Origin of the sequence: Sinorhizobium sp. NFACC03, assembly GCF_900103435.1 — a bacterium.
Taxonomy (GTDB): Bacteria; Pseudomonadota; Alphaproteobacteria; order Rhizobiales; family Rhizobiaceae; genus Ensifer.
The window spans coordinates 1-52,035 of record NZ_FMXF01000002.1; the positions used below are offsets into that span (position 1 = coordinate 1).

The following is a 52,035-nucleotide window of genomic DNA, read 5'->3' on the forward strand; positions in this document are numbered from 1 at the left end:
GTTCCGATCGCGATGGAAGAAAAGCTGCGCTTCGCGATCCGCGAAGGTGGCCGTACCGTCGGCGCAGGCATCGTTGCCTCGATCGTCGAGTAATCGACGAGACTGAGGGCGGAGAAATTCGAGGCGCATGTGCTATGCGCCTCGAACATACCCGCCCCGAAAGAATTAGTTGGTCGCACGGCTTGCCGAAGACGACGAAATAGTGCAAATGGCGCCCACGCGTGATTTGCACGGTGCTTCGACGTTGTGCGCTCACAAAAAGACAGGCCGGCCACGGCCGCTCAAATAGGAAGGGGCAGGGGAAACCCTGTCCCTCCGATCTTTGAAAATTAGCGGACTGGCCGAACATTAAACGAAGTTCAATGCGTGTTTTTCCACGGAAACCGCAGACAACATGAACAAGGATAAGTCGTATGAACGGCCAGAACATCCGCATCCGCCTCAAGGCGTTTGATCACCGGATCCTCGACGCCTCGACGCGCGAAATCGTGTCGACGGCAAAGCGTACCGGTGCAAGCGTGCGCGGTCCCGTACCGCTGCCGACGCGCATTGAAAAGTTTACGGTCAACCGCTCGCCGCACGTCGACAAGAAGAGCCGTGAACAGTTCGAAATGCGCACCCATAAGCGCCTTCTCGATATCGTAGACCCGACCCCGCAGACCGTTGACGCGCTGATGAAGCTCGACCTGGCTGCCGGCGTCGACGTGGAAATCAAGCTTTAATAACAAGGAAGGTACGTGGACCCCGGTCCAACGGCTTCCGAAAACGGGCGACCTCAAGATCGGATGATCTCAAGGAACCCTTAAACCAGAGATGTGAGGGGGCTCGCCCCATCACTAACTCTCAAGAGGAATGAACCGATGCGTTCAGGTGTGATTGCACAGAAAGTGGGAATGACCCGCGTCTATAACGACGCCGGTGAGCATATCCCGGTTACAGTATTGAAGCTGGAGAACTGCCAGGTGGTAGCCCAGCGTACGGAAGAGAAGAACGGCTACGTGGCTGTCCAGCTGGGCGCCGGCCGTTCGAAGGTCAAGAACACGCCGAAGGCGATGCGCGGCCATTTTGCTGCTGCCAACGTCGAGCCGAAGGCGAAGCTCGTCGAGTTCCGCGTTTCCGCGGACAACCTGATCGACATCGGTGCAGAACTGACGGCCAACCATTTCGTTGCCGGCCAGCTCGTTGACGTCACCGGTACCACGATCGGCAAGGGCTTTGCTGGTGCGATCAAGCGCCACAACTTCGGTGGTCTGCGTGCAACGCACGGCGTTTCCGTATCGCACCGTTCGCATGGTTCTACCGGTTCCAACCAGGATCCGGGCCGCGTTTGGAAGGGCAAGCGCATGGCTGGTCACATGGGTCAGACCCGCGTCACCACCCAGAACCTCGAAGTCGTATCGACCGATGAAGACCGCGGTCTGATCCTGGTCAAGGGCGCAGTCCCCGGCTCCAAGGGTGCCTGGATCGTCGTTCGTGACGCCATCAAGTCGGGCACCCCGGAAGGCGCTCCGCGCCCGGCCGCTGTGCGCGCCGAAGCATCGAAGTAAGGGAGCCGAGTAATGGATCTCAACGTCAAAACCCTCGAGGGCAAGGACGCGGGAAAGGTTTCCCTTTCTGACGCCATTTTCGGCCTCGAACCCCGTGAAGACATCATTGCCCGCGTCGTTCGCTGGCAGCTCGCCAAGAAGCAGCAGGGCACGCACAAGGCCAAGGGCCGCGCAGAAGTTTCGCGCACCGGCGCCAAGATGTACAAGCAGAAGGGTACGGGCCGCGCCCGCCACCACTCCGCTCGCGCTCCGCAGTTCCGCGGCGGTGGCAAGGCCCATGGCCCGGTCGTCCGCAGCCACGAGCATGATCTGCCGAAGAAGGTTCGCGCCCTCGGCCTGCGTCATGCACTGTCGGCCAAGCTGAAGGCTGCAGAGATCATCGTCATCGACGATCTCGTTGCCAAGGAAGCCAAGACCAAGGCTCTCGCCGGCGTATTCGCATCGCTCGGCCTCACCAACGCTCTCATCATCGGCGGCGCCGAGATCGAGAACAATTTCAAGCTCGCAGCCCAGAACATCCCGAACGTGGACGTTCTGCCGGTTCAGGGCATCAACGTTTACGACATTCTGCGCCGTGGCAAGCTCGTGCTTTCCAAGGCTGCCGTGGAAGCTCTGGAGGAGCGGTTCAAATGACGGATCTTCGCCACTACGACGTGATCGTGTCTCCCTCGATCACTGAAAAGTCGACGCTGGTTTCCGAACAGAACCAGGTCGTCTTCAACGTCGCCAAGGATGCTTCGAAGCCTGAAATCAAGGCTGCTGTCGAAGCTCTGTTCGGCGTCAAGGTTACGGCCGTGAACACGCTCGTCCGCAAAGGCAAGACGAAGCGTTTCCGCGGCTTTGCCGGAAAGCAGAAGGACGTGAAGAAGGCGATCATTACACTCGCCGACGGTCAGTCCATCGACGTCTCCACCGGTCTCTAACGGATAGGCCCATTAGGGTAAAAACCCAAAAGGGAACAAGAAAATGGCATTGAAAAGTTTCAATCCGACGACCCCGAGCCAGCGCCAGCTGGTCATCGTTGACCGGGCTGGCCTCTACAAGGGCAAGCCGGTCAAGGCGCTGACCGAGGGCCTGTCCTCCAAGGGCGGTCGCAACAACCTCGGTCGCATCACCGTTCGCTTCCAGGGCGGCGGTCACAAGCGTACCTACCGCCTGGTCGACTTCAAGCGTCGCAAGTTCGACGTTGAAGGCACGGTCGAGCGTCTGGAATACGACCCGAACCGCACCGCCTTCATCGCGCTCGTCAACTATGCCGACGGCGAAAAGGCCTACATCCTCGCTCCGCAGCGTCTCGCTGCCGGCGACAAGGTCATCGCTTCGGAGAAGGCCGTTGACGTCAAGCCCGGCAACACGATGCCGCTGCAGTACATCCCGGTCGGCTCCATCATCCACAACGTGGAAATGAAGCCGGGCAAGGGCGGCCAGATGGCCCGCTCGGCCGGTACCTACGCGCAGCTCGTCGGTCGTGACCAGGGCATGGCGATCCTTCGTCTGAACTCGGGCGAACAGCGTCTCGTGCACGGTTCCTGCCTCGCATCGATCGGCGCCGTATCGAACCCCGATCACGGCAACATCAATGACGGTAAGGCTGGTCGTTCGCGTTGGCGCGGCAAGCGTCCGCACGTTCGCGGCGTCGTCATGAACCCGGTTGACCACCCGCACGGCGGTGGTGAAGGCCGTACCTCGGGTGGTCGTCACCCGGTTACCCCGTGGGGCAAGCCCACGAAGGGCAAGCGTACGCGCTCGAACAAGTCGACCGACAAGTTCATCATGCGCTCGCGGCACCAGAAGAAGAAGTAAGAGAGGAAGTCTCGAATGACTCGTTCAGTATGGAAAGGTCCGTTCGTTGACGGTTATCTTCTCAAGAAGGCTGAGAAGGTCCGCGAAGGCGGTCGTAACGAAGTGATCAAGATTTGGAGCCGCCGCTCCACGATCCTTCCGCAGTTTGTCGGCCTCACCTTCGGCGTCTACAACGGCAGCAAGCACGTTCCGGTCAGCGTCAATGAAGACATGGTCGGTCACAAGTTTGGCGAATTCTCTCCGACCCGGACCTACTACGGTCATGGCGCGGACAAGAAGGCAAAGAGGAAGTAACAATGGGCAAGGCAAAAGCCGAACGCCGGCTGAAGGATAATGAGGCGCAGGCAATTGCGCGCACGATCCGCGTCAGCCCCCAGAAGCTCAACCTGGTTGCCGCGATGATCCGCGGCAAGAAGGTCGACCGCGCTCTGGCCGAACTGGAGTTCTCCCGCAAGCGCATTGCAGAAACGGTCAAGAAGACCCTTGAATCTGCCATCGCAAACGCAGAGAACAACCACGATCTCGACGTCGATTCGCTCGTCGTTGCAGAAGCTTACGTTGGCAAGTCGATCGTCATGAAGCGCTTCCACGCCCGTGGTCGCGGCCGTGCATCGCGCGTCGAAAAGCCGTTCTCGCACTTGACGATCGTCGTTCGCGAAGTGGAAGCCAAAGGGGAGGCCGCATAATGGGTCAGAAGATTAATCCGATCGGTTTCCGTCTCGGTATCAACCGGACCTGGGATAGCCGTTGGTTTGCAGACAACGCCGAATACGGCCAGCTGCTTCATGAAGACCTGAAGATCCGCGCTTACCTGATGGAAGAGCTGAAGGCTGCCGGCATCGCCAAGGTGGTCATCGAGCGTCCGCACAAGAAGTGCCGCGTCACGATCCACTCGGCTCGCCCGGGTCTCATCATCGGCAAGAAGGGCGCCGACATCGAAAAGCTCCGCAAGAAGCTTTCCGAGATGACCAACTCCGAAACGCACCTCAACATCGTTGAAGTGCGCAAGCCGGAAGTTGACGCAACGCTCGTTGCCCAGTCGATCGCCCAGCAACTCGAGCGCCGCGTGGCTTTCCGCCGTGCGATGAAGCGCGCTGTTCAGTCGGCCATGCGTCTTGGCGCCGAAGGCATCAAGATCACCTGCGCCGGTCGTCTCGGTGGCGCCGAAATCGCTCGTACCGAATGGTACCGCGAAGGTCGCGTTCCGCTGCACACCCTGCGTGCGGACATCGACTACGGCACGGCCGAAGCGGAAACCGCTTTCGGTATCTGCGGCATCAAGGTCTGGATCTTCAAGGGCGAAATCCTTGAGCACGATCCGATGGCTTCCGAGCGCCGTGCGATCGAAAGTGACAACCAGGGCCCTGGCAGCCGTGATCGCGACCGTGGCGATCGTGACCGCCGTCGTGAAAACGCGTAACATTCGCGTTTGGCAGCCAATATCGGAGAAGTAAAAAAATGTTGCAGCCAAAGCGTACGAAGTATCGCAAGCAGTTCAAGGGCCGCATCAAGGGCGTAGCCAAGGGCGGTTCTGATCTTGCCTTCGGCGAATTCGGCCTGAAGGCTCAAGAGCCGAACCGCGTCAATGCGCGCGAGATCGAAGCGGCCCGCCGCGCGATCACGCGTCACATGAAGCGCGCCGGCCGCGTGTGGATCCGTGTGTTCCCCGACGTTCCCGTAACCGCCAAGCCGACGGAAGTCCGCATGGGTAAGGGTAAGGGTTCGGTCGAATACTGGGCATGCAAGGTCAAGCCCGGCCGTATGATGTTTGAGATCGATGGTGTCAGCGAAGAACTTGCCCGTGAGGCACTTCGTCTTGGCGCTGCCAAGCTCTCTGTCAAGACGCGCTTCGTGCAGCGTATCGCAGAGTAAGGAGTGAACTCATGAAAGCCGTAGAAGTTCGCGCTCTGAGCGCCGATCAACTCAACGAAGAGCTTGCCAAGCTGAAGAAGGAGCAGTTCAACCTGCGCTTCCAGAAGGCAACCGGCCAGCTCGAGAAGTCTTCGCGTATCAACGAAGTCCGCAAGGACATCGCACGCGTCAAAACCATTGCCCGCCAGAAGGCGGCAGAAGCCAAGGCCTAAGGACCAGAAAATATGCCGAAACGCATTCTGCAGGGCACTGTTGTCAGCGACAAGAACGACAAGACCGTCGTCGTCCGGGTCGAGCGCCGTTTTGCGCACCCGATCCTCCAGAAGACTGTCCGTCGCTCGAAGAAGTACAAGGCGCACGACGAAAACAACCAGTTCAAGGTTGGTGACGTCGTTTCCATTGAGGAATGTGCGCCGATCTCGAAGGATAAGCGCTGGACGGTTGTAGCCGTCCACGCTTGATTTCTGCAGGTTTTGACCTGAAGACCCTTGCGTCTTGGGCAAATACCTGTATGAAGCACGCAATTGAAGCAGGGGAACGCTCGAGTCCGGGCGTTCTTTTGCTTTGAGATGAGCACTATAAGCCAGGCGAGGGGGTTTCGACCCAACCGGCCGGGTAACAACAAGAAGGCGACCTGACATGATTCAGATGCAAACAAACCTCGACGTGGCGGATAATTCCGGCGCACGTCGTGTCATGTGCATCAAGGTGCTGGGCGGCTCCAAGCGCAAGTATGCGTCGGTCGGCGACATCATTGTCGTTTCGATCAAGGAAGCCATTCCGCGCGGCCGCGTAAAGAAGGGTGATGTCATGAAGGCTGTTGTCGTTCGCACTGCGAAGGACATCCGCCGTCCGGATGGCTCTGTCATCCGCTTTGACACCAACGCAGCCGTTCTTATCGATAACAAGAAAGAGCCGATCGGCACCCGTATCTTCGGACCGGTTCCGCGCGAACTTCGCGCCAAGAACCACATGAAGATCATCTCGCTGGCTCCAGAAGTACTCTAAAGGAGCGTAGAGAGATGCAAAAGATTCGCAAAGGCGACAAGGTTGTCGTTCTCACCGGTAAGGACAAGGGCCGTACCGGCGAAGTCGTCCAGGTTATGCCGAAGGAAGACCGGGCTGTTGTGCGTGGCGTCAACATGGTGAAGCGTCACCAGCGCCAGACCCAGAGCCAGGAAGCCGGCATCATCAACAAGGAAGCCTCGATCCATCTTTCGAACATCGCGATTGCCGATCCGAAGGACGGCAAGCCGACTCGCGTCGGTTTCAAGATCGACGGTGACAAGAAGGTCCGCGTGGCCAAGCGTTCGGGAGTAGTGATCGATGGCTAAGTCCGCTTACGAGCCGCGGCTCAAGAAGGAATACGTAGAGCGCATCCGCAAGGCGATGCAGGAGAAGTTCTCCTACGCCAACGAAATGCAGATCCCGCGCCTCGACAAGATCGTCATCAACATGGGTGTTGGCGAATCGACGGGCGACTCAAAGAAGCCGACCGTTGCTGCTGCCGACCTCGCTGCGATTGCTGGTCAGAAGCCGGTAATCACCCGCGCTCGCAACTCCATCGCAGGCTTCAAGCTTCGCGAAGGCATGCCGATTGGTGCCAAGGTTACCCTGCGCGGCGTTCGGATGTATGAGTTCCTGGATCGTCTCGTGAACATCGCTCTTCCGCGCGTTCGCGACTTCCGTGGCCTCAATCCGAAGTCCTTCGATGGCCGTGGCAACTTCGCCATGGGCGTCAAGGAGCACATTGTGTTCCCTGAGATCAACTACGACAAGGTTGATCAGATGTGGGGCATGGACATCATCGTTTGCACGACGGCTACTAACGACGACGAAGCACGCGCTCTGCTCACAGAGTTCAACTTCCCGTTCCGTCAGTAATCCGTAACGACAAGCGTAAAGAAGGATAACTGTTATGGCGAAAACGAGCGCAGTTGAAAAGAACAAGCGCCGCCGCAAACTGGTTGCCGGGCAAGCTTCAAAGCGTGCCGCGCTGAAGGCAATCATCATGAACCAGTCTCTGCCGATCGAAGAGCGGTTCAAGGCAACCATCAAGCTGGCAGGTCTGCCGCGCGATGGATCCAAGACCCGCATTCGCAACCGCTGCGAAGTCACCGGCCGTCCGCGCGCCTACTATCGTAAACTTCGTATGTCGCGTATTGCGCTTCGCGAACTGGGCAATCTCGGCAAGGTGCCGGGCATCGTCAAGTCGAGCTGGTAAGGAGACGGGCACATGGCAATGACTGATCCGCTGGGCGATATGCTCACCCGTATCCGTAACGGCGCGGCTCGCCGCAAGTCGAGCGTTTCCACGCCGGCTTCGAAGCTCCGCGCACGCGTTCTGGATGTCCTTCAGGCTGAAGGCTACATCCGTGGATACTCTGAAGTCGTGTTTGGCAACGGCAAGGCCGAGCTGAACATCGAACTGAAGTACTACGAAGGCGCTTCCGTAATCCGTGAGATCGGACGCGTTTCCAAGCCGGGCCGCCGAGTTTATGTCTCGGTTAAGTCCATTCCGCAGGTCGCGAACGGCCTCGGCATCACCATCCTTTCGACCCCGAAGGGTGTGATGGCCGATCACCAGGCACGCGAACAGAATGTTGGTGGCGAGATTCTTTGCTCCGTCTTCTAAGGCGTAGCAAGTTCTCCATAGCGAACAGACAGGTATAAAAATGTCTCGTATCGGTAAGAAGCCCGTTCAGGTTCCGGCAGGCGTCACGGCAAGCGTTGATGGCCAGAAGGTAACGGCGAAGGGCCCGAAGGGCGAACTGTTCTTTGTTGCAAACGACGAAGTTTCGGTAAAGCTCGAAGATAATGCGGTTGTCGTACAGCCGCTCAGCCAGAGCAAGGATGCTCGTTCGAAGTGGGGCATGTCCCGCACGATGATCGAGAACATCTTGAAGGGCGTCAAGGACGGTTACGAGCGCAAGCTCGAAATCAACGGCGTTGGTTATCGTGCGTCGCTGCAGGGCAAGAACCTGCAACTGGCGCTCGGTTTCAGCCACGACGTCGTCTACCAGACGCCGGAAGGCATCACGATTGCTGTTCCGAAGCCGACCGAAATCATCGTGTCCGGCATCAACAAGCAGCAGGTCGGCCAGGTTGCCGCGGAAATCCGCGAATACCGTGGCCCCGAGCCCTACAAGGGCAAGGGCGTCAAGTATGCCGAAGAGCGGATTGTCCGCAAAGAAGGCAAGAAGAAGTAAGGATCACGCGAAATGGCTAGCAGGAAAGATACTCTTGTGCGTCGCGCCAACCGCGTGCGCCGTCAAATCAAGGCGGTCGCCAATGGCCGTCCGCGCCTGTCGGTTCATCGCTCGTCGAAGAACATCTACGTACAGGTTATCGATGACGTTGCCGGCAAGACGCTTGCGTCTGCCTCCACGCTCGATACCGATCTGCGTTCGTCTTTGAAGACGGGCGCTGACGCGGCAGCTGCTGCTGCCGTCGGCAAGCTCATCGCTGAGCGCGCCGTAAAGGCTGGCGTCAAGGACGTTGTCTTTGATCGTGGCGCCTTCATCTATCACGGCCGCATCAAGGCTTTGGCCGAAGCTGCACGTGAAGGTGGTCTGAACTTCTGATCGATCACAGGGCGGGCCTCGAGTCCGCCCTGGACGATCAGTGGTTTCCGGTCGCTTCCAGTCGGAAAGACGGAGGCGACTTTTGTCAATCTGCCGATTGCACCCGGAAAAGAAAAAGGAAAAGGACAATGGCACAAGAAAGAAAGGGTTCTCGCGAAGATCGCCAGAACCGCGAAGAGCGCGACAGCGAATTTGTCGACAAGCTCGTAGCAATCAACCGCGTCGCCAAGGTGGTGAAGGGCGGTCGTCGTTTCGGTTTCGCCGCTCTCGTCGTCGTTGGCGACCAGAAGGGCCGCGTCGGCTTCGGCCATGGCAAGGCACGCGAAGTGCCGGAAGCCATCCGCAAGGCGACGGAAGCTGCCAAGCGCGACCTGATTTTCGTCCCGCTGCGTGGTGGTCGTACCCTGCATCACGACGTTCATGGCCGTCACGGCGCCGGCAAGGTGCTGCTGCGTTCGGCCAAGGCCGGTACCGGTATCATCGCCGGTGGCCCGATGCGCGCCGTCTTCGAAACGCTCGGCGTTCATGACGTCGTCGCCAAGTCGACCGGTTCGTCGAACCCCTACAACATGGTTCGCGCAACCTTCGACGCCCTCAAGAACCAGATGCACCCGAAGGACATCGCAGCTCAGCGCGGCATCAAGTACGCCACGCTCCAGGCTCGTCGTGTTTCCTCCGGCGCTGCTTCCGAAGAATAAGGGAGCTGACAGATGGCTAAGAAAGAAGTTGCCAAGAAGACGGTTACCGTCGAGCAGATTGGTAGCCCCATTCGCCGTCCGGCCGTGCAGCGTCAGACGCTCATCGGCCTGGGCCTCAACAAGATGCACCGGGTTCGCACGCTCGAAGACACTCCGTCTGTTCGCGGCATGATCCGGACCGTCCAGCACCTCGTTCGCGTCGTCGACGAGAAGTGAGGGGATAAGCTCATGAAACTGAATGAAATCAAGGACAACGAAGGCTCTACCCACAGCCGTAAGCGTCTCGGCCGTGGTATCGGTTCGGGCTCCGGCAAGACGGCCGGCCGCGGTGTCAAGGGTCAGAAGGCTCGTTCGGGCGTTGCCATCAACGGCTTCGAAGGCGGCCAGATGCCGATCTACCGTCGTCTGCCGAAGCGCGGCTTCAACAACATCTTCGCTTCGGAGTTTGTTGTCGTGTCGCTCGGCCGTATCCAGACGGCAATCGACGCCAAGAAGCTCGACGCTTCGAAGACCGTCGATGCGGCTGCCCTCAAGGCTGCCGGCGTCATCCGTCGCGAAAAGGACGGCGTCCGCGTTCTCGCTGACGGTGAACTGAAGGCGAAGGTTTCGATCGAAGTCGCTGGCGCTTCCAAGTCGGCGATCGAAAAGATCGAAAAGGCCGGCGGTTCGGTCAAGCTGCTCGCAGCCGCTGCTGAATAATATTATTGATGAACCGCCCGGGGTGCTTCACTCCGGGCGGTTTTGCTCCCATATGTGAGCCTCACGTCCGCAGCCGGCGAATCGCTTGCCGCAAGCGGACATAGCGGAAACCACGGTGAGGCATCCGATTGCAGACACAATCGCCTCGCGTCCGGTTTTCAATACGAAAAGTTACTCCTTCCGGAACGGACCGGGTGTTCCCGCTGATTCCGAGATTTGGTACGCGGAGAATTGCATGGCTTCTGCAGCGGAACAGCTCGCCTCGAACCTGAATTTCTCGACTTTCGCCAAGGCGGAAGATCTGAAGAAACGGCTTTGGTTCACGCTTGGTGCGCTTCTGGTTTACCGTCTTGGCACCTATATTCCGCTGCCCGGTCTTAACCCGGAAGCGTTTGCCCAGGCATTCCGCGGCCAGAGCGGCGGCATTCTCGGCCTCTTCAACATGTTTTCGGGCGGTGCAGTTGAGCGCATGGCGATCTTCGCGCTCGGCATCATGCCCTATATCTCTGCCTCGATCATTGTTCAGCTGATGACCTCGGTCGTTCCGGCTCTGGAACAGCTGAAGAAGGAAGGTGAGCAGGGACGCAAGATCATCAACCAGTACACCCGCTACGGCACGGTGCTTCTCGGCACGGCGCAGGCTTACGCCATCGCCGTCGGCCTCGAGAGCGGCAATGGCCTTGTGAACGATCCGGGCTGGTTCTTCCGCATTTCGACTGTCATTTCCCTGCTCGGCGGCACCATGTTCCTGATGTGGCTCGGTGAGCAGATCACCTCGCGCGGTATCGGCAACGGTATTTCGCTGATCATCTTCGCTGGTATTGTCGCGCACCTGCCGACGGCTCTCGCCGGTACGCTCGAACTCGGCCGCACCGGCGCGCTTTCGACGCCGCTGATCCTTGCGATCATCATCATGGTCGTTGCCGTCATCGCCCTTATCGTCTTTGTCGAACGGGCGCAGCGCCGACTTCTGATCCAGTATCCGAAGCGCCAGGTCGGCAACCGCATGTTCCAGGGCGACACCTCGCACCTACCGTTGAAGCTCAACACGTCGGGCGTCATCCCGGCAATCTTCGCATCCTCACTGCTGCTCTTGCCGGCAACGCTCGCGGGCTTTGCCAACACGGCGGCGCTGCCGGGTTGGGCCACCACCATCGTTGGCGCACTTGCTCACGGTAAGCCGCTCTACATGGTCCTCTACGGTGCGATGATTGCCTTCTTCGCCTTCTTCTACACGGCAATCGTCTTCAATCCGAAGGACACGGCCGACAATCTCAAGAAGCACGGCGGCTTCATTCCGGGCATTCGTCCGGGTGAGCGCACCGCGGAATACATCGATTACGTCCTGACGCGCATCACCGTCATCGGTGCGGTCTACCTGATCTTCGTCTGCATTCTGCCGGAAGTTCTGATTTCGCAGACCGGCGTGCCGTTCTACCTTGGTGGTACGTCGCTTTTGATTGTTGTCAGCGTGACCCTTGATACGGTAGCACAGATCCAGGGCCACCTCATCGCACAGCAATATGAGGGGCTGATCAAGAAGTCGAAGCTGCGCGGAGGAAAGAGGGGACGATGAGACTGATTTTTTTGGGACCGCCGGGCGCTGGCAAGGGGACGCAAGCCAAGCTTCTGACGGAGAGATACGGCATTCCGCAGCTTTCCACAGGCGATATGCTGCGGGCGGCCGTTGCCCAGGCGACTGAGGTCGGCAAGCGTGCCAAGGCCGTCATGGATGCCGGTCAGCTGGTATCCGATGAGATCGTCAACGAAATCGTGTCGGATCGCATCGACCAGCCGGATTGTGCAAAGGGTTTCATCCTTGATGGTTACCCGCGTACCGTTCCGCAGGCGATTGCGCTCGGCAAGATGCTCGAGGGCAAAGGTCTGAAGCTCGACGCAGTCATCGAGCTGAAGGTCGACGAGGCAGCCCTTGTAAAGCGGATGGAGAATCGCGTAGCGGAAACCATCGCTGCGGGAGGCACGGTCCGTTCGGACGACAATCCGGAGGCGTTCAAGCGCCGGCTGACCGAGTATCGTGAAAAGACCGCACCGTTGTCGGAGCATTATGCCGGTACGGGGCAGCTGAGAACGGTGGATGGCATGGCGGATGTGAACACCGTTACTGCCGAGATCGAGAAGATTCTGGCTTAGACACTGGTCTTTGCCGAAAAGGAACCGCCGGGGAGTTGACTTTTCCGGCCGATTCCGCCAAAGACAGCGCCAACTCGCGACATGAGAGCGATCGGCGCGGTCTTCAAAGAAAATGAAGTCCGAGTACGGTCGTTTTTGACGTGTCTCGAACCTCAATCAACGTGCGGCTCTTCGAGGTCGCGTAACGAAGCACCTATTGCCGGATGGCAACTGGAACGCAAGGAGAATAGACGTGGCACGTATCGCTGGCGTCAACATCCCGACGGCAAAGCGCGTAGTTATCGCGCTGACCTACATTCACGGGATCGGCCCGAAATTCGCACAGGAAATCATCGAGAAGGTCGGTATCCCGGCTGATCGTCGCGTGCATCAGCTGACGGACGCTGAAGTCCTGCAGATCCGCGAAGCGATCGACCGTGACTACCAGGTCGAAGGTGACCTGCGTCGCGAGACCTCGATGAACATCAAGCGCCTGATGGACCTCGGCTGCTACCGCGGCCTGCGTCACCGTCGTGGCCTGCCGGTTCGCGGTCAGCGCACCCACACCAACGCTCGCACCCGCAAGGGTCCGGCGAAGGCGATTGCCGGTAAGAAGAAGTAATTTCCCGAAAAGGGAGATTGGGAGGCTGGTGTCAAGCGCCGGCCTCCTTTTGCAGTTTGGAAAGGCGCTTGCCTGACCGCCGTCCGGTCCAATGACCGGGTGTGAAGTCCGCGGAGTGGATATCCCCTCGGCGGGAGAATGAAGATGCAGGGCAGGGGACGACAAATCCTTTTCCCGGTGGAGCCGCTGGAATTACGGCGGTGCAGAGATCTAAGAAAGGGATCCTATGGCCAAGGAAGCCACCCGCGTTCGCCGTCGCGAACGCAAGAACATCACGTCTGGCGTCGCGCACGTCAATTCGTCGTTCAACAACACCATGATCACCATCACCGACGCACAGGGCAACGCGATTGCCTGGTCGTCTGCCGGTGCCAAGGGTTTCAAGGGTTCGCGTAAGTCGACCCCGTTTGCCGCTCAGATCGCCGCTGAAGACTGCGCCAAGAAGGCTCAGGAACACGGCATGAAGTCGCTGGAAGTCGAAGTTTGCGGTCCGGGTTCCGGCCGTGAATCCGCTCTTCGCGCGCTGCAGGCTGCGGGCTTCATGATCACCTCGATCCGCGATGTGACCCCGATCCCGCACAACGGTTGCCGTCCGCGCAAGAAGCGCCGCGTCTGATCATTTGCGTTCAACATGCCGGTGAGGGGGTATCCGCTCTCTCCCGGTCTTCGGGGCTCGGTTGTCACGATTGGATGGTGGCAACGAACGGAAGGCAGAAAACATGATCCAGAAGAATTGGCAGGAACTGATCAAGCCGAACAAGGTGGAGTTCGTCTCCTCCGGCCGCACCAAGGCAACGCTGGTTGCGGAACCGCTTGAGCGCGGCTTCGGTCTGACCCTCGGCAACGCGCTTCGCCGCGTTCTCTTGTCGTCGCTGCGCGGTGCTGCTGTCACCGCAGTGCAGATCGACGGCGTCCTGCACGAGTTCTCCTCTATCCCGGGCGTCCGGGAAGATGTGACGGACATTGTGCTCAACATCAAGGAAATCGCCATCAAGATGGATGGCGACGACGCAAAGCGCATGGTTGTGCGCAAGCAGGGTCCGGGCGTTGTAACCGCCGGTGACATCCAGACGGTTGGCGATATCGAAATCCTCAACCCGAACCATGTGATCTGCACCCTCGACGAGGGCGCCGAGATCCGCATGGAGTTCACCGTCAACAACGGCAAGGGCTACGTGCCGGCTGATCGCAACCGTTCGGAAGATGCTCCGATCGGCCTGATCCCGGTCGACAGCCTGTACTCGCCGGTCAAGAAGGTGTCCTACAAGGTGGAAAACACCCGTGAAGGCCAGGTTCTTGACTACGACAAGCTGACGATGTCCATCGAGACGGACGGTTCCGTCACCGGTGAAGATGCGATCGCTTTTGCGGCCCGCATCCTTCAGGACCAGCTGTCGGTCTTCGTCAACTTCGACGAGCCGCAGAAGGAAGCAGAGGAAGAGGCAGTCACCGAACTCGCCTTCAACCCGGCGCTTCTCAAGAAGGTCGACGAACTGGAACTTTCGGTCCGTTCGGCCAACTGCCTGAAGAACGACAACATCGTCTACATCGGCGACCTCATTCAGAAGACCGAAGCAGAAATGCTCCGCACGCCGAATTTTGGTCGCAAGTCGCTGAACGAAATCAAGGAAGTTCTCGCTTCCATGGGTCTGCACCTCGGCATGGAAGTGCCGTCCTGGCCGCCTGAGAACATCGAAGATCTCGCCAAGCGTTACGAAGACCAATACTAACCATTAGACTGCGGGCGGATGCCTGCAAGTGAAGGAGAATAGCCATGCGCCACGGTAAAGCCGGCCGCAAGCTGAATAGAACCGCCAGCCACCGCAAGGCGATGTTTGCCAACATGGCAGCTTCGCTGATCGAACACGAGCAGATCGTTACGACCCTGCCGAAGGCCAAGGAAATCCGCCCGATCGTCGAGAAGCTCGTCACGCTCGGCAAGCGCGGTGACCTGCACGCTCGCCGCCAGGCGATCTCGCAGATCCGCGACGCCGCTGTCGTTTCGAAGCTGTTCGACACGATCGCATCGCGCTACGCCACCCGCAACGGCGGCTACCTGCGCATCATGAAGGCCGGCTTCCGTCACGGCGACAACGCCGCGCTCGCCGTCATCGAATTCGTTGACCGCGACGTCTCGGCAAAGGGTGCGAAGGATCTCGCCCGCGTTGCCGCTGAAGCTGAAGCTGCTGAAGCAGCGTAAGCCGATCGAAGGCAGTGAAATCGAAATGGCCGGGTGTTCATCACCCGGCCATTTTTCTATGGGCGGTGGTTTGCGCCATTTCAATGCTTGGTCGAGCGCTTGAGCGACCGAGTATCCGGCTGCTCCGAGCGAATGGGCAAATTACACCTTTCCTGGGATTGCCCTGGCCGGCGCGCTCGCCGTCTGACGTTTGCGACGGAGATAGGGTTTGCGCGCCAACCGCCAGAGAAGCAACGCGGCGACCAAGCCTAGATAGAGCATCTGCTCGGGGCCAACGACCTTCACCGACATGGCAAAATGCAGGGCGCCGGCGGCAGCAATCACGTAGGCGAGCCTGTGTAACGTGTTCCAGCGGGTGCCGAGCCTGCGGATCGACCAGGTGTTGGATGTCAGCGCCAGCGGGATCAGCATGACCAGAGCGGCCATGCCGATGGTGATGAACGGACGGCGCGCGATGTCGGCGAGGATCGCCGGGACGTTCAGCACCTGATCGAGCAGCATGTAGGCCAGGAAGTGCATCAGCACGTAGTAGAATGCCAGCAGCCCGAGCGCCCGGCGGTAGCGTAGCCAGTTGATGCCGAAGAGATCGCGGACCGGGGTGATTGCCAACGTGGCCACGAGAAAGCGCAGCGCCCAGATCCCGAGCAGATGCTCGAATTCCTTGACCGGATTGCCGGGCAGTTGCCCGGTAGCGCCGAGATAGAAGGCAAACGCCGCCGGCATCAGGCCAAAGCCATAGAGCGCCCAGACCGAGGCCGAATGAAAGCGTTTCGGGAGTGTGGGCAGGCCGGCCATCGTCAGTAGTTCGCTCTCAGATCCATGCTGGCATAGAGGCTGGCAACCTCGTCGGCATAGCCGTTGAAGGGCAGAGTGTCGCGACGGTTGGAGCCGAAGAAGCCTCCGCCCCCGATGCGGTTCTCCGTCGCCTGGCTCCAGCGCGGGTGATCGACGGCCGGGTTGACGTTGGCATAGAAGCCGTACTCGTTGGGGGCCGAGAGGTTCCAGGTGGAGGGCGGCTGCGCCTCGGTGAGCGAGATCCGCACGATCGACTTGATCCCCTTGAAGCCGTACTTCCAGGGGGTGACGAGCCGAATCGGTGCGCCATTCTGGTTGGGAAGCGTTTTGCCGTAGACGCCGACGGACAGCAGAGTGAGCGGGTGACGGGCTTCATCGAGCCTCAGTCCTTCGCGATAGGGCCAGGGCAACGGCTGAAAGAAGCCGGATTGGCCCGACATCTCCGCCGGGCGAACGACCGTTTCGAACGAGACATATTTGGCGCTGCCAAGCGGCTCCACCTTGTCGAGCAGGGTCGAAAGCTGGAAGCCGGTCCAGGGGATCACCATCGACCACGCCTCGACGCAGCGCATGCGATAGACGCGTTCCTCGATGGGGAACTTCAGCAGTTCCTCCAGCCCAAACTCCTTCGGCTTGCCGACGAGGCCATCGACCTTCACCGTCCAGGGGGTCGGCTTGAAGCTGTTCGAATTGGCGGCCGGATCGCCCTTGCCGGTCCCGAATTCATAGAAGTTGTTGTAGCCCGTGACGTCAGCTTCGGGGGTCAGGTCCTCGTCGACGACGTATTTGCCTTTTGGTGCGCTAAGCGCTGCCGCCATACCTGTGCCGCTTCCGGCAAGAAGGACGCCGCCGACCGCGGCGCCCAGGAATGCGCGGCGATTGATGAAGATGTTCTCCGGCGTGATTTCGGAGGAAACGATTCGTGGTGGACGGTAGGATGGCATGGTCTTATCCGAGAGTGGTTTATGAGCCTTGTCTTGTACGAACTCAGCAGACTTTCGATCACCGTGAAAGGGGTGCGGAACCACGTTTTCGTGCGTAGCGCGTGAAGCCGGCAACTTTGCGTATCCTGCGCCAACATTTGCCTTTTTTCGCGCGAAATCCTATCTGAACGTAGCCGTGACGAATAGGAGAATGCTTCACATGATCGTTGGTCAAAGAGCGCTTGTTGCGCTCGTCATTGCTGTGTCTCTTGCCTGTCCGGCATGGGCTGAGGAGGCCAAGACGGTTCCGCAGTCGCGCACCGAAATGCAGCTTTCCTTCGCGCCGCTCGTCAAGCAGACGGCAAATGCGGTCGTCAACGTCTACGCCGAACGCGTGGTCGAGCGCCGCTCGATCTTTTCCGGCGATCCCTTCTTTGAGGAGTTCTTTGGCCAACGCATGCCGAACCGCTCGGAAAAGCAATCGTCGCTCGGCTCCGGCGTGATCGTCGGCAAGAACGGCATCGTCGTGACCAACAATCACGTCATCGAGGGCGCCGACGACATCAAGGTGGCGCTGGCGGACGGGCGCGAGTTTCCCTGCAAGATCGTGCTCAAGGATGACCGACTCGACCTGGCGGTGCTGAAGATCCAGTCGGAAGGCCCGTTCGAGATCGTCCCGCTCGGCGACTCGGATGCGGTCGAAGTCGGCGATCTCGTGCTGGCGATCGGCAACCCGTTCGGCGTCGGCCAGACGGTCACGAGCGGCATCGTCTCGGCTCTCGCGCGCAACCAGGTTTCTTCAGGGGATTTCGGCTTCTTTATCCAGACGGATGCGGCGATCAATCCGGGCAATTCCGGCGGCGGCCTCATCGACATGAACGGTCAATTGATCGGCATCAACACCGCGATCTTCTCCAAGGGTGGCGGCTCGAACGGCGTCGGCTTTGCTATCCCCGCCAATCTGGTAAAGGTCTTCGTCGCGTCCGCTGACGGCGGCAATGGCGCCTTCGTCCGTCCCTTCATCGGCGCAAGCTTCGAACCGGTGACCTCGGAAGTGGCCGAAGCCCTTGGCCTCAACCGCGCCCGCGGTGCGCTGGTGACGGCTGTCGTGGCGGGTGGCCCGGCCGAACTGGCAGGCATCAAGCCGGGGCAAGTGATCACCGCCGTCAACGGCATTGAAGTCGAACATCCTGATGCGCTCGGCTACCGCTTGACGACGGTCGGCATCGGCCACGAGGCGCGCGTTACCGTGTCGGAAAACGGTAAGCCGCGTGAGGTGATGCTCAAGCTCGATCGGGCGCCGGAGACCTCGCCGCGTGACGAACGGCTGATCGAAGGTCGCAATCCCTTCGCCGGCGCGGTCGTCGCCAATCTGTCGCCACGTCTAGCCGAGGAACTGCGCGTGTCGACTTCGCTCCAGGGCGTCGTCGTCATGCAGGTCAACCGCGGTTCGCCGGCAGCACGCATCGGCCTTGAGCCGAAGGACATCGTGCGCTCTGTCAACGGCACGGCGATCGACACGTCCAAGACGCTGGAGCATGTGATGGGCGACGACGCCTCCTTCTGGCGCGTCGAAATCGAGCGGGACGGCCAACTTATCCGTCAGTTCTTCCGATGAGCGATCTGTTTACAGCACACGAGCCTCCTGAGATGGCGTCCGCAAGACCGCTTGCCGACCGGCTTCGCCCGCGTACGCTCGCCGAAGTCACGGGCCAGGAGCACCTGACCGGGGATGATGGGGTGCTGTCGCGTATGATCGCGTCGGGTTCTCTCGGATCGATGATCTTCTGGGGACCGCCAGGCACCGGCAAGACGACCGTCGCGCGTCTGCTTTCGGGGGAGGCGGGACTCGCCTTCGAGCAGATCTCCGCCATCTTCTCCGGTGTTGCCGATCTCAAGAAGGTGTTCGAATCGGCCCGTGCGCGGCGCATGTCCGGCCGGCAGACCCTGCTGTTCGTCGACGAGATCCACCGTTTCAATCGTGCCCAGCAGGATAGTTTCCTGCCCGTGATGGAGGATGGCACCGTCATCCTCGTCGGCGCCACGACCGAAAATCCGTCCTTCGAGCTCAACGCCGCTCTGTTGTCCCGCGCTCGCGTGCTGACGTTCAAGCCACACGGTGAGGACAGCATCCAGGAGCTTCTGTCCCGTGCCGAGCAGGCAGAAGGCAAGGCGTTGCCGCTTGATGCGGATGCACGCGCGAGCCTGATCCGCATGGCCGATGGCGATGGCCGTGCGGCGCTGACGCTGGCGGAAGAAGTCTGGCGCGCCGCGCGGCGCGACGAGATCTTCGATGCTGCAGCGCTTCAGAACATCGTCCAGCGCCGGGCGCCGGTCTACGACAAGGGCCAGGACGGCCACTACAATCTGATCTCGGCGCTGCACAAGTCGGTACGCGGTTCCGATCCGGATGCCGCGCTCTATTATCTCTGCCGCATGTTCGATGCGGGCGAGGATCCTCTTTATCTCGGGCGACGGCTTGTACGCATGGCGGTTGAAGATATCGGCCTTGCCGACCCTCAGGCCCTGGTGATCTGCAATGCCGCCAAGGACGCCTATGATTATCTGGGCTCGCCGGAGGGGGAACTGGCGCTTGCCGAAGCCTGTGTCTATCTGGCGACCGCGCCGAAGTCGAACGGGGTCTACACCGCCTACAAGGCGGCGATGCGCGCTGCCAAGGAGAACGGCTCGCTGCTGCCGCCGAAGCACATTCTCAACGCCCCGACCAAGCTGATGAAGGGCGAAGGCTACGGCGACGGTTATCGCTACGATCACGACGAGCCGGATGCCTTTTCCGGCCAGGACTATTTTCCGGAAAAGATGGGGCGCCAGACTTACTATGATCCGCCGGAGCGTGGTTTCGAGCGAGAAATCCGCAAGCGGCTGGAATGGTGGGCGAAACTCCGCCGGGAGCGCAATGCTCCCTAGAATGCCCAGAAAACTGTAAGACGGCCTTTCCTTGTGCTTGGCCCGGCGAAAACCCCGTCGTTTTCAAGGCTTCAAGGAATGCGGCACGTGGCTTAGCCTTGCCACCGGTGCAAGGCTGATCTGCCCGTGGCTGCCTTGCCGTCGGAACCGGAGTGTGAGATAGAACCGGCATTGCAGACGGCTGCACGGTTCGCGAATTCGAAACCGAACATCCGCGGGGACGGCCTCGCTCCAGTATTAGGAGTTTGACATGGCCTGGTTCCTTCTTTTGGTTGCCGGTATCCTCGAAATCGGCTGGGCAATCGGTCTCAAATACACGGATGGCTTCACGCGCGTTACGCCGACGATCCTGACCGTCGGGTCGATGATCCTCAGCATCGCGCTGCTCGGCCTTGCCGTGCGCACCCTGCCGCTCGGCACGGCCTATGCGGTCTGGACGGGTATCGGTACGGTCGGTACCGTCATCCTCGGCATCTTCCTGTTTGCAGAGCCGGCGACCTTCGTCCGCCTCGGCTGCATCGCGCTCATCGTCAGCGGCATTGCCGGGCTGAAACTCGCCGCCTAACGCAGCGTAATACACTAACGTGGCGTTAGGTAAGCAGGGCGATCTTGCTCTGAAGCCGTAACCATAATTGCAAACGAAGCGGGCTGCTCGTCATGAAGGACACGCAGCCCGCAATCGTATTCAGAGATGTTTCGCTGTCTCCGTTTACCGCAAGGCGTCCAGAACCGCAGCAGTCGCCAGCATTTCCTGCCAGCGGTTTTCGCGGCGGCGGAAGGCTTCCTCGTCGGTTCCCCAATGCTCGATCTGCCAGTCTTCGTCGACATGCGCGGCCGTCCAGGCCTCTTCGGCCGTGAACCTGCCGGAGGCGAAGGCAAGCGCCAGCAGGGCCGAACCCGTCAGGCTGGTCACCGTATGAACGCAGGTGAGCCCGAGCGGAGTGGCGAAAGCGCGCAGGCCCTCGGCATAGGCCGAAAGGGCTTCCTCCGGCTGCTCCTGATGGATCACGCCTTCGGCGAGGATGAAGCGGGCGCCGAGCGTTTGCCGCGCCCAGTCGAGCACCGGGTTCCAGATCTCGTTCTGGCGTGCGACCAGGCCTTCCGGGCTGTCGGCGCGATAGCAGATCATGTCGGTTCCGGCGAAGCGCAGGATGTCGTCGAACACCGAGCGCTGGTCTTTCGCAACACCATCGAGCGCCGTGTTGACGATGCGGGTGACCGGCATTCGGGCGGGATCGATGACCTCGGCCTGTGCCTCCCATTCGGCGGCCAGCATATCGGCAAGCTTGCGTGTCGGCACGGCAAGCGGTTGCTTTGCTGGCGTGCGCACCGTGCGGCCGTCGAGCAGCACGGCGTGGGTGTCGCCTTCCGCCGCAGCGACGCTGACCGCCTTGTAGAAGCGCTTCGGCAGCGGCTTCAGCATCTGAATCTGTGCGCGGCGGACCGGATCCTCGTGGCTCATCGCACCGCTGAGCTCGTCGCGAATATCAGGCATGATTGTGTTCCATCCATTCAATGATGTCTGCCGGCGTCTGCGCAACGAAATCGGCACCCGCCTCGATGAGATCGGGAACGGACGCATAGCCCCAGGCTACGCCGATGGCGGCGGCTCCCGCGGCCTTGGCCATTTGCATGTCGTAGATCGCGTCGCCGATGACGACCGTATCCTTCGCATCGATGCCCGCTTCCGAACAGCACTCCGTCACCATCGCCGGGTGCGGCTTGGAAGGGCAGTCGTCGGCGGTGCGCGAAACGAAGAAGATATTGTCGAAACCGTGGGTTTCGGAGATGTGAGTGAGGCCGCGCCGAGACTTGCCGGTGACGGCGCCGATCAGCAGCGCGTCCCGCGACGAGAGCGTCTGCATCATGTCGGCGATGCCCGGAAACAAAAGCTCCTGGAAGCCGGCTTCGCTGCGCACGCCTGCGAAGATCGACTTGTAGTGCGCAGTCATCGCCAGTGCCAGGTCGTCGACGTGCTCGCGGCCAAGCAGGCGGGCAATGGCGATGTCGAGTGTCAGGCCGATGATGCCCTTGGTTGCTGAAAGCGGCGGGCGCTCGCGATCGAATGCCTCGAAGGTGCGCGCCATCACCTCATGGATCAGCCCGCCGCTATCGACCAGCGTCCCGTCGCAATCGAAAAGCGCCAGTTTCATCAGTCGTCCTCGCCCGGCTCGTTCTCTTCAAAGCCCAGTAGGTTCCAGCTTTGGACCATGTGCGGCGGCAGCGGCGCGGTCACGCGCAGGCGACCGCCGTCCGGATGCGGGATATCGATATGGCGCGCGTGCAGATGCAGACGGTTCTGCATGCCGCCGGGCAGGCTCCAGTTGATATCGGCGTCGAAATACTTCGGGTCGCCGAGGATCGGGTGACCGATATGCAAGGCATGCACGCGCAACTGATGGGTACGGCCGGTATAGGGCTCCATCTCGAGCCAGGCGAGGTTCTGTGCCGCTTGCTCACGAATTCGGTAGTAGGAAATCGCGTGGTCGGCACCGTCCTCGCCATGCTTGGCGATGCGCATGCGGTCGCCGTCCGGCGTCTGTTCTTTGACCAGCCAGGTCGAGATCCGGTCTTCGCGCTTGCGCGGCACGCCTTTCACCAGCGCCCAATAGGTCTTCTTGGTGTCGCGCTCTCGGAAGGCGGCCGTCAGCTTCTGGGCGGCGCCACGCGTACGGGCAATGACCAGAACACCTGAGGTGTCACGGTCGAGGCGGTGCACCAGACGGGGCTTTTCGCCACGCTGATTGGTCCAGGCCTCGAGCATCTTGTCGATGTGACGGTTGACGCCGGAGCCGCCTTGCACGGCAAGCCCGGCCGGCTTGTTCAGCACGATCACCTTCGCGTCCTCATGCAGCACCATCCGCGACAGCAATTCTCCGTCGGGCGAGTGGCGAAGGTCGCGGCCGGCGATCGGGCCTGTCTTCGTCTCCTTCGCATCGACGCCAAGGGGAGGGATGCGCACCGTCTGGCCCGGCTGTAGGCGCGTGTCGGACTTGACGCGGCCGCCGTCGACACGGATCTGGCCCGAACGCAAAAGCTTCTGCAGCGGACCGAAACCCAGCCCCGGAAAATGCACTTTGAACCAGCGGTCAAGGCGCATGCCTGCCTCGTCACCGTCCACTTGCCTGTGTTCTATGCCTGCCATTTGAGCGAACCTGCTTTCTGTTCCTGCAGCGTCGCGCGTCAATCTGAAGCTCTTACGTTGGGATGGACGCAAGAAAACGCTTCAGGTGCGCAAGGGCTGCCGCAATCCTTTAACGGCTGCATGACAATGCCCCTGAAGCGATGACGGTTGAAGAGCAATGCAGCAACGCACCGCGTTTCCCTCAGGCTACGCAGCGCTTGTAGAAGCAGCCTTTAGACTATTGCGCGCATCAGAGCCAGCCCGCTGAAGACCGCAAGGAGCGAAAGCGCGACGCTGGCAACGACATAGATGACGGAAAGCATGACATCACCACGCTCGAAGAGCGTGATCGCATCCAGCGAAAAGGCGGAAAAGGTGGTGTAGCCGCCGAGAACCCCGGTGATGAGGAACACGCGCATTTCCGGCGACGCGCCAAACTTGCGCATGATCGCCTCTGCCAGCACGCCGATCAGGAACGAGCCGGTGATATTGACGCCGAGTGTGCCCCACGGGAAGCCCGCCCCGAGGCGATGGACGGTCCAGAGGCCGACAAGGTAGCGCAAGATCGAGCCGATCGCGCCGCCGGCTCCAACGAGAAGGAGGTGGGTCATCAGTCGCTCCGGGACAAAATCGGCCTAGGCCAGCCGTTCGGCATGCCACTTCAGGTGATCGTCCATGAAGGTGGAGATGAAGTAGTAGGAGTGGTCGTAGCGCTCATGCATGCGCAGCGTCAGATCGATGCCGGTTCCCTTGACCGCATCCTCGAACAGCCACGGGCGCAGGCCGTTTTCGAGAAAGCTGTCCGCCTTGCCCTGGTCGATCAGAAATTCCGGGAAGCGCGCACCGTCCTTGACGAGGGCGCAGGCATCATATTGGCGCCAGGCGGCGCGGTCTGTGCCGAGATACTTTTCGAAGGCGCCGACCGACCAGTCGGCGGTCGAGGGCTCGACGATCGGCGCGAAAGCCGAGCAGCTCTTGAAGCGATCCGGGTGTTTGAGCGCAATGGTCATGGCGCCGTGGCCGCCCATGGAATGGCCGAAAATGCCCTGGCGGCTCATGTCCATGCGGAAGTGCTGGCTGACGAAAGCGGGCAGTTCTTCGGTGATGTAGCTGTACATCTGGTAGTGCTCGGCCCAGGGCTTCTCGGTGGCGTCGACATAGAAACCCGCGCCCTTGCCCATCTGCCAGTTCGTCAGTTCGTCTGGCACGTCGGCGCCGCGCGGGCTGGTGTCGGGGCAAACGATGATAAGCCCGAGTTCGGCGGCCATGCGCCGGTATTCGCCTTTCTCCATGACGTTCGCGTGCGTGCAGGTGAGGCCGGACAAGTACCAGAGCACTGGTCTCGGTTCCTTGATCGCCTGCGGCGGCACGAAGACGGCAAAGGTCATCTCGCCCTTGCAAGCCTCGGAATCGTGCGAAAAGACGCCCTGCATGCCGCCGAAAGCGGTGTTTTGCGAGAGGACCTTCATGAAATGCTCCTTGGGTAATGATGCTCAGCCGGCAAGCTGCACGGCCGCGTTGACGGCGGCGGCGACGAGCACGGTGTTGAAGAAGAAAGAAACGACGGCATGCATCAGATTGATGCGCCGCATGGCTGTTGTGGTGATGGCGACGTCTGAGGTCTGCGCGGTCATACCGATGACGAAGGAAAAATAGAGGAAATCAAAACCGCCGGGCTCGGGTGTCTCGGGAAAGTCGAGGCCACGTGCAGGCTCCGGCGTCTTCGCATCCGCGGAAGGCACGCAGTATATGTGCGCATAATGCATCGCGGCCATCATATGGATCGTCGCCCAGCCGAGCACGACCGAGGCAAAGGCGAGGCCGAGCGCGAGTGCGGATCCTGTTTGCTGGGCGTTGAGCGCAAAGAACAGCGAGATGAGCGAGCTCGCAGCCGCACCGAATGTCACGAGGAGGATAACGAACTCGGGCTCGTCGGTGTTTCTGGCATGGGTCTTCAGGTGCCGCCCGGTCATCATCCGCAATCGCCGCCAGCACATGACGAGATAGACGCAGAAGAAGGTGATCGCAGCGCCTTCAAGTGCGAAGCGTCGCGCAACGAACCAGAGGACGGGCACGCTTGCGAGCGCGCATAGAATGGCGGTGTAGAAGGGCCAGTGCCTGAGCTTCGTCGTCGTCGCTGTCATCCAGATACCCCTGCGATCTGCAGCGGAAGCGGCTGCCGCACCGTCACTTTTTCGCCTGCCGTGCGAGTCGGTCAAGCGTTTCGAGGAAGGCGGATCGATCGCGCGGCGTGAAGGCGGCGTTGTAGCCCTTGCTCTCGCCGGTTTCACGCAAATGCTGCCCAAGATCGCGCATCGCCGAAGCCATGCCGATATTGCCCTTGTCGAAGATGCGTCCGGAAGGGCCGGTAACCAACGCGCCGGCGGCAACGCAACGCACGGCCAGCGGTACATCGGCGGTGACGACAACATCGCCCTCCTGCGCCCGTTCCGCGATCCAGTTGTCGGCCGCATCGAAACCCGCCGAGACGATGACGTTGTGTACCATCGGGTCGCGCGAGGGGCGCAGGCCGGAATTGGCGACGAAAGTCACCTCTATTCTATGGCGTTCGGCCACCTTCAGGATTTCCGACTTCACCGGGCAGGCATCGGCATCGACATAGATCATCTTGTATCAGTTTCTCAACGGGACTGAAAAGGCGCCGGAAATCAATCGACTCCGACGCCGTTCTGAATCGGATTGTGAAGCAATTCCAGGAAAAGTGCGAAGCGGTTTTCCGTCCGGAATTGCGTCGTTCAGGTTGTGAAGCAATTCCAGGAAAAGTGCGAAGCGATTTTCCCGGAATTGCGCCATTTGCACCTTAGTAAAGAACGACCGAACGGATGCTTTCGCCGGAATGCATCAGCTCGAAGCCCTTGTTGATGTCTTCGAGTGCCATGGTGTGGGTGATCATCGGATCGATCTCGATCTTGCCCTCCATGTACCAGTCGACAATCTTCGGCACGTCGGTGCGGCCGCGCGCGCCGCCGAAGGCGGTACCCATCCAGCTGCGGCCGGTGACGAGCTGGAACGGCCGGGTGGAGATCTCCTGGCCGGCGCCAGCAACGCCGATGACGACCGACTTGCCCCAGCCGCGATGCGAGGCCTCGAGCGCCTGGCGCATCACCTTGGTGTTGCCGGTGCAATCGAAGGTGTAGTCGGCGCCGCCGATCTGGTCGGCCCCACGTTTCGTCATGTTGACCAGGTAGGGCACGATGTCGTCGCCGACGTCCTTCGGGTTGACGAAGTGGGTCATGCCGAAGCGCTCGCCCCAGCCCTTCTTGTCGTTGTTGAGGTCGACGCCGATGATCATGTCGGCACCGGCGAGGCGCAGGCCCTGGATGACGTTGAGGCCGATGCCGCCGAGACCGAAGACGATCGCGGTCGCGCCCATCTCGACCTTGGCCGTGTTGATGACCGCACCAATGCCGGTGGTGACGCCGCAGCCGATGTAGCAGATCTTGTCGAACGGCGCGTCCGGGTTGACCTTGGCAACGGCGATCTCCGGCAGCACCGTGTAGTTGGCAAACGTCGAGCAACCCATGTAGTGATGGATCTTGTCCTTGCCGATCGAGAAGCGCGATGTGCCGTCTGGCATCAGGCCCTGGCCCTGGGTCGAGCGGATCGCGGTGCAGAGATTGGTCTTGCGCGACAGGCACGACGGGCAGGAGCGGCACTCGGGCGTATAGAGCGGAATGACGTGATCGCCCTTCTTCACCGAGGTGACGCCTGGGCCGACGTCGACGACGATGCCGGCACCTTCATGACCGAGGATGGCCGGGAACAGGCCTTCCGGATCGGCACCCGACAGCGTGAAGTCGTCCGTGTGGCAGATGCCGGTGGCCTTGACCTCGATCAGCACTTCGCCGGCCTTTGGGCCTTCGAGCTGAACCGTCATGACCTCCAGCGGCTTGCCTGCCTGAACGGCAACGGCGGCGCGTACATCCATCTATTTTCTCCCTAGGACAAAAATGGTTTCAGGCCGCCAGGGCGGCGGCCCGTTGGAATCGACAATAAGCTAACGAATGTTCTGTTGAACGCGATTGAGTTCCATCTCAAGTGCGGCGATGGCCTTGCCGGTCTGTTCGTGCAGCTTCTTGACCAGGGCAAGCTGCTCGCGAAGGCCGTCGCGCTCGTCATCGACCGCGTCCGAATCCGGCGCCTTGCCGAGGCCGGCGATCAGCCAGGCCGGGGTAACGCCCAGCACGCCGGCAAGCATGAAGAGCCGGTTCGTCCGGGGTTCGGCGCGGTCGCGCTCCCAGGCGGCGACCGTTTCAGCGCGGACTCCGAGTTGGTCTGCCAGGTCCTTGGTGCTGATGTTGGCGGCGTCGCGCGCCCTCCAGATGCGTCCTCCCAGCGTATCACCGTCGCTGGTGTCGCGCAGGCGGGCAATCATCGTTTCGGTGGACAAGCGCATGGATATCTCCTTTGCCACGGTTACGTTCAAAGGTCCCGGAGAGACGGCAGGAAGCCGCTTTTGACTTCCGGGGCGGAAGATGGTCCTGAGCTTATAGGCATTCGGCCAGCGAGGGACCACCCCGAAGCGCCAAAAACACCGTCAATTGCGGCTAAGGCGCGGATAGTTCGGCCTCCGGAGTATCCTCGGCCGTTGAAAACCGTAGCCTAGGCTCTAATGTGCGGCGGCCAACCGGAGCTTGCCCCATGACCGACGCCCGAACTGCGGCTGCCGAGCCTGCCGATACCGTGATGCAAGGTGTCGCCATCATGCTCTTTGCGATGGTCATCCTGCCCGGCATGGACGTGATCGCGAAGTATATGGCTGTTTACGAAGGCATGTCGCCCGGCCAGGTGACCTTCTACCGGTTCTTCTTCCAGCTGGTGGCGACGCTGCCGATGCTGCTTGGCGCCGGCGGCCTGCGGGCGCTGAAGCCGAAGCGTCCCTGGGCCAATCTGCTGCGCGGCGTGCTGCTGGCGACCGCGGCCTTGTTCTTCTTCATTTCCGTGAAGTACATGCCGCTGGCAGATACCTTTGCCATCTATTTCGTCGAACCCTTCATCCTGACCTGCCTTTCGGCGGTGTTCCTGAAGGAGAAGGTCGGCTGGCGACGCTGGCTTGCCATCGTCGTCGGTTTCGGTGGGGCGATGATCGTCATCCAGCCGAGTTTCGCGGCTTTCGGCGTGACGGCTTTGCTGCCGGTGGCCTGCGCCTTCGTGTTTGCCTGCTACCTGCTTCTCAATCGCGCGGTCGGTACCGGAGACTCGCCGCTGACGATGCAGACCATCGCTGGCATCGGCGGCACATTGATGATGGCGCTGGTGATCCTGGTCGGCAACGGCATGGGCAGCCCCGATTTCGTGCCGTCCTTGCCCAAATCGGCGCTTGGCTGGACGCTGGTGGTTATCCTCGGGGCGCTCTCCGGCTACGGCCATCTGCTGGTCGTCAAAGCCTTCAGAGCGGCACCTGTCTCCTTGTTGGCGCCATTCCACTATTTCGAGATCGTCACGGCGACGGCGCTCGGCTATCTCATCTTCGGAGACTTCCCGTCGCTCTCCAAATGGCTTGGCATCGCCATCATCGTCGGCTCGGGCCTCTTTATTATCTGGCGCGAGCGGCAGGCGGGACGTCGAACGGCAAGCTGAATGGGTTCAGGCGCCGTCGGTCTTTGTCGGGCCGAACACCGTCTCGAAGGCCTCGCGCAGCCGGATATCGACATCCGGCATCATCACCGGCAGGCCGAGGTCGACGAGGCTTGTTACGCCGTAGCCGCGAATACCGCAGGGCACGATGCCGCCGAAATGGTCGAGATCCGGATCGACGTTCAGTGCGAAGCCGTGGAAGCTTACCCATTTGCGCAGGCGAATGCCGATCGCGGCAATCTTGTCTTCCGCCACCGAACCATCGGGCAGGGCGGGCTTTTCCGGGCGGCGAACCCAGACGCCGACCCGATCTTCGCGGCGCTCACCTCTCACATTCATCGAATCGAGCGTGGAGATCACGACGCTTTCCAGCGCAGCGACGAAGGCGCGCACGTCCTGCTTTCGGCGCTTGAGGTCGAGCATAACGTAAACGACGCGCTGGCCCGGCCCGTGATAGGTGTATTCACCGCCGCGACCCGTCGAGAACACCGGAAAGCGATCCGGCATCACCAGATCAGCAACATCGGCGCTGGTACCGGCTGTGTATAGCGGCGGATGTTCGACCAGCCAGACGAGTTCGTCCGCGGTGCCGGCGGCGATCGCGGCAGCTTCCTGTTCCATCAGTTCGACTGCCTGTGGATAATCCACCAGATCAGAGGCAACCCGCCAGCGAACCGGGGGTGATTCCGGGGGGGCGAACATGGTCTGGCTCAGATTCTCACGCTGCATTCGGTCTGCATTCCTGTTTTCAGAGCTTGTAAATGGGATGGCGCGTGACAAGAGTCCAGCGTTTCCAACGCTTCCCCAGCGGGCTGTTGAAATAGTTTCATTTCCCGTCAAATTTCTGTCGTCATCCCCTTGTGCCCCCCAGGGGCTTTTGCTACATGCAGCCCCGTCGACGCAGGTCGACACCTACCACGATGCGGTCGTGGCGGAATTGGTAGACGCGCAGCGTTGAGGTCGCTGTGGGGCAACCCGTGGAAGTTCGAGTCTTCTCGACCGCACCAAAAAAACCCGGCTCTGGCCGGGTTTTTTGTTTTTATCCTGCCTAGCGAACACGGCGAGCTGCGCGGAATCGCGTCGCTGACACATCCCTTTTCTGGACGTTTCCAATCAAGCGTAGGCGTTTGGCACGGTGGGAAGGAGCGCGCTCTCTTTGCTGGCGAATGGCCGAAGACGAACGGGATCCCGCGCCCAACAATCGGTCTCGGCGCGGTGGCCGACAAGGTGCGCGCGCTTGATGCGCGGAAAGGCGACCTGGCCGTTTCGCTCGCAATGCGACGGGCCGCTGAGTTCTGTCATGATCGCCCGAATTGTGCACAGCCATCTCTTGTGCACTGCGGGGGCTTTTGCTACATGCACCCCCGCCGGCGCAGGTCGGCATCTACCACGATGCGGTCGTGGCGGAATTGGTAGACGCGCAGCGTTGAGGTCGCTGTGGGGCAACCCGTGGAAGTTCGAGTCTTCTCGACCGCACCAAAACCGGCTTCGGCCGGTTTTTTCGTTTTTATCTCCAACGCTTAGGTCTTGAGCCGACCGCGCGGCTCAGCCTCGGGCCGAAGCTGCAAGCCCGCAAACCTCAATACATCTTCCGACCGCACTTCGGCGTGCATAGCGCTTGCCGCCGCGGAAAAAGAGTGAACGAGCACCGCCACGTTGCAGGCGAAATGGCTTGGAATGTTATTTGGTGCTAACCTTGGCGCGGTATTCCAGAACGAGGGCCGGGCTGGAGCAGTTTTCTGGGCGCGGCGGTGGCTGGGCGACCTGCACCAATGACGAAGGCTGTTTGCTTGGGAGGTTCCTTTGGGCGGCGATCTCAGGGCTGTTGCCGATGCAATCCTCAATACCGTCGTCAGCGCCGCGGATGGCGTGCCCGGCGTCGTCGCGATTGCCACAGATAGACGGGGCGATATCTACACCGGTGCAGCCGGAAAGCGAGCATTGGGTGGCGATGCGGACATGACCGCCGACAGCGTCTTCGGGCTCTTCTCGATGACGAAAGCGATCACCGGCACTGCCTGCCTGCAACTGGTCGAAGAGGGCAGGCTCGATCTCGATGCTCCAGCCAGGCGATACGCTCCCGAGATCGGCAAGCTGCAGGTGATCGATGGCTTTGATTCCTCCGGGAACCCGAAGCTCCGCCCGCCCAAGCGGGATATCACGACGCGCATGCTGCTTTTGCATACGGCTGGCTTTGGATACGACTTCTTCAATGAGACCTACGCCAGGTTGGCCCGCCAACATGGGCAGCCCAGCGTGATCACGAGCTCCTATGCGTCCATCCGCACCCCATTGCTGTTCGATCCAGGCGACGACTGGGAATATGGAAGCAACCTGGACTGGGCCGGACAGGTGGTGGAGGGCATAGCCGGTAAGCGATTGGGCGAGGTGATGACCGAGCGAATCCTTCAGCCGCTCGGCATGGACGATACCGGTTTTGCATTGACCCCAGCGATGGCCTCACGCGTGGTCACGCTGCATCAGCGGGATGATGCAGGGCAATTGCTGCCGTTGCCCGATTTCCGGTTCCCCCAGGAGCCCGAGGTTCAGATGGGTGGGCATGGCCTCTACTCGACAGCTACCGATTACTCAAAATTTATTCGCATGTGGCTGAACGACGGGGTGGCACCCGGCGGCTGCGTGCTGAAAGCCGAAACCGTCGCAATGGCGGAAAAGAACGGCCTTGGAGAAAAGAAGATCAAAAAGCTTCCCGGGGTGATACCGAGCCTTTCGCACGACGCCGAATTTTTCCCCGGAATGCCGAAATCCTGGGGCCTTAGCTTCATGATCAATGATGAAGCCGCGCCGACAGGCCGACCGGCCGGCGCGCTGGCTTGGGCTGGGCTTGCAAACCTCTATTACTGGATAGACCGCCAAAACGGTCTCGGCGGCCTATGGGCGACGCAGATATTGCCCTTCGTCGACCCGGCCTCGATCGGGGGCTACCTCGACTTCGAAACGGCGGTCTACTCCGCCTTTCCAAGGCAGTAGGCCGAAACATTTGATTGCGCACGCCAAGCTTAGGCCGCGCGCCGTGCGCTTGCCCCGCTCTGCGTCCGCGTGGTCAGCTGTTGCCTTGCGGTCCGCTCTGGTCCATGCGGCGGCGGATAAGCTTGAAGCTGTGATCGGGCTGAACCTCATAGGTTTCGTAGACCATCTGTCCTTCATACATGAAACGGTGCTGAACCATCGTGCCGGGAGCGGCCTGCGTCTTTCTTTTGCTGGCGTTTTCGCCGTAGGTCAGGCTCTCTGGCAGGGGCTCAACACTCTGCTGGGCACTGTTGCAACCGGCGAGGGCCAGGAGGCCGATGACTGCAAGATATGTTGGCTTCATTGTTCGATCCTTGGTGAACTGGGAGTCATTGGATGCTGTCCGCGGGAAGTCCTAGACGCGCGTCTGTTCCCTTGTCAGCTTTTCGAATTTCTTGATCGCCCGATCGCGTTTCAGGCGCGAGAGGCGTTGGGTCCAGAAAATACCGTCGAGCTGGTCGATCTCATGTTGCAGGCAAATGGCCATCAGCCCTTCGGCTTCCTCTTCGACCTTTTCGCCTGAAAGGCTTTGATAGCGAACGCGCACGGTTTGCGGTCGCTCGATGTCTTCCGAGACCCCAGGCATCGAAACACTGCCTTCCGCATGTTTCATGACTTCGGCGGAGTTCCAGACGATCTCAGGATTGATGTAAATCCTGACGCCGCTCTCCCGGTCGAGCTCGATCACCGTCACCCTTTGCAGCACGCCGACATGCGGAGCGGTGATACCGATGCCCGGTGCCGCTCGCATCGTGTCCAGAAGGTCGTCCGCAAGGGCCTCGAGCGCCGCATCAAAGCGGGTAACGGTGTCCGCCTTCTGGCTCAGCAAGGGACTGGGAAAACGGACAATGGGACGGATCGCCATCAGATGTTCCTCGGCTGCAGCGTTTGCGGCGCCGTACGTCCCGTTGAGGAGCGCAAGAGGCGGCGTAAACCTTGGGCTGCTGTTTCGTCCTCTGAAATCGATTCCGGTTCCAGGGAACGAAGAGAAGTGCTAGCCGATCGCGCGATCGATGTCGACCGTGTCGAGATGCAGCCGGTTTCTCATGTATTTGCAACAGCTTGAATAAAACTGTTATCGCCGCGCACAGGGTGGTATCTGTGCTGTGGACCTCGGCGGGGCTTTGCGCTAGCAGGGCTGTAGGACCCAACTTCCGGAGCACGGCAGCGGAAGAGGGGCACCAACCGTCAGTGACGCATTCTTTCCGGCCCGTATGATGGAGCACCGGAAAGCAGCAATCGTTTCGAGGGCGCCCATGAGCAATATCGGCGACGACGACAGCGGTATCGAAGACGTCAAGACCTTTGACGGCTCGGACATCTATGCCGACGACGGTTCGGTCCGTTCCGATTTCCTCATGCATGTCGGGGCCGCGATCGCCGATCGCGATACGATCTATCTGCGCCAGCACGTCGCCGGCCTGCATTCGTCGGAACTCGGCGACCTGCTTGAAGCGATCCAGCCTGACCAGCGCCTGGCGCTGGTCTCACTGCTCGGCAAGGAATTCGACCTTTCGGCGCTGACGGAGGTCGACGAGGCCATCCGTCTCGATATCGTCGAGCATCTGCCGAACGAGCAGATCGCCGAGGCTATCGGCGAAATGGACTCGGACGACGCCGTCTACATTCTCGAGGACCTCGACCAGGAAGATCAGGACGAGATCCTGGCGAAGCTTCCCTTTACGGAACGGGTTCGCCTTCGCCGCTCGCTCGATTATCCGGAGAGCACCGCCGGCCGGCGCATGCAGACCGAGTTCGTGGCGGTGCCGCCGTTCTGGACCGTTGGCCAGACGATCGACTACATGCGCGAAGACGAGGACCTGCCCGAGAGCTTCACGCAGATCTTTGTCATCGACCCGACCTTCAAGCTGCTCGGTGCCATGGACCTCGACCGCATCCTCAGGACCAAGCGGTCGGTCAAGGTCGATGCGATCATGCATGACACGAGCCATGCCATTCCTGCCGAAATGGACCAGGAAGAGGCAGCGCAACTGTTTGAGCAATACGACCTTCTCTCCGCCGCAGTCGTCGATGACAACGGAAGGCTCGTCGGCGTGCTCACCATCGATGACGTCGTCGACGTCATTCAGGAAGAAGCGGAAGAAGACCTCTTGCGCTTGAGCGGTGTCGGCGATGAAGAGCTCTCGGACTCGGTTGCCGAGGCATCGCGCTCGCGCGTGCCGTGGTTGTTCATCAATTCGATGACGGCGTGCATGTCCGCCTCGGTCATCGGTCTGTTCGATGCGACCATTCAGCAGATCGTGGCGCTCGCCATTCTGATGCCGATTGTCGCCGGTATGGGCGGCAATGCCGGTTCGCAGACCATGACGGTTACCGTCCGCGCGCTTGCGACCCGTGGCCTCGACATTCACAACGCGCCGCGCATCATTCGGCGCGAAGCCGGGGTTGGGCTGTTGAACGGCATGATCTTCGGCACGCTGATCGGCCTGCTCGCCGGTCTCTGGTTTCAGGATCCGAACATCGGCGGTATCATCGCCACGGCCATGCTGATCAATATGATGGCCGCAGCGCTTGGCGGCATCCTCGTCCCGCTCTGCCTGGACCGCTTCGGTGCCGATCCGGCCGTGTCTTCCGCCGTTTTCGTGACGGCCATCACCGACATAACCGGTTTCTTCAGTTTTCTCGGCATCGCCACGTGGTGGTTTCACGTTACGTGAGGTGAACGCGGTTGTTTGACTTTTACGTCAAGGTCAACGATAGTGTATACGCATTACGGCGCGCGCGTCTTCCATGACACGCTGAGATCGCTGTAACACTTTGACCTGCTGCATAATTTTGACCTTAAATCGATGCCGATTTTAGGAATGATGCAGTAAATCATGGAATGGCAGCGTGAATAAATATTATAGCATCACCGAATTGACGCGGGAATTCGGCATTTCCACCCGAACGCTGCGGTTCTATGAGGACGAGGGCCTCATTCATCCTGAACGCCGTGGACGCACGCGCCTGTTCCGGCCTGCGGATCGGCGGCTGATCCAGGAAATTCTGCGTGGCCGGCGCATCGGCTTCACGATTGCCGAAATCCGCGAAATCATCCAGGTCTACAAGGATCCACCCGGCGAGATGGGTCAGCTTCGGCTCTTGATGAACCGTGTCGAGGAAAAGCGCGAGGAGCTTCGGCAGAAGCGCAAGGATATCGAAGACACGCTGGCAGAGCTCGACAATGTCGAGGAGGCCTGCCTGACGCGTCTCGCGGAGATCGGCGTCGGTACCTGAGCAGGCAGGCGTATTCTTAAAAGCGAAAGTTTCGAAGGGTGGCGTCCGCGCTGCCCTTTTTGGTTTTGGGCTGTGCGGTCTTTTTGGTCAGATCCAGCGGCTGGTGTGCCGGCAATAGCGCTCGAACTCGAAGCCGAAGCGCGACAGCAGATGCCGCTCTTCGTTGCGAATGGCAAAGACGGTCGTCAGCATCACCGCTGCGATCGCCGTGATGAAGAACCAAGGATTGAGCGTCGCCAGACCGAAGCCGACCATCATCAGGGTGTAGCCGAGATAGATCGGGTTGCGTGTGAAGCGGAAGGGACCGTAGGTGACGAGGCAGGTCGCCGACCGGTAGGGCATGACGGCCGTGTGCCGGTCGAGCAAGGTCTTGACTGCCCAGAGATCCAGCCAGATGGCGACGATGATCAGTGTGCCGCCGCTGATCCAGGGAAACCAGCTGTGTCCGTGTGCGACGGGGATGGGGGAATATCGCGCCAGAACAAGGGCCGCGAGCGTGGCGACGCCGTAGAGCAGGGCGGGCCACGGGAAATTCAGCGGCTTGGCACGATAGGCATTCATGTCCTAGTCCCCTGATTGCACGTCCATTGTGCACTGTCGCGCGATTCGCGCAATGCGTTCATCGGTGCTGACGTTGATCTCTCCCTTGTTCAGATCGTCGAACAGGTTCTGTTGTACCAGAAGGTCGAGCGTACAGCCGCAGAAGGCCTCGCACGGCACGGCCGGGTTCCCCTGGTTGCAGGCCGCGACGCAATTGCTGCGGTAGGCTTGCTTGGGATCCGGCAATGTTGGCGGTGAAATCAGCGAGAAGAGATAGACCAGTCCGATGAGCACGGGCTGGTGAATGAGGTATATGGCCAGACTGTGACGGCCGCCGAAGACGAGCGGGCTCATCCACAGTTTGCCCTTGCCACCTGTGGACGGACGGCTTGCGAGGACCGCGATGAGCCGCGCATGGAAGAGCTTGGCTGCGGCAAGGCCGAAGAGGAAAGGCCCGAGCCACGGCAGCAGCGGCACATAGTCGTTGGAGCGCGGCAAGGTTTCCGACAGTCCGACCCACCAGAGCCAGGGTGCATCGAAGGCCGGCGAGCGCAAATAGAAGGGTGCCGCGATGGCTGCTGCTGCCGCAACAAGGGAAACGACGGCGGGAAGCCGCAGGAAGACAAGGCCGATCACGCTTGCCGCGGCGATCGCATGCAGGATGCCGAAGAAGATGAAGGTGTCCGGGAACGCGAAATAGGTCGCGATTGTGATCAGCGCTGCCGCACCGGCGATTTTGGCAAAGCGCCGCATGAACGCGTCGAGGCGAAGCTTCGGCCATTGTCCGAGCACAAGGCTGTACCCGGCGAGAAAGAGGAAGCTGCTGGCGATGAGCCGGGCAAAGATCTTCCAGCCGCCGGTGCCGGCGGTTCCCGCGGCAACGTAGCCGAAGAACTCGAGGTCCCAGACGAAATGATAGGTAGCCATGGCGAGCAGTGCCACGCCGCGCGCGACGTCGATGAAGGCGAGCCGCCCCCGTGCGGCAGATTGAGCCGGTATCTGTGTCGTCGGTGAAGTCACATTGCTGTCGGACATAGGCATTCGCCATCCTGTGGGCGTGAAGAAGAGTGACATGTTTGGCTTGTGCCAAACACGCGTAGTTGGCTGATGGTGGAAGTGGTCAGGCCTGATCTGTTTCCGTTCAGCGCGATGGGCGCGCGTGCAGTCAGGGCGTTGCGTCCGGCAGCAGCGCCGCGCGTGCCTCCGAGAAGAACTGCCTGCGGGTCAGCACGAAGATGACGAAGACGGTGAGCCCGACGAAGACATAGGGGCTGATGAACCAGCCGAGATAACCGATCGACAGGAAAATCGCCCGAAGCCCGGCGTTGAAGTGCTTGGCGGCCAGCACGTTCATGCGGATCGCCCGTTCGGCTGCCTTCTCCGCCGCCTGCAGGTCGCGTTGCATGTCGGCGGTCATTGGAATGCCGCCCATCAGGATCGAGCAATAGTTGAACAACCGGTAGGACCAGCCGAACTTGAAGAAGGAATAGCCGAAGAGACAGGTGAGGCCACCGACCTTCAGCTCGAACGCGGTCCGACCGCCATGGAAGACATAGGGCATGTCCGCGAAGATCACTTGCACCTGTTCGGTTGCGCCGAGCAGAGCGAAGCAGCCACCGAGGGCGAAGATCGTCGTCGAGGCAAAGAAGGCGGTGCCGGCCTGCAGCCCCGCGATGATCTGCGTATCGATCATCTTCAGATCGCGGTTGAGCGAATTGCGGATCCAGCGGCCACGATGCTCGTTCATGAGGCGGGTGAGACTCACCCGCTTGAAGCCGCGCGTGCCGTCGGTCGCCCAGCTGAAACCCGCCCAAAGCAGGATAAACACGACAAGCGCTATGTAATCTTCGAAGGTCATACACGTGTTTTTGGCATGGCTTTTGGAAAATGCAAGGTGGCCGCGGCGGCGCGGGAATCGACGGCGCGTCAACTACTGTGATGAAATTGCGGCGGAATTTTTCTCCGCTCCCGCCGGCCAATTGCGCGGTTTTCACCAGCTTAGTGTACTGAGCGGCGAGGGCCTGACACCTTTCCGCCACATTTCCCCATTGCGCAGTAACACTTTCTTCAATATGCAAGGCCCCAGACGCGGGCACCCAATGTGCTGCTCGCGGCCGTTGAGAGTGTTTTCGGAGACATCATGGACAATACAATTCAGAAATCTTGCTGGGGCGTAACTGCACGCGCCGTGGCTGGTTTCGCTGGCGTTCTTGTTCTTGCTTATCTTTTCGGCGGCCTTTGATATCTGGTATCTAGAAAAGACCACTGATTGACGGCGCGGCTTCCCAAAAGCCGCGCCGTTTTTGATTCCAGGCAGCCAATCTCGACACCCCGGAGCCTTTGCGGGATGACAATGTCGCACGGATGGGATCGAATGTCGGTTGACCGCCTGACCGTCTGCTATGGGATCGCTTAGGCTTCGTTCCTATATTTGTTGCGGATTTCCTTAAATCGGTGCCGATCTGAGGATAAAATCGCGCAGTAAATATGAGGATAGCGCGCCGGTTCGCACAGACCGTGAAGCGTGATATCGAGGCAATCGTGAATGCGGTGCTCGGGCAATCATGCCGGTGCGCCGCGAGTCAGTCTCCGGGGCAGGCAAACTTATGTTTCTTTCCGTCTTCGACGTGTTCAAGATCGGTATCGGGCCTTCGAGCTCGCATACGATGGGGCCGATGTCGGCCGCCAACCGCTTTCTCGAACTCATTCTTTCCGACGACTGGCCGCGCCCGTCCCATGCTGCCGTTGCGGCGATCAAGGTCAGCCTGCACGGTTCGCTGGCCCATACCGGTATCGGCCACGGCACGGGCAGGGCGGTTGTCCTTGGTCTCGTCGGCGAACGCCCCGACCTGGTCGATCCTGATCGCATGGACGGCTTGATCGACGAGGTCGAGCGCAGCGGCCGCATTTCGCCGCCGGGACATCCGTCCTATGAATTCCAGCCGAAGACGGACCTGGTCTTCGACAAGAAGGTGCCGCTGCCCGGCCATGCCAACGGCATGTCCTTCTCCGCGTTCGACCGCGACGGCCGGCTGCTGCTGAAGCGGATCTATTATTCGATCGGCGGCGGCTTCGTCGTGACCGATACGGAACTCGAGGCGATGCGTGCCTCGAAGAACAAGGCGGCCGGCGTCAAGGTGCCATTCCCGTTCTCGTCGGCCCAGGAGATGCTGGACATGGCGGCCCGCTCCGGGATGACGATCGCCCAGATGAAACGGGCGAACGAAGAAGCGACCATGTCGCCGGATGAGCTGAATGCCGGGCTCGACCGCATCTGGGGCGCGATGAGCAACTGTATCGACCGTGGGCTGAGCCAGGAGGGCATCATGCCCGGTGGCTTGAAGGTCCGCCGCCGCGCACGCTCGATCCACGACAAGCTGCAGGAAGAATGGCGCTCCAACAAGACCAACCCGCTGCTCGCCAACGACTGGCTGAGCGTCTACGCGATGGCGGTCAATGAAGAGAATGCCGCCGGCGGCCGCGTCGTCACGTCGCCGACCAACGGTGCAGCAGGCGTCGTCCCCGCCACTATCCGCTACTACATGCATTTCCATGACGACGCGGATCAGGAGGGCATCCGCGACTATCTGCTGACGGCTGCCGCAATCGGTGGCATCATCAAGCACAACGCCTCGATCTCCGGTGCCGAGGTCGGCTGTCAGGGTGAGGTCGGCTCAGCGTCCGCCATGGCCGCTGCCGGCCTTGCTGCCGTCATGGGCGGTACGCCCGAGCAGATCGAAAATGCCGCCGAGATCGCACTCGAGCACCACCTCGGCATGACCTGTGATCCGGTCGCCGGCCTGGTTCAGGTTCCGTGCATCGAGCGCAACGCGCTCGGTGCGGTCAAGGCGGTGACGGCAGCCTCGCTGGCGCTCAAGGGCGACGGTAAGCATTTTGTGCCGCTCGATGCCTGCATCGAGACGATGCGCCAAACCGGCGTCGACATGAACGAGAAGTACAAGGAAACATCGACCGGCGGTCTCGCGGTCAACGTCGTCGAATGTTGAGCCGCCACGGTGATTGTGGATGAACAGCGTCTGGCCGCTTGACCGCAACGGCCGGACGGGTGTTCAAAACAGCTATGTCTCTGCATCTCATAAAGCTCTGCGTCGGAGCGGAATCGATCGAGGACCTGCGCGAATGGGTTTCGCGCAAGGCTATGGCCGCCATGGCCGCTGGCCTCGAGCCCCATTCCTTCCACACGACCCGCATGGTGCCGAAACGGGTGGAGGAACTGCTGAGCGGCGGTTCGCTCTACTGGGTGATCAAGGGGACCGTGCAGGCGCGACAGTCCTTGATCGGTATCGAAACCTTCACGGATGGCGAGGGTATCGGCCGCTGCAATCTGCTGCTTGGCCCGGAAGTGGTCGAGACGGAGTTGCAGCCGCGGCGTGCCTTCCAGGGCTGGCGCTATCTCACCGACAAGGATGCGCCGCGCGACCTGGCGTCGCTTTCCGGTGGCGGTGCCGAGATGCCGCTCGAGCTGCGCCGCGAATTGGCGGAACTCGGACTGCTCTAGTCTTCAATATGGATGACCTGACGGCCCATCATAGGGCAGGTTGCGATGCTGACACGCGCATGGTTGCGGCGGTGTCGCAACAAGAAAAAAGGCGGCACAGGCCGCCTTTTGGAATTTCATGAACGTTCAGGTGATCCGCATTCTTAGGGGATGGCGCCGGTTCGGCCCCGTCACGTGAAGATGAATGCCGGCCCGCGGCTGCGTCGATCGCCAGGCGCGCGCTCCGTGCGTCAGGAGCATCCCGACCAGATCGCGCGTCTTCGCCTTCGACCGGTTCAGCCCGAGATCGGCAATGCGCATGGCCGCCTCGTGCAGGGGATGCAGGTTGATGCGCGACGGCTTAGCGCGCCGTCCCGGCAGCGGGGTGACACCCGGAACGTTTTCGTTCATCGCCATGATTAACCTCGTTACGCTGTACAAATCCGAGGAAGGCGGCCGGAAAACAAACACATCCGGCCACCAAAACTTTTGACCTTACTGCTGGCTTGCCCAGCAGGAGATGCCTTTCTTCTTCAGGGCCTTGCAGGCATTGACCGCTGCATTCTGGTCGTCGAAGCCGCCGAAACGGGCGCGATAGACCTGGCCGAAAGCGACAGTGAAGGGCATTGCGTTGCGCAGGGCCTTGCCGCCCTTGTCCTTGGCATTGCCAAGGAGGGTCATGGCCTGATCCTTGTCCGGCGTCGCGCCGATCTGGATTACCCAGCCTTGCGGCTGAGCCGGCATCGGTTCAGCCTTTGCGACCTCGACCGGCTCTGCCTTTGCGGTGGCCTCTGCCGTGGTGGCGTCGGCCTTCTTCGGAACGGAGTTGGTGATCTGGGCGTCGACCATGCCGGCGGCAACAGGCTGACGGAGCTTCAGGCTCTGGGCGTCGAGCGTGTTGGGAACGATCTTCGGGGAAAGAACGGGGTTGTCCGACGCGCGCTTGTTGCCGGCATAGGCCATCTGCACGCTGCTCGCGCTTTCGCCGTTGTAGCGGATGCCAGGAACCGGGCCGGTGTTGGGCAGGTCGTGACCGCTGGCAGCGGCCGCGACCACAGGTGTCTCAGCAACGGGCGCTGCGGAAGCGACTTCGGTCTCTTCGGCTGGAACGGGAGTAGGCTTGGTCTCGGCGATCAGATTGCCGTCACCACGGCGCGATGCCGACGGCATGTACTTTGCGACGAGCCGGCGCATTTGTGCATCACGGCTGGCGCCGGAGGTGCCGCCCATGACCACGGCGACGATGCTGCGGCCCTCGAGCTGAGCCGAGGTCACGAGATTGAAGCCCGACGCACGGGTGTAACCGGTCTTGATCCCGTCGACGCCGCGGACATTGCCGAGCAGGCGGTTGTGATTGCCGATCGTCTGCTTGCCGAAACGGAAGCTGCGGGTGGAGAAGTAGTCGTAATACTGCGGAAAATGCTGGCGAAGCGCGAGGCCGAGACGAGCCTGGTCGCGCGCGGTCGTGCGCTGTTCCGGGTCGGGCAGGCCGTTGGCATTGCGATAGGTCGTGCGCGTCATGCCGAGCGCCCGGGCCTTGTTCGTCATCATGCGGGCAAAACGCTGCTCCGAACCGCCGAGATATTCACCGAGCGCCGTCGACGCATCGTTGGCCGAGCGGGTGACGAGCGAAAGGATCGCCTGTTCGACGGTGATCGACTGTCCGGCACGCACACCAAGCTTCGATGGCGGCTCGGCGGAAGCGTTCTTCGAGAAGGGGATGGAGGTGGACTTTGTGATCCGACCGGCTTCGAGCGCTTCGAAGGTCAGATAGAGAGTCATCATCTTGGTGAGAGACGCGGGATAGCGCAGTTCGTCTGCATCCTCGCCGTAAAGAATCTTGCCGGTCTTGGCATCGACGACGATGCCCGAATATTTCGGGTTGGCATAGTTCGAGGCGGCGAAGGCCGGTGCGGCAAAGGCGGCCGATGCAATGGCGCCCGCAAGGACGACCCGTCCTACCATCTTTGAAAGAGCACCGAACGGGCGCTTCGCGAGATCAAAAAAACCGGATTGGGACACTACGCTACTCTTTATTCTCATGTCATGGGGTTGTCCGGACGCCGCCTCCGGGAACGACCGTTCTCGAGACAGTATCGGCATAGCGTTACCAATCGGTTTATGATGAATGATTGGTTTCCGGAATCGAACGCATTTGTACAAGGGCGATGCCGGTGTAGCGCAATGGTGCGGCAGGCTGCCTGCACCACACCAGTTAGACGAAATCAGGGCACGAGACGGTTTTTGACGAAGGCGGTGATCGCTTGGTCGATTTCGCGCCACTGCGGCAGCAGTTTATTGGAAAATCTGTAGAGCACGACGAGGTCCTTTCCGGCGTGAATGTCGCGCTGGCAATCGGCGCTGGTCGAGATGGATTGTGGGCCGAGGCAGCGCACCACGTAGGGCGCCTGGGTGCTCGTCTCAGCGGTAAAGAACACTTCGCCCGCATAGCTGGATGTCGGATTGACTGCGTGCTCCGTCAGCCCGGCCGGGCCAGCCGCGGGCGCGCCGTCGAAGACCTGCGAATAGATCGGCTCCAGCCGCCCGGACATGTCGCGCGACATCGTGCTTTGGGAAATCTGCAGGAAAAGGAGGCTTTCGGGTGCGTCGACATTGTTGAAGAGTGCCCGGCTTCGGTCGCTGTAACCTTCGAGCCCCGGCCAGATCAGGTAGAGATCGACGCGCTCGACGATCGAGGTGGCGCGTTGAGCCTCGAAGCGGATCATGTTGGCCGGCAGGCGCAAGTGATCCTGGCCGATGAAGATGTCGAAAAGCTCGTTGCTCGCGGTGTGGCCGGCAAGGGCGAGGTTTTCGCCGAACCAACGCCCTGCAAATGAGATGGCAGCGGTCAGCGCCGCAAGCACCGCGACCGCTGCCATCACCCGGTAGACGAAGCCGGGCGACAGCAGCGGTCGGAGCTCCGGTTCGTGAATGTCGTTTGAAGAGCTGCTCATCGTTGGGCTGTCCCGTCGCGATGGCCGAACCCCGGCGGTCCGTTGTTCGGCTCACGCATTTCCGCGCATCGTAGGATGGACGACGTCGCTTGCCCGACGCTGGTCGAGGATGGTTAATTTTCTGTGAATTCCCCTTCGAGCTGCGAAACATCAAAAGTCTAAAGAACGATCGCGACGCGGTTTAGCGCCGGGAATGCCGGTCATAAAAACGGCCGGTTCCGAGGGACGCGGAACCGGCCGAGGCTCGGTCTGGACGGGGATGTTTATGACCGGAGCCCTGGAATGGTGGAGGCTGCTGCGAAAGGCGCCGCCTCCGATGTCTTCGGTGCTTACTGAGTCCGTACGCTGCCGACGGCGACGGTGCGGCCGTCCTGGAGCTTGACCCAGCGACCAGAGTATTCGGTCGATTGGCGCTTGAGGTAGGTGTATTCGGTGTCCGACCACAGCAGCACCTTGTTGCGCATGTTGTCGAGAATGAAGTCGCCACGGTCGGTGCGCACGGTGAGGACGGCATGGCCGTCACCGTTCGGCTGCAGAACGACGGTAATCAAGAGGTCCGACGGAGAGAAACCGTTCTCGATCAGTTTGCGGCGCTTCAAGAGGACATAGTCTTCACAGTCGCCAACCGTGTCCGGATAGGACCACTTCTCCTCGACGCCATGAATTTCCATGTCGGTCATCGGGGTGATCGCCTGATTGACGTCGTAGTTGACCTCGAGAATCTTCTGCCAACCTTCGCGCGTCAGCATCATCGGGCCGCGGTCCTTACCGTTGGAGGTGCACTCCGACGGATAGATCTTGCAGAACTCGTAGTGACCGATTGGCGGGTTGGTTGCACCGGTGACGACCATGTTGGCCGGAAGCGCCAGCGCCGTTTCGATCAGGCCGCCGGTGAAAAGGACCGCAACCGCGATCATCTTGGTGATTGTCTTGAGCATGATTGTCTCCCCGTTGTGGTTCGACAATGGCACGGACGTTTTTATCGCTCGCGAACTTGCGAACTAAAAACAAGTACAAATGAAAGTCGTATAAGAATAAAACAAGAATAGAATTTGATTTTTATTTAAATCGAATTTGAATCAAATTTTATCGATTTCCCGACGGAGCGATCTTCCGTTCATGTTTCCTTGACGATGTAAGTGATTGTAATCAATAGACCTATGCCGATCTGCAGAGCGACAGGAGCAGTGGCTGCCGGAAAATCGCGGTCGCGATGCGTGGCGCCAGGGGCGGATGACGTCGATCTTGTCGTCGCTTTTCGACTTAAAATATGCGTCGCGCCTTGAACTTGTTCGAAAAAATATTTGCGGTCAGAAGTCGCGGTCGGATCGAGATGTTCCGAAATGAAGCAGTCGTCGTCAGCGAGGCGATGCCGGTCGCCCAGTCCGCGCGGACAGCGTCGTCGCGGCCCGTGGGGCAGGTCTACTGTGAAAGCCGAGGTTGGTTTCGTGCCGCAGGATCGGGCCAGCGATTGGCTGGTCTGTCGTTGCGCATTCCGGGCCGGCCCGCAATCACGCGTAAGAAGTGGCGCGGAGCCTCAGGAGGCTGGTGCGCGATCGGGGTGACAAGGCAACGATCTTGATCGGGGTAGGCCAGTGAGGGTCGCGCGGACACGCCCTTAGAGGAATTCCGTCAGTGCTTCGCGCGACTGTACGCCCGAGAACTCGATGGCGCAGCCTTCCTGGAAATGGCGAACGATCTTGCCCTTCATGTTGCCGAGCAGGACCGGGGTGCCGATCGGCGGGCGGTTCTCGATATCGACGGCCGCGCCGGAGAGCGAGAGGTCGATGATGCGGCAAGGGAATTTTTCGCCGGTGTCCAGCGTCAGCTCGGTTGACGTCTTGCGCGGCGCGAGGCGGTCGTGGCGCCGATCCTCCGGCAGACCGAGTTCGTGTTTGTTGGCGATCCAGGTAAGCTGCGCAGCCAACTTCTCGCGCTTGCGTTCGGTGGCGTTGAGCTGAATCACGAAGGCATCGTCGGCGATGCGCGACACGGTGCCTTCTAGGCGGCCGACATGGTCGATATAGGCGATGATGCGCTCACCCGCCCGCGGCCGTGCCGGGGAGGAAAGCAGCACGTCGCCCGGCGACATGTCGACGGCGGTGCAATCATATTCGTCGCGATTGGCCAGCATCAGCCGTCCAGCAAGGTTCACGGAAACGCGCTGGAACGCACCTTCGTGATGCGGCTTCGGAGCGGTATTCTGAGCGTGCTGGAATGAGAACATGATGACTCTGCATGACGTATTTTGGCAGGCGGAGTTTAGAACGTTCGGGTTAATAGAATGTTCGTCCTGCGGTTGGTCCGCGTGGCCAACCCGGGACAGCAGCAGCGATCATTCGCGTCGTCCGCCCTCCAGAATGCGAAGATGTCCGACGCGACGGGACTCTCCCAAAAACCCTTCGCCAGCGCGGGATTCTGCACGCGGGGAGACGTGTTCCACCGCCGGCTCTTCGCGAAACACGGCTGTGCGGTCGGGGTCCAGGATTTTCATGCCGGTGACGTCGAGGCCTTCCACCGATGTCGCATGCAACCAGTACGGGCGGGAAAGTGGCGAGAGCGCGCCAAGGATTCGGTCGCTTGCACCCTCGGTTGAGGCGAGCGGCAACAGCAGCATTTCGACCTCGACCTCGCGTGCATCGGCTGTGCGCCCTTTGGCGGACAGCATCACAGGCACCCGGTGCGTCATCACCTGGCCGGCGATGCGCTGCGTCTTGGCAGCCTGCGAGTTCAGCCACAGCATGCCGAATTGTCGCCCGCGCAGTTCAAGGCCGAAGAGTGCGCAGACATGGGTTCCCCCAAGACGAAACGAGATGCCGTTGCGATCACGCTCGAGAATGAACAGGTTGGGCAACAGTGCGCGGATGTCCCCCGGCTCGAGTTCGTCCCGACAGGGAAGGTCGCGCTTGCCGCGAATGGTGTTCCAGTATCGGAAAAGCTCCATGGTCGTCTTGCTGCGCATCTTGCGTTCATTCCATTTCTGCGGCCCGCTTGTGCCGGTCTGGCACATGTTTGGCCGATCATTGCGGTCTTGAGATCAATGGAGCGAAAAGCATGCCAGCTCGAAATTAAGGTTAACGAATGGTTTCGATTGCGCTGGAGCACTGCGACTGGCACTGAAAGACATGACTTCACGAAGCGTTGGCTTCGGCACTTGAACTGGAGCTCGGATCTGAGCTTGGCGACCGTTCAGTTTTTTACTGGACGGTCTTTTTTTGTTTGCTTATGGCTGGTCGCCCCAGTCCGGTCCGAATCCCGCGATGTCATGCCATCGCCTCGATCGAATGCGATCGGACGGGCCAATCGATGGAGAAAGCAGCAACCATGGAACGAGATCAGACGGCAACGCCACCGGAGACGGACCGGGACAGCGCCGCCAGTCCGTCACGTGAGCCTGCCTTCAATCTGCCGGCCGGACTTACCGGCATTCTGCTGTTTCTGATCGCCATTCATGCCTTGCGCACCTATGTTCTGCCGCCTGCGATAGATCAGGAGATCATCTTCAACTTCGCCTTTCTGCCGGCGCGCTACGATCATCCCCTGGCCGAGCAGGGGCTCGCCTGGCTCTGGAGCCCCATTACCTATTCGTTCCTGCATGGCAGCTGGGAGCACCTGATCTTCAATATCTTCTGGATGGTCGCTTTCGGTGCGCCGGTCGTGCGCCGCATTGGCATGGGACGGCTTGCGGTATTCTGGTGCCTTTCGGCTGCGGCCGCAGTTGCGCTGCACACGGCATTTCACTGGGGCGAGATGATCGTGGTCGTCGGTGCCTCGGGCGTCGTTTCCGGTTTCATGGGCGCGGCGGCGCGCTTCGTCTTTTCGCCAAGCGGGCGGATCAGCCGGCAATTTGCCCATCTCAACCGGCGGCTGCCCGTCAGTGAGGCGCTGGCAAATCGCTCTGTCGTGATGTTCGCCGGGATCTGGTTCCTCACCAACTTTCTGATCGGGCTCGGCATGTTCACGCCTGGGGGGGCGGGTAGCATCGCCTGGGAAGCGCATATCGGCGGCTTCCTCTTCGGCTTCCTTCTCTTCGGCCTTTTCGACCCCCGCGACTGACGACGTCGAAAGATCGGCGGACGGCGCTTGTGAGCGCTTGATTTCCCCGGAGCGCTGGCGCACCATTTGTTACGGTCGCCGATTGTCGAAAGGCGAGGCGGCCCGTGAAGGCCGGGTATAGAAAGCCCGTCCGCGTCTGAGGAGCACGCGGGCAGGCGATCATAAGCGGCCAGGGTACAGGTTCCATCGCCCGACCGTACCGCACGAGAGACGGCTGGACCTTGCCCTGCCGACCCGGAGTTGTCGCAACGGGAGATGTGCGCATGTCAGTAAAAGCAATACTCGATGAAAAGGGTCGCAACGTCGTAACGGTCGGCCCGCAGATGACAGTCCAACAGGCTGCCATTCTCTTGCGTGACAATCATATCGGTGCGGTCATCATCGTCGATGCGGATGATCAGATCGCAGGCATCCTCACCGAGCGCGACATCGTCGCAGCGATCGCCAAGCAGGGAGCGACCTGTCTCGAAAGGTCGGTCGCGGCCGTCATGTGGCAAAATGTCTACTGCTGCACCGAGGAAATGTCCGTTCAGGCCCTGATGGAAATGATGAGCAAGCTCAGGGCCCGCCACCTGCCGGTCGAAAAAAATGGCCAGCTCGCCGGCATTGTTTCGATCGGCGACGTGATCAAACACCACATCCGTGCGATCGAGCACGAGACCGAGCAGATCAAGGCCTATATCGCCGGCTAAATGGGAAGGCAGCCTGCGCCGCCCCCTTATCCACCTCAGGTACTTTGCCCTGTTCGTGCCTACTGCATGTCTCCTTAAATCGACCTCGATTTAAGGACAAAGACATGCAGAAAATCAAAGTGCTGCAGCGACCTTTGCGTGTCTGATAAGGCGCGCGGCGCTGTAGCGATCGGGCGGCAAGGTCTTATGGCGCGATGCGGCCTGCTTGCGGTTCGCGACGCATTCCCCGTAATGGGACAACGACCCCGCGCACAATCGCTGCGCGGATAACCCGCAACAGATCGACGGAAGATCGCTCGTCAGCGCACGAGGGCGTCCTGCATCCGGCGGATCTCCACGAGCTTGGCCTTCGCTTCGTGGTAGCCTCGGTCGATCGCCTCACCTGCACGGTGAAACTCCGATAGGCCGATATCGTTGAGCTTGGGGTGCAAAGCCAGGTCCGGAGGGTCGCCGGCAAGACGAGCACGGGAAATACGATCCTGGATGATGTTGAAGGCCTGAACCATCACGCCGGTCATGCCGAGGCGGGAGTGAAGGGTCGCTTCCTTTTCCTGCGCCGGGGCATCCGGCGTCCCCATGCCGGCGCTGTGTTTGACGACGGCTGAGCGGCCATAGAGCTCGTAGTTGAGGTTCACGGCGACGACGAGCTGCTGCTCGTGAGCGCGGCAGACAGAGACCGGGACGGGGTTGACGAGCGCGCCGTCGATGAGCGTGCGTCCGTTCGCCTTGATCGGCTCGAAGATGCCGGGCAAGGCGTAGGAAGCGCGGATCGCGGTGATGAGCGATCCTTTTTCGAGCCAAACCTCATGCCCACTATGCACTTCGGTCGCAACGGCAATGAATGGCCTGTCGAGGCTTTCGATGCTAAGTCCCTGCAGATGCTCCTGCATGCGCTTGGTCAGCCTCAGTCCGCCAAAGAGACCGCCGCCGCCAATAGCGAAATCGAGCAGTCCCGCAATCCGCCGGACGGTGAGGGAGCGTGCGAAGGTCTCGAGTTCGTCGAGCTTGCCGGCAAGATAGCAACCGCCGACGAGCGCGCCGATCGAGGTGCCCGCAATCATGCCAACTTCGATGCCTTCTTCGTCGAGCGCTCGCAGCACGCCGATATGGGCCCAGCCGCGCGCGGCGCCGCCCCCAAGGGCAATTGCGATCTTCGGTCTCTGCGGAGGTGTCGCAGGTTCTGGTGGTGTTGTTGAAATCGATGTGCCGTCCGGGCCGGACAGATCTGCAATCTGGTTGCTACGCGTAAAAGTCCAATTCAACATCCGGCACCTCCAACACCGCCGAATACTCCGCAGCGCGACACGTCGATGAAGATGCGCGAAGGTCGCTGTGGTAATTCACGACTGACTTAACTTTCAGGGATCGGATTCGATCCTGAAGGAACGCAATTTCTTGCACGCGTCCTGGGGAGGCTCCGCCAAGCCGGCGCAGGTGCCGGCCTCGTCCTGTCCATTGCTGAAAGACTGGCACCGTTCTTAGGTATATCACCGATCCCGTCGCCGATTGCGGCAGGATCGATAAACATTGGATACAGTTTGCAATACAGCCGGGAACGTTGCCGTTCCCTCGTAGCGCCGCATCCTTGCCAAAGGACTAGGCGCTCGCTTGGTTTCCAAAAGATAAATATAGCATGTGCCCGCACCAAAAAGATGCGCGATGCTTAATTTTTATCATAGATTTCTGCGGGGTCGAAGTGCCTATGGTCGTCGGTGATTTCGACCATGGCCTTGCCGTTTTCGGCGCCGACCGTGCGGTAGAAGCAGGACCGGCGGCCGGTATGGCAGGTGGCGTCGTGACCGGCGACGGACACTTTCAACCAGATCGCATCCTGGTCGCAATCGGTGCGGATCTCCTTGACCGTCTGCAGGTTGCCGGAGCTTTCGCCCTTCTTCCAGAGGCTCTTGCGCGAACGGCTGTAATAGTGCGCGACACCCGTCTCGATCGTCAAAGCCAGGGCCTCGGCGTTCATGTGGGCGACCATCAAAAGCTCACCGTCCCGCGCATCCGTGACGACAGCCGTGATCAGCCCCTTTTCATCGAAGCGCGGGGTGAAGGCCGGACCGGTTTCCAGTTCAGCCTTGTTGGAGGAGGGAGCGTCGAAGGTGAGCGTCATGGAAAGGCTCCGTCTGTCGGAGCCTTACTTAAAGCCCCTGAGCATCGTCATGAACCGGGCCTGTTCAGCCGGTTCCGTCTGGAACGTACCCGTAAATGTGGTGGTGAGCGTTGTCGAGCCTTGCTTCTGCACGCCACGCATCGCCATGCACATATGTTCGGCTTCGATCATCACCGCGACGCCGCGCGGGGCAAGCGTTTCGTCGATCGCCTTGGCGATCTGCGCCGTCATCGATTCCTGCGTCTGCAGCCGGCGGCCATAGATATCGACCACCCGGGCGATCTTGGAAAGGCCGAGCACGCGGCCATTCGGCAGATAGGCGACATGCGCTTTGCCGATGATCGGCACCATGTGATGCTCGCAATGCGAATAGAACGGGATGTCCTTGACGAGCACCATGTCGTCGTAACCGGCGACTTCCTCGAAGGTCCGTCCGAGTACGTCTTCGGCAGCGAGATCATAGCCGCTGAAAAGCTCGCGGTAGGACTTGGCGACGCGCGCCGGCGTGTCCAGCAGCCCTTCGCGTTCCGGATCTTCACCGGCCCAGCGCAGGAGAACGCGCACGGCTTCCTCGGCCTCCTTCTGGGTCGGGCGGCCGCTCGCATCGTCGAGCACGGGAAAATTCTTCACTATGGCGTCCATAATGGCCTCTTTTAGCAATACGGGATTGCTTGACGTTTTATCTTTCGGACAACTCGCCACTGGCCATTCGCCTAACCCTGCAGGCTTGGGTTCCGTTGGCGGGCTCCGGGGCTTTCCGGTCCTGGCTTAGCAGTGCACTGGACCTTCCGGCACGGTTTCCCAAACAACAGGCGACATTGTTCCTCTTGCGGAACTGTCGCCCCAACACGACATAGCATATAGTATGGTGCCACAGAGATGAAAGAGGCGGAGCGTGTCGCGTCGTGCTTTTTTCCTGCCTACCGGAGAAAATCATGCGTCGATCATTCAAAACCGCGAAAAATCAGCCGGATCGCGTCAAATGATGGATGACATCTACAACAGCCGAATTCTCGAATTTGCCGGCAATATTCCGCGCATCGGAACGATTGCCGACGCCGACGCGGACGCGACCGCGCACTCGAAGCTCTGTGGTTCGAAAGTGCATATCTGGCTGAAGATGGACGGCGACGTGGTCACCGATTTTGCCCATGACGTGAAGGCCTGCGCGCTTGGCCAAGCCTCGTCCTCGATCATGGCGCGCCATGTCGTCGGCGCCGGCGCGGAAGAAATCCGACAGGCGCGCGCGGACATGCTGGCCATGTTGAAGGCGGACGGCGAGGGCCCATCCGGGCGCTTCGAGGATATGCGCTTCCTGCGTCCGGTGAAGGATTACAAGGCGCGTCACGCGTCGACGATGCTGACCTTTGATGCCGTCGTCGATGCCATCGAGCAGATCGAGGCCAAGCGACTGCTCGCGGCCGTCTGACATGTGCGGCGAACCGAATTGTCGGCATACGCCGGACAACGGTGCGAAGCCTGCAGTGCGTGGCCGAAACTGGGATGGTCCGTTTCGCAAGACGCTAGGGCGGCTGATCGGGATGGCGCTGATCCGTATCTATCAGCTCACGCTTTCGAGCTTCATCGGCAATTCGTGCCGGCACCTGCCGACCTGTTCGGAATACGGCTATGAGGCAATCGCCCGCCATGGCATCTGGGCCGGAGGGTGGATGACGCTGTTTCGCGTGGCGCGCTGCGGTCCGGGCGGAACGCACGGCTTCGATCCGGTTCCGGAACGGCTTGAACCTCGCCTGACCTGGTACACGCCGTGGCGCTACTGGCGGCCGCGGCCGAAGGCTGGATGACCACCATGACCATGCCGATGGAATACCGTCAGGCCTCCGCGGATTTCGAGCGTTTCATCGTCGACGCGCGCGACCTTGCCGGGCTGCAGACGACGAACCAGGCCTACACGATGGTGCAGGCCGTGCTGCAGACGTTTCGGCGGCGGCTGGAGCTGGAGGATGCCATCCTGTTCGCGGATGTCTTGCCGCCGGTGCTGCGCGCGATTTTCGTGGCCGAATGGGACCTCGAAGAACCGAGGGTCCCGTTTTCGGGCCGCATTGCCATGACCCGCGAGGTGCAGTCGCTGCGGCCGGATCACAATATTTCCCCCGACAGCGCCATTGCCGACGTGGCTGGCGCCTTGCGTCGCAACCTCGATGAGGTGAAGCTCGACCGGGTTCTTGCCCGGCTTCCGGCAGGCGCTGCCGATTTCTGGCGAGCCTGAAGGGAGGGTGGATGAACAGCTACGTTGCCTTGCTTTACAGCATTGTTCTTGGTGCCGGGCGACGTGTCGTGATGGTCGATCTCAGAGAGATGGCCGAAGGCCTCGGCTATCGCTCGCCGCGAACCCTGGTTGCGACAGGCAATCTCGTGTTCGAGA

The 52,035-nt window shown here is 60.6% G+C and carries 69 protein-coding genes and 2 tRNA genes (1 of these 71 only partly in view); 45 read left to right on the plus strand and 26 right to left on the minus strand.

All coding sequences use genetic code 11. The annotated features are described in order from the left end of the window. From BLU35_RS05305 to rplQ, 28 genes are all read left to right on the plus strand, one after another. Window positions 1-93, plus strand: a 93-nt coding sequence (locus BLU35_RS05305) for an EF-Tu C-terminal domain-related protein (RefSeq protein ID WP_018010126.1), incomplete at its 5' end; no start/stop codon positions are given. A gap of 320 nt (window positions 94-413) precedes the next feature. Further along, complete coding sequence (gene rpsJ, locus BLU35_RS05310) at window positions 414-722, plus strand: 30S ribosomal protein S10 (protein WP_003507767.1); 309 nt, start codon at window positions 414-416, stop codon at window positions 720-722. Window positions 723-860: 138 nt separating this feature from the next. After that, window positions 861-1,547, plus strand: a complete 687-nt coding sequence (gene rplC / locus BLU35_RS05315; protein WP_057255569.1) for a 50S ribosomal protein L3 — start codon at window positions 861-863, stop codon at window positions 1,545-1,547. A gap of 12 nt (window positions 1,548-1,559) precedes the next feature. Beyond that, a complete protein-coding gene (gene rplD, locus BLU35_RS05320) occupies window positions 1,560-2,180 on the plus strand; it encodes a 50S ribosomal protein L4 (RefSeq protein ID WP_058324771.1) in 621 nt (206 codons plus the stop codon). After that, a complete protein-coding gene (locus BLU35_RS05325) occupies window positions 2,177-2,470 on the plus strand; it encodes a 50S ribosomal protein L23 (protein WP_057255571.1) in 294 nt (97 codons plus the stop codon). Before rplD ends, BLU35_RS05325 begins: the two co-directional genes overlap by 4 nt. Before the next feature lie 43 nt (window positions 2,471-2,513). Beyond that, window positions 2,514-3,350, plus strand: a complete 837-nt coding sequence (gene rplB / locus BLU35_RS05330) for a 50S ribosomal protein L2 (protein ID WP_057255572.1) — start codon at window positions 2,514-2,516, stop codon at window positions 3,348-3,350. Window positions 3,351-3,365: 15 nt separating this feature from the next. Beyond that, the gene (gene rpsS / locus BLU35_RS05335) at window positions 3,366-3,644 is read left to right on the plus strand and encodes a 30S ribosomal protein S19 (RefSeq protein WP_018239488.1); all 279 of its coding nucleotides are present in this window, start codon (window positions 3,366-3,368) and stop codon (window positions 3,642-3,644) included. Between the two features lie 2 nt (window positions 3,645-3,646). Then, window positions 3,647-4,036 (plus strand): 50S ribosomal protein L22, encoded by a 390-nt coding sequence (gene rplV / locus BLU35_RS05340; RefSeq protein ID WP_057255573.1) that lies wholly within the window; start codon window positions 3,647-3,649, stop codon window positions 4,034-4,036. Beyond that, on the plus strand, window positions 4,036-4,770 hold the full coding sequence (gene rpsC / locus BLU35_RS05345) for a 30S ribosomal protein S3 (RefSeq protein WP_057255574.1): 735 nt from the start codon (window positions 4,036-4,038) through the stop codon (window positions 4,768-4,770). The genes rplV and rpsC overlap by 1 nt, the downstream gene beginning before the upstream one ends. A 38-nt stretch (window positions 4,771-4,808) precedes the next feature. Beyond that, a complete protein-coding gene (rplP, locus tag BLU35_RS05350) occupies window positions 4,809-5,222 on the plus strand; it encodes a 50S ribosomal protein L16 (RefSeq protein WP_011975175.1) in 414 nt (137 codons plus the stop codon). Window positions 5,223-5,233: 11 nt separating this feature from the next. Beyond that, window positions 5,234-5,434 (plus strand): 50S ribosomal protein L29, encoded by a 201-nt coding sequence (gene rpmC, locus BLU35_RS05355; RefSeq protein WP_057255575.1) that lies wholly within the window; start codon window positions 5,234-5,236, stop codon window positions 5,432-5,434. A gap of 12 nt (window positions 5,435-5,446) precedes the next feature. Then, window positions 5,447-5,683 (plus strand): 30S ribosomal protein S17, encoded by a 237-nt coding sequence (rpsQ, locus tag BLU35_RS05360; protein ID WP_057255576.1) that lies wholly within the window; start codon window positions 5,447-5,449, stop codon window positions 5,681-5,683. Between the two features lie 178 nt (window positions 5,684-5,861). Next, window positions 5,862-6,230 carry a 50S ribosomal protein L14 gene (rplN, locus tag BLU35_RS05365; protein ID WP_034795548.1) on the plus strand — a complete coding sequence of 123 codons (369 nt, stop codon included), beginning with the start codon at window positions 5,862-5,864 and terminating at the stop codon, window positions 6,228-6,230. A 14-nt stretch (window positions 6,231-6,244) separates the two neighbouring features. Next, on the plus strand, window positions 6,245-6,556 hold the full coding sequence (gene rplX, locus BLU35_RS05370; RefSeq protein ID WP_025426674.1) for a 50S ribosomal protein L24: 312 nt from the start codon (window positions 6,245-6,247) through the stop codon (window positions 6,554-6,556). Beyond that, window positions 6,549-7,106 (plus strand): 50S ribosomal protein L5, encoded by a 558-nt coding sequence (rplE, locus tag BLU35_RS05375; protein ID WP_057255577.1) that lies wholly within the window; start codon window positions 6,549-6,551, stop codon window positions 7,104-7,106. Before rplX ends, rplE begins: the two co-directional genes overlap by 8 nt. Before the next feature lie 34 nt (window positions 7,107-7,140). Further along, complete coding sequence (rpsN, locus tag BLU35_RS05380; protein WP_057255578.1) at window positions 7,141-7,446, plus strand: 30S ribosomal protein S14; 306 nt, start codon at window positions 7,141-7,143, stop codon at window positions 7,444-7,446. A 12-nt stretch (window positions 7,447-7,458) separates the two neighbouring features. Beyond that, complete coding sequence (gene rpsH, locus BLU35_RS05385) at window positions 7,459-7,857, plus strand: 30S ribosomal protein S8 (RefSeq protein ID WP_025426677.1); 399 nt, start codon at window positions 7,459-7,461, stop codon at window positions 7,855-7,857. 40 nt (window positions 7,858-7,897) lie between these two features. Then, on the plus strand, window positions 7,898-8,431 hold the full coding sequence (gene rplF / locus BLU35_RS05390; RefSeq protein ID WP_057255579.1) for a 50S ribosomal protein L6: 534 nt from the start codon (window positions 7,898-7,900) through the stop codon (window positions 8,429-8,431). 12 nt (window positions 8,432-8,443) lie between these two features. Further along, window positions 8,444-8,806, plus strand: coding sequence for a 50S ribosomal protein L18 (rplR, locus tag BLU35_RS05395; RefSeq protein ID WP_025426679.1), 363 nt, complete (start codon window positions 8,444-8,446; stop codon window positions 8,804-8,806). A gap of 128 nt (window positions 8,807-8,934) precedes the next feature. Further along, a complete protein-coding gene (gene rpsE, locus BLU35_RS05400) occupies window positions 8,935-9,504 on the plus strand; it encodes a 30S ribosomal protein S5 (protein WP_057255580.1) in 570 nt (189 codons plus the stop codon). 12 nt (window positions 9,505-9,516) lie between these two features. Continuing rightward, window positions 9,517-9,720 carry a 50S ribosomal protein L30 gene (gene rpmD, locus BLU35_RS05405; protein WP_057255581.1) on the plus strand — a complete coding sequence of 68 codons (204 nt, stop codon included), beginning with the start codon at window positions 9,517-9,519 and terminating at the stop codon, window positions 9,718-9,720. A gap of 12 nt (window positions 9,721-9,732) precedes the next feature. Beyond that, on the plus strand, window positions 9,733-10,203 hold the full coding sequence (gene rplO, locus BLU35_RS05410) for a 50S ribosomal protein L15 (RefSeq protein ID WP_057255582.1): 471 nt from the start codon (window positions 9,733-9,735) through the stop codon (window positions 10,201-10,203). Window positions 10,204-10,438: 235 nt separating this feature from the next. Further along, entirely contained in the window at window positions 10,439-11,779 is a 1,341-nt protein-coding gene (gene secY, locus BLU35_RS05415) for a preprotein translocase subunit SecY (RefSeq protein ID WP_058324770.1), read from the plus strand. Beyond that, a complete protein-coding gene (locus tag BLU35_RS05420; protein WP_057255584.1) occupies window positions 11,776-12,354 on the plus strand; it encodes an adenylate kinase in 579 nt (192 codons plus the stop codon). The genes secY and BLU35_RS05420 overlap by 4 nt, the downstream gene beginning before the upstream one ends. A 232-nt stretch (window positions 12,355-12,586) precedes the next feature. Then, a complete protein-coding gene (gene rpsM, locus BLU35_RS05425; protein ID WP_058329561.1) occupies window positions 12,587-12,955 on the plus strand; it encodes a 30S ribosomal protein S13 in 369 nt (122 codons plus the stop codon). A gap of 226 nt (window positions 12,956-13,181) precedes the next feature. Further along, on the plus strand, window positions 13,182-13,571 hold the full coding sequence (rpsK, locus tag BLU35_RS05430) for a 30S ribosomal protein S11 (RefSeq protein ID WP_003536496.1): 390 nt from the start codon (window positions 13,182-13,184) through the stop codon (window positions 13,569-13,571). 103 nt (window positions 13,572-13,674) lie between these two features. Beyond that, on the plus strand, window positions 13,675-14,685 hold the full coding sequence (locus tag BLU35_RS05435) for a DNA-directed RNA polymerase subunit alpha (protein WP_034795592.1): 1,011 nt from the start codon (window positions 13,675-13,677) through the stop codon (window positions 14,683-14,685). Between the two features lie 44 nt (window positions 14,686-14,729). After that, window positions 14,730-15,155, plus strand: coding sequence for a 50S ribosomal protein L17 (gene rplQ / locus BLU35_RS05440; protein WP_057255585.1), 426 nt, complete (start codon window positions 14,730-14,732; stop codon window positions 15,153-15,155). 141 nt (window positions 15,156-15,296) lie between these two features. Here the strand turns inward: rplQ and msrQ are convergent, their stop codons facing one another. Together msrQ and msrP are read right to left on the minus strand one after the other, a co-directional pair. After that, window positions 15,297-15,950 carry a protein-methionine-sulfoxide reductase heme-binding subunit MsrQ gene (gene msrQ, locus BLU35_RS05445; RefSeq protein ID WP_057255586.1) on the minus strand — a complete coding sequence of 218 codons (654 nt, stop codon included), beginning with the start codon at window positions 15,948-15,950 and terminating at the stop codon, window positions 15,297-15,299. Between the two features lie 2 nt (window positions 15,951-15,952). Continuing rightward, a complete protein-coding gene (msrP, locus tag BLU35_RS05450) occupies window positions 15,953-16,894 on the minus strand; it encodes a protein-methionine-sulfoxide reductase catalytic subunit MsrP (RefSeq protein ID WP_057255587.1) in 942 nt (313 codons plus the stop codon). A 199-nt stretch (window positions 16,895-17,093) separates the two neighbouring features. Here msrP and BLU35_RS05455 point away from each other — a divergent pair, with 199 nt between their 5' ends. The 3 genes from BLU35_RS05455 (at window position 17,094) to sugE (ending at window position 20,366) form a co-directional block, all read left to right on the plus strand. Continuing rightward, window positions 17,094-18,491, plus strand: coding sequence for a DegQ family serine endoprotease (locus BLU35_RS05455; RefSeq protein WP_057255588.1), 1,398 nt, complete (start codon window positions 17,094-17,096; stop codon window positions 18,489-18,491). Beyond that, window positions 18,488-19,801 carry a replication-associated recombination protein A gene (locus tag BLU35_RS05460; RefSeq protein WP_058324766.1) on the plus strand — a complete coding sequence of 438 codons (1,314 nt, stop codon included), beginning with the start codon at window positions 18,488-18,490 and terminating at the stop codon, window positions 19,799-19,801. Before BLU35_RS05455 ends, BLU35_RS05460 begins: the two co-directional genes overlap by 4 nt. Before the next feature lie 250 nt (window positions 19,802-20,051). Continuing rightward, window positions 20,052-20,366 carry a quaternary ammonium compound efflux SMR transporter SugE gene (gene sugE / locus BLU35_RS05465; RefSeq protein ID WP_093232347.1) on the plus strand — a complete coding sequence of 105 codons (315 nt, stop codon included), beginning with the start codon at window positions 20,052-20,054 and terminating at the stop codon, window positions 20,364-20,366. 144 nt (window positions 20,367-20,510) lie between these two features. Here sugE and BLU35_RS05470 read toward each other — a convergent pair whose 3' ends face one another. The 9 genes from BLU35_RS05470 to BLU35_RS05510 form a co-directional block, all read right to left on the minus strand. Beyond that, window positions 20,511-21,296: an ATP12 family chaperone protein gene (locus tag BLU35_RS05470; RefSeq protein WP_093232348.1), complete on the minus strand. Its 786-nt coding sequence runs from the start codon at window positions 21,294-21,296 to the stop codon at window positions 20,511-20,513. Further along, window positions 21,289-21,954: an HAD-IA family hydrolase gene (locus BLU35_RS05475; RefSeq protein WP_058329557.1), complete on the minus strand. Its 666-nt coding sequence runs from the start codon at window positions 21,952-21,954 to the stop codon at window positions 21,289-21,291. Before BLU35_RS05475 ends, BLU35_RS05470 begins: the two co-directional genes overlap by 8 nt. Further along, the gene (locus tag BLU35_RS05480; protein ID WP_057255592.1) at window positions 21,954-22,946 is read right to left on the minus strand and encodes an RluA family pseudouridine synthase; all 993 of its coding nucleotides are present in this window, start codon (window positions 22,944-22,946) and stop codon (window positions 21,954-21,956) included. Before BLU35_RS05480 ends, BLU35_RS05475 begins: the two co-directional genes overlap by 1 nt. Window positions 22,947-23,158: 212 nt before the next feature. Further along, window positions 23,159-23,536 (minus strand): fluoride efflux transporter CrcB, encoded by a 378-nt coding sequence (gene crcB, locus BLU35_RS05485; protein ID WP_058329555.1) that lies wholly within the window; start codon window positions 23,534-23,536, stop codon window positions 23,159-23,161. 24 nt (window positions 23,537-23,560) lie between these two features. Beyond that, entirely contained in the window at window positions 23,561-24,394 is an 834-nt protein-coding gene (gene fghA, locus BLU35_RS05490; protein ID WP_093232349.1) for an S-formylglutathione hydrolase, read from the minus strand. A gap of 24 nt (window positions 24,395-24,418) precedes the next feature. Further along, on the minus strand, window positions 24,419-25,069 hold the full coding sequence (locus tag BLU35_RS05495; protein ID WP_093232350.1) for a DUF1345 domain-containing protein: 651 nt from the start codon (window positions 25,067-25,069) through the stop codon (window positions 24,419-24,421). A gap of 43 nt (window positions 25,070-25,112) precedes the next feature. Further along, on the minus strand, window positions 25,113-25,553 hold the full coding sequence (locus BLU35_RS05500) for a YaiI/YqxD family protein (protein WP_093232351.1): 441 nt from the start codon (window positions 25,551-25,553) through the stop codon (window positions 25,113-25,115). Window positions 25,554-25,746: 193 nt separating this feature from the next. Next, entirely contained in the window at window positions 25,747-26,874 is a 1,128-nt protein-coding gene (locus tag BLU35_RS05505) for an S-(hydroxymethyl)glutathione dehydrogenase/class III alcohol dehydrogenase (RefSeq protein ID WP_093232352.1), read from the minus strand. 69 nt (window positions 26,875-26,943) lie between these two features. Beyond that, window positions 26,944-27,342 (minus strand): helix-turn-helix domain-containing protein, encoded by a 399-nt coding sequence (locus tag BLU35_RS05510; RefSeq protein ID WP_057255598.1) that lies wholly within the window; start codon window positions 27,340-27,342, stop codon window positions 26,944-26,946. 245 nt (window positions 27,343-27,587) lie between these two features. Here BLU35_RS05510 and BLU35_RS05515 point away from each other — a divergent pair, with 245 nt between their 5' ends. Continuing rightward, on the plus strand, window positions 27,588-28,526 hold the full coding sequence (locus BLU35_RS05515) for a DMT family transporter (RefSeq protein WP_286161445.1): 939 nt from the start codon (window positions 27,588-27,590) through the stop codon (window positions 28,524-28,526). A 6-nt stretch (window positions 28,527-28,532) separates the two neighbouring features. Here BLU35_RS05515 and lipB read toward each other — a convergent pair whose 3' ends face one another. After that, a complete protein-coding gene (gene lipB / locus BLU35_RS05520; RefSeq protein ID WP_058328544.1) occupies window positions 28,533-29,252 on the minus strand; it encodes a lipoyl(octanoyl) transferase LipB in 720 nt (239 codons plus the stop codon). A 193-nt stretch (window positions 29,253-29,445) separates the two neighbouring features. On the opposite strand from lipB, the gene BLU35_RS05525 reads away from it, so the two are divergent. The 3 genes from BLU35_RS05525 (at window position 29,446) to acmB (ending at window position 31,514) form a co-directional block, all read left to right on the plus strand. Then, window positions 29,446-29,530, plus strand: a tRNA-Leu gene (locus BLU35_RS05525). Between the two features lie 387 nt (window positions 29,531-29,917). Then, window positions 29,918-30,002 (plus strand) — tRNA-Leu (locus tag BLU35_RS05535). 324 nt (window positions 30,003-30,326) lie between these two features. Then, window positions 30,327-31,514, plus strand: a complete 1,188-nt coding sequence (acmB, locus tag BLU35_RS05540; RefSeq protein WP_093232354.1) for a methyl acetate hydrolase AcmB — start codon at window positions 30,327-30,329, stop codon at window positions 31,512-31,514. A 73-nt stretch (window positions 31,515-31,587) separates the two neighbouring features. Here the strand turns inward: acmB and BLU35_RS05545 are convergent, their stop codons facing one another. Beyond that, window positions 31,588-31,857, minus strand: coding sequence for a hypothetical protein (locus BLU35_RS05545; protein WP_093232355.1), 270 nt, complete (start codon window positions 31,855-31,857; stop codon window positions 31,588-31,590). A 51-nt stretch (window positions 31,858-31,908) separates the two neighbouring features. Next, a complete protein-coding gene (locus BLU35_RS05550) occupies window positions 31,909-32,418 on the minus strand; it encodes a peptide deformylase (protein ID WP_058320546.1) in 510 nt (169 codons plus the stop codon). Window positions 32,419-32,809: 391 nt separating this feature from the next. On the opposite strand from BLU35_RS05550, the gene mgtE reads away from it, so the two are divergent. Together mgtE and BLU35_RS05560 are read left to right on the plus strand one after the other, a co-directional pair. Then, the gene (gene mgtE / locus BLU35_RS05555; RefSeq protein ID WP_057255604.1) at window positions 32,810-34,231 is read left to right on the plus strand and encodes a magnesium transporter; all 1,422 of its coding nucleotides are present in this window, start codon (window positions 32,810-32,812) and stop codon (window positions 34,229-34,231) included. Window positions 34,232-34,406: 175 nt separating this feature from the next. Next, window positions 34,407-34,793: a MerR family transcriptional regulator gene (locus tag BLU35_RS05560; protein WP_057255605.1), complete on the plus strand. Its 387-nt coding sequence runs from the start codon at window positions 34,407-34,409 to the stop codon at window positions 34,791-34,793. Window positions 34,794-34,880: 87 nt separating this feature from the next. Here BLU35_RS05560 and BLU35_RS05565 read toward each other — a convergent pair whose 3' ends face one another. The 3 genes from BLU35_RS05565 to BLU35_RS05575 form a co-directional block, all read right to left on the minus strand. Continuing rightward, window positions 34,881-35,354: a methyltransferase family protein gene (locus BLU35_RS05565; protein WP_057255606.1), complete on the minus strand. Its 474-nt coding sequence runs from the start codon at window positions 35,352-35,354 to the stop codon at window positions 34,881-34,883. Between the two features lie 3 nt (window positions 35,355-35,357). Beyond that, window positions 35,358-36,368: a heparan-alpha-glucosaminide N-acetyltransferase gene (locus tag BLU35_RS05570; RefSeq protein ID WP_093232356.1), complete on the minus strand. Its 1,011-nt coding sequence runs from the start codon at window positions 36,366-36,368 to the stop codon at window positions 35,358-35,360. 130 nt (window positions 36,369-36,498) lie between these two features. Continuing rightward, window positions 36,499-37,191 carry a DUF599 domain-containing protein gene (locus BLU35_RS05575; protein WP_058328549.1) on the minus strand — a complete coding sequence of 231 codons (693 nt, stop codon included), beginning with the start codon at window positions 37,189-37,191 and terminating at the stop codon, window positions 36,499-36,501. A 748-nt stretch (window positions 37,192-37,939) separates the two neighbouring features. Between BLU35_RS05575 and BLU35_RS05580 the strand changes: the two genes are divergently transcribed. After that, entirely contained in the window at window positions 37,940-39,340 is a 1,401-nt protein-coding gene (locus BLU35_RS05580) for an L-serine ammonia-lyase (RefSeq protein WP_057255609.1), read from the plus strand. A gap of 74 nt (window positions 39,341-39,414) precedes the next feature. Continuing rightward, window positions 39,415-39,852, plus strand: coding sequence for a DUF1489 family protein (locus tag BLU35_RS05585; protein WP_057255610.1), 438 nt, complete (start codon window positions 39,415-39,417; stop codon window positions 39,850-39,852). Window positions 39,853-39,978: 126 nt separating this feature from the next. Here BLU35_RS05585 and BLU35_RS05590 read toward each other — a convergent pair whose 3' ends face one another. The 6 genes from BLU35_RS05590 to BLU35_RS05615 form a co-directional block, all read right to left on the minus strand. After that, complete coding sequence (locus tag BLU35_RS05590) at window positions 39,979-40,248, minus strand: hypothetical protein (RefSeq protein ID WP_057255611.1); 270 nt, start codon at window positions 40,246-40,248, stop codon at window positions 39,979-39,981. 78 nt (window positions 40,249-40,326) lie between these two features. Beyond that, window positions 40,327-41,874: an SPOR domain-containing protein gene (locus BLU35_RS05595; protein WP_093232357.1), complete on the minus strand. Its 1,548-nt coding sequence runs from the start codon at window positions 41,872-41,874 to the stop codon at window positions 40,327-40,329. Window positions 41,875-42,056: 182 nt separating this feature from the next. Further along, window positions 42,057-42,785: a hypothetical protein gene (locus tag BLU35_RS05600; RefSeq protein WP_093232358.1), complete on the minus strand. Its 729-nt coding sequence runs from the start codon at window positions 42,783-42,785 to the stop codon at window positions 42,057-42,059. 329 nt (window positions 42,786-43,114) lie between these two features. Then, window positions 43,115-43,723, minus strand: a complete 609-nt coding sequence (locus BLU35_RS05605) for a transglutaminase-like cysteine peptidase (protein ID WP_093232359.1) — start codon at window positions 43,721-43,723, stop codon at window positions 43,115-43,117. A gap of 680 nt (window positions 43,724-44,403) precedes the next feature. After that, a complete protein-coding gene (locus BLU35_RS05610) occupies window positions 44,404-45,012 on the minus strand; it encodes a PilZ domain-containing protein (RefSeq protein ID WP_057255615.1) in 609 nt (202 codons plus the stop codon). Between the two features lie 108 nt (window positions 45,013-45,120). Further along, entirely contained in the window at window positions 45,121-45,747 is a 627-nt protein-coding gene (locus BLU35_RS05615; protein ID WP_063891421.1) for a PAS domain-containing protein, read from the minus strand. A gap of 362 nt (window positions 45,748-46,109) precedes the next feature. Here BLU35_RS05615 and BLU35_RS05620 point away from each other — a divergent pair, with 362 nt between their 5' ends. Together BLU35_RS05620 and BLU35_RS05625 are read left to right on the plus strand one after the other, a co-directional pair. After that, complete coding sequence (locus BLU35_RS05620) at window positions 46,110-46,841, plus strand: rhomboid family intramembrane serine protease (protein WP_058328551.1); 732 nt, start codon at window positions 46,110-46,112, stop codon at window positions 46,839-46,841. 263 nt (window positions 46,842-47,104) lie between these two features. Next, on the plus strand, window positions 47,105-47,533 hold the full coding sequence (locus BLU35_RS05625) for a CBS domain-containing protein (RefSeq protein ID WP_057255618.1): 429 nt from the start codon (window positions 47,105-47,107) through the stop codon (window positions 47,531-47,533). Window positions 47,534-47,832: 299 nt separating this feature from the next. Here BLU35_RS05625 and BLU35_RS05635 read toward each other — a convergent pair whose 3' ends face one another. The 3 genes from BLU35_RS05635 to folE form a co-directional block, all read right to left on the minus strand. Beyond that, complete coding sequence (locus BLU35_RS05635; protein ID WP_057255619.1) at window positions 47,833-48,798, minus strand: patatin-like phospholipase family protein; 966 nt, start codon at window positions 48,796-48,798, stop codon at window positions 47,833-47,835. A 398-nt stretch (window positions 48,799-49,196) separates the two neighbouring features. After that, window positions 49,197-49,649, minus strand: a complete 453-nt coding sequence (hisI, locus tag BLU35_RS05640) for a phosphoribosyl-AMP cyclohydrolase (RefSeq protein ID WP_058320553.1) — start codon at window positions 49,647-49,649, stop codon at window positions 49,197-49,199. Between the two features lie 24 nt (window positions 49,650-49,673). Continuing rightward, entirely contained in the window at window positions 49,674-50,291 is a 618-nt protein-coding gene (gene folE / locus BLU35_RS05645) for a GTP cyclohydrolase I FolE (protein ID WP_057255621.1), read from the minus strand. Between the two features lie 340 nt (window positions 50,292-50,631). On the opposite strand from folE, the gene BLU35_RS05650 reads away from it, so the two are divergent. The 4 genes in view from BLU35_RS05650 to BLU35_RS05665 are tightly spaced (at most 11 nt apart) and all read left to right on the plus strand, a layout consistent with a single transcriptional unit that may run on beyond the window. Continuing rightward, a complete protein-coding gene (locus BLU35_RS05650) occupies window positions 50,632-51,078 on the plus strand; it encodes an iron-sulfur cluster assembly scaffold protein (RefSeq protein WP_057255622.1) in 447 nt (148 codons plus the stop codon). 1 nt (window position 51,079) lies between these two features. Then, complete coding sequence (gene yidD, locus BLU35_RS05655; protein ID WP_093232360.1) at window positions 51,080-51,454, plus strand: membrane protein insertion efficiency factor YidD; 375 nt, start codon at window positions 51,080-51,082, stop codon at window positions 51,452-51,454. Then, window positions 51,451-51,879: a DUF2267 domain-containing protein gene (locus tag BLU35_RS05660; protein ID WP_058320555.1), complete on the plus strand. Its 429-nt coding sequence runs from the start codon at window positions 51,451-51,453 to the stop codon at window positions 51,877-51,879. The genes yidD and BLU35_RS05660 overlap by 4 nt, the downstream gene beginning before the upstream one ends. An 11-nt stretch (window positions 51,880-51,890) precedes the next feature. Next, window positions 51,891-52,035, plus strand: partial view of a DUF1697 domain-containing protein gene (locus tag BLU35_RS05665; protein WP_057255625.1) — the start only. Its footprint extends 395 nt past the window's final position; 145 of the gene's 540 nt are visible here — the first part of the coding sequence; the start codon lies at window positions 51,891-51,893; the stop codon falls past the right edge of the window.

Excerpts from the sequence above, each read along its gene's own strand:
- rpsJ (WP_003507767.1), top strand. The coding sequence starts at position 414 with ATGAACGGCCAGAACATCCGCATCCGCCTCAAGGCGTTTGATCACCGG.
- rplC (WP_057255569.1), top strand. The coding sequence starts at position 861 with ATGCGTTCAGGTGTGATTGCACAGAAAGTGGGAATGACCCGCGTCTAT.
- rplD (WP_058324771.1), top strand. The coding sequence starts at position 1,560 with ATGGATCTCAACGTCAAAACCCTCGAGGGCAAGGACGCGGGAAAGGTT.
- BLU35_RS05325 (WP_057255571.1), top strand. The coding sequence starts at position 2,177 with ATGACGGATCTTCGCCACTACGACGTGATCGTGTCTCCCTCGATCACT.
- rplB (WP_057255572.1), top strand. The coding sequence starts at position 2,514 with ATGGCATTGAAAAGTTTCAATCCGACGACCCCGAGCCAGCGCCAGCTG.
- rpsS (WP_018239488.1), top strand. The coding sequence starts at position 3,366 with ATGACTCGTTCAGTATGGAAAGGTCCGTTCGTTGACGGTTATCTTCTC.
- rplV (WP_057255573.1), top strand. The coding sequence starts at position 3,647 with ATGGGCAAGGCAAAAGCCGAACGCCGGCTGAAGGATAATGAGGCGCAG.
- rpsC (WP_057255574.1), top strand. The coding sequence starts at position 4,036 with ATGGGTCAGAAGATTAATCCGATCGGTTTCCGTCTCGGTATCAACCGG.
- rplP (WP_011975175.1), top strand. The coding sequence starts at position 4,809 with ATGTTGCAGCCAAAGCGTACGAAGTATCGCAAGCAGTTCAAGGGCCGC.
- rpmC (WP_057255575.1), top strand. The coding sequence starts at position 5,234 with ATGAAAGCCGTAGAAGTTCGCGCTCTGAGCGCCGATCAACTCAACGAA.
- rpsQ (WP_057255576.1), top strand. The coding sequence starts at position 5,447 with ATGCCGAAACGCATTCTGCAGGGCACTGTTGTCAGCGACAAGAACGAC.
- rplN (WP_034795548.1), top strand. The coding sequence starts at position 5,862 with ATGATTCAGATGCAAACAAACCTCGACGTGGCGGATAATTCCGGCGCA.
- rplX (WP_025426674.1), top strand. The coding sequence starts at position 6,245 with ATGCAAAAGATTCGCAAAGGCGACAAGGTTGTCGTTCTCACCGGTAAG.
- rplE (WP_057255577.1), top strand. The coding sequence starts at position 6,549 with ATGGCTAAGTCCGCTTACGAGCCGCGGCTCAAGAAGGAATACGTAGAG.
- rpsN (WP_057255578.1), top strand. The coding sequence starts at position 7,141 with ATGGCGAAAACGAGCGCAGTTGAAAAGAACAAGCGCCGCCGCAAACTG.
- rpsH (WP_025426677.1), top strand. The coding sequence starts at position 7,459 with ATGGCAATGACTGATCCGCTGGGCGATATGCTCACCCGTATCCGTAAC.
- rplF (WP_057255579.1), top strand. The coding sequence starts at position 7,898 with ATGTCTCGTATCGGTAAGAAGCCCGTTCAGGTTCCGGCAGGCGTCACG.
- rplR (WP_025426679.1), top strand. The coding sequence starts at position 8,444 with ATGGCTAGCAGGAAAGATACTCTTGTGCGTCGCGCCAACCGCGTGCGC.
- rpsE (WP_057255580.1), top strand. The coding sequence starts at position 8,935 with ATGGCACAAGAAAGAAAGGGTTCTCGCGAAGATCGCCAGAACCGCGAA.
- rpmD (WP_057255581.1), top strand. The coding sequence starts at position 9,517 with ATGGCTAAGAAAGAAGTTGCCAAGAAGACGGTTACCGTCGAGCAGATT.
- rplO (WP_057255582.1), top strand. The coding sequence starts at position 9,733 with ATGAAACTGAATGAAATCAAGGACAACGAAGGCTCTACCCACAGCCGT.
- secY (WP_058324770.1), top strand. The coding sequence starts at position 10,439 with ATGGCTTCTGCAGCGGAACAGCTCGCCTCGAACCTGAATTTCTCGACT.
- BLU35_RS05420 (WP_057255584.1), top strand. The coding sequence starts at position 11,776 with ATGAGACTGATTTTTTTGGGACCGCCGGGCGCTGGCAAGGGGACGCAA.
- rpsK (WP_003536496.1), top strand. The coding sequence starts at position 13,182 with ATGGCCAAGGAAGCCACCCGCGTTCGCCGTCGCGAACGCAAGAACATC.
- BLU35_RS05435 (WP_034795592.1), top strand. The coding sequence starts at position 13,675 with ATGATCCAGAAGAATTGGCAGGAACTGATCAAGCCGAACAAGGTGGAG.
- rplQ (WP_057255585.1), top strand. The coding sequence starts at position 14,730 with ATGCGCCACGGTAAAGCCGGCCGCAAGCTGAATAGAACCGCCAGCCAC.
- msrQ (WP_057255586.1), bottom strand. The coding sequence starts at position 15,950 with ATGGCCGGCCTGCCCACACTCCCGAAACGCTTTCATTCGGCCTCGGTC.
- msrP (WP_057255587.1), bottom strand. The coding sequence starts at position 16,894 with ATGCCATCCTACCGTCCACCACGAATCGTTTCCTCCGAAATCACGCCG.
- BLU35_RS05455 (WP_057255588.1), top strand. The coding sequence starts at position 17,094 with ATGATCGTTGGTCAAAGAGCGCTTGTTGCGCTCGTCATTGCTGTGTCT.
- BLU35_RS05460 (WP_058324766.1), top strand. The coding sequence starts at position 18,488 with ATGAGCGATCTGTTTACAGCACACGAGCCTCCTGAGATGGCGTCCGCA.
- sugE (WP_093232347.1), top strand. The coding sequence starts at position 20,052 with ATGGCCTGGTTCCTTCTTTTGGTTGCCGGTATCCTCGAAATCGGCTGG.
- BLU35_RS05470 (WP_093232348.1), bottom strand. The coding sequence starts at position 21,296 with ATGCCTGATATTCGCGACGAGCTCAGCGGTGCGATGAGCCACGAGGAT.
- BLU35_RS05475 (WP_058329557.1), bottom strand. The coding sequence starts at position 21,954 with ATGAAACTGGCGCTTTTCGATTGCGACGGGACGCTGGTCGATAGCGGC.
- BLU35_RS05480 (WP_057255592.1), bottom strand. The coding sequence starts at position 22,946 with ATGGCAGGCATAGAACACAGGCAAGTGGACGGTGACGAGGCAGGCATG.
- crcB (WP_058329555.1), bottom strand. The coding sequence starts at position 23,536 with ATGACCCACCTCCTTCTCGTTGGAGCCGGCGGCGCGATCGGCTCGATC.
- fghA (WP_093232349.1), bottom strand. The coding sequence starts at position 24,394 with ATGAAGGTCCTCTCGCAAAACACCGCTTTCGGCGGCATGCAGGGCGTC.
- BLU35_RS05495 (WP_093232350.1), bottom strand. The coding sequence starts at position 25,069 with ATGACAGCGACGACGACGAAGCTCAGGCACTGGCCCTTCTACACCGCC.
- BLU35_RS05500 (WP_093232351.1), bottom strand. The coding sequence starts at position 25,553 with ATGATCTATGTCGATGCCGATGCCTGCCCGGTGAAGTCGGAAATCCTG.
- BLU35_RS05505 (WP_093232352.1), bottom strand. The coding sequence starts at position 26,874 with ATGGATGTACGCGCCGCCGTTGCCGTTCAGGCAGGCAAGCCGCTGGAG.
- BLU35_RS05510 (WP_057255598.1), bottom strand. The coding sequence starts at position 27,342 with ATGCGCTTGTCCACCGAAACGATGATTGCCCGCCTGCGCGACACCAGC.
- BLU35_RS05515 (WP_286161445.1), top strand. The coding sequence starts at position 27,588 with ATGACCGACGCCCGAACTGCGGCTGCCGAGCCTGCCGATACCGTGATG.
- lipB (WP_058328544.1), bottom strand. The coding sequence starts at position 29,252 with ATGCAGCGTGAGAATCTGAGCCAGACCATGTTCGCCCCCCCGGAATCA.
- BLU35_RS05545 (WP_093232355.1), bottom strand. The coding sequence starts at position 31,857 with ATGAAGCCAACATATCTTGCAGTCATCGGCCTCCTGGCCCTCGCCGGT.
- BLU35_RS05550 (WP_058320546.1), bottom strand. The coding sequence starts at position 32,418 with ATGGCGATCCGTCCCATTGTCCGTTTTCCCAGTCCCTTGCTGAGCCAG.
- mgtE (WP_057255604.1), top strand. The coding sequence starts at position 32,810 with ATGAGCAATATCGGCGACGACGACAGCGGTATCGAAGACGTCAAGACC.
- BLU35_RS05565 (WP_057255606.1), bottom strand. The coding sequence starts at position 35,354 with ATGAATGCCTATCGTGCCAAGCCGCTGAATTTCCCGTGGCCCGCCCTG.
- BLU35_RS05570 (WP_093232356.1), bottom strand. The coding sequence starts at position 36,368 with ATGTCCGACAGCAATGTGACTTCACCGACGACACAGATACCGGCTCAA.
- BLU35_RS05575 (WP_058328549.1), bottom strand. The coding sequence starts at position 37,191 with ATGACCTTCGAAGATTACATAGCGCTTGTCGTGTTTATCCTGCTTTGG.
- BLU35_RS05580 (WP_057255609.1), top strand. The coding sequence starts at position 37,940 with ATGTTTCTTTCCGTCTTCGACGTGTTCAAGATCGGTATCGGGCCTTCG.
- BLU35_RS05585 (WP_057255610.1), top strand. The coding sequence starts at position 39,415 with ATGTCTCTGCATCTCATAAAGCTCTGCGTCGGAGCGGAATCGATCGAG.
- BLU35_RS05590 (WP_057255611.1), bottom strand. The coding sequence starts at position 40,248 with ATGGCGATGAACGAAAACGTTCCGGGTGTCACCCCGCTGCCGGGACGG.
- BLU35_RS05595 (WP_093232357.1), bottom strand. The coding sequence starts at position 41,874 with ATGAGAATAAAGAGTAGCGTAGTGTCCCAATCCGGTTTTTTTGATCTC.
- BLU35_RS05600 (WP_093232358.1), bottom strand. The coding sequence starts at position 42,785 with ATGAGCAGCTCTTCAAACGACATTCACGAACCGGAGCTCCGACCGCTG.
- BLU35_RS05605 (WP_093232359.1), bottom strand. The coding sequence starts at position 43,723 with ATGCTCAAGACAATCACCAAGATGATCGCGGTTGCGGTCCTTTTCACC.
- BLU35_RS05610 (WP_057255615.1), bottom strand. The coding sequence starts at position 45,012 with ATGTTCTCATTCCAGCACGCTCAGAATACCGCTCCGAAGCCGCATCAC.
- BLU35_RS05615 (WP_063891421.1), bottom strand. The coding sequence starts at position 45,747 with ATGCGCAGCAAGACGACCATGGAGCTTTTCCGATACTGGAACACCATT.
- BLU35_RS05620 (WP_058328551.1), top strand. The coding sequence starts at position 46,110 with ATGGAACGAGATCAGACGGCAACGCCACCGGAGACGGACCGGGACAGC.
- BLU35_RS05625 (WP_057255618.1), top strand. The coding sequence starts at position 47,105 with ATGTCAGTAAAAGCAATACTCGATGAAAAGGGTCGCAACGTCGTAACG.
- BLU35_RS05635 (WP_057255619.1), bottom strand. The coding sequence starts at position 48,798 with ATGTTGAATTGGACTTTTACGCGTAGCAACCAGATTGCAGATCTGTCC.
- hisI (WP_058320553.1), bottom strand. The coding sequence starts at position 49,649 with ATGACGCTCACCTTCGACGCTCCCTCCTCCAACAAGGCTGAACTGGAA.
- folE (WP_057255621.1), bottom strand. The coding sequence starts at position 50,291 with ATGGACGCCATAGTGAAGAATTTTCCCGTGCTCGACGATGCGAGCGGC.
- BLU35_RS05650 (WP_057255622.1), top strand. The coding sequence starts at position 50,632 with ATGATGGATGACATCTACAACAGCCGAATTCTCGAATTTGCCGGCAAT.
- yidD (WP_093232360.1), top strand. The coding sequence starts at position 51,080 with ATGTGCGGCGAACCGAATTGTCGGCATACGCCGGACAACGGTGCGAAG.
- BLU35_RS05660 (WP_058320555.1), top strand. The coding sequence starts at position 51,451 with ATGACCACCATGACCATGCCGATGGAATACCGTCAGGCCTCCGCGGAT.